The following is a 45,183-nucleotide window of genomic DNA, read 5'->3' as shown; positions in this document are numbered from 1 at the left end:
CTGTTCAACCAAACCTCGGGGCGTTTCGCACCGAGCGAACAGGCGGGTTGCGAACCTTAATATCCCAACGCTCGGGAATCCTCGCCCTTCAGGGCAGGGAGGATGTCAATGGATGCTCGTTCAGCGAGCGAACGGCAGGAGCGACCGAACGACCCAGTAGGGCCCCTCGAGGAGGCCTTTCAGGATGGTGAGTGCGCTCGTCTGTGGCTCCGTCGCGGGCTCGAGGTGGCCGTAGTCCTCGGCCTCGATGCGGACGAGGTCGCCGGTGCTCGCGCGCTCCCCTGCGTCGTCCGTGACGCGAAGGCAGACGAGCGCGTTCGCCGGCCTGCCGACGACGCGATAGACGCCCTGTTGGATGCTCGCATCCGCGTCCACTCGCACGAAGTCGCCGACGGCGACGGAGGCCTGCGTAATCATACTCGCTCGTACTCCCGTCACGGGGATAACGGTTCGTGACGACGGCAACCGACGCTGACTCGCGGTGTCGGGGGTGCCTAGTGTGCAACCTTTTTCGCGTCGGTGCGAGAACTGCTGGACGATGAGCGACAATACAGTCCTCGTAACCGGTGGCACGGGATTCATCGGGTCCTACGTTGCAAAGGACCTCGTCGAGCACGGCCACGACGTGGTCGCGTACGACCTGTCGACGGACGAGCGCATCCTCGAGAAGGTCGGCGTGGCCGACGAGGTGGAGACGCGACGTGGCGACGTCACGGACTCGACGGACGTCGTGAACGCGGTCGCGGAGACCGGGACGACCCACATCGTCCACCTCGCGGCGCTCCTGACGAACACCGCGGAGGAGAACCCGCGCGCCGCGATGAAGGTGAACGTCGAGGGCACCTCGAACATCTTCGAGGCGGCGCGCACCCTAGACGACCAGGTCGAGCGCGTCGCGTGGGCTTCCTCGGCCGCCATCTACGCGCCGCCGCGTCACTACGACGACGGCGGCGACTGGTGGGTGACCGAGGACGACCTCACGTACCCGGACACGCTCTACGGCGCGACGAAGGAGTACAACGAGCACCAGGCGCGCGTGTACCGCGAGGAGTACGGCGTCAGCGACGTCGCGCTCCGCCCGACGGTCGCGTACGGGCCGTACCGCGAGACCGGTGGGTCGGCGTTCCTCGCGAACATCGTCGAGAAGCCCGCGCTCGGCGAGCCGTTCGAGGTCGACTACGGCACCGAGGAGATCGACTGGCAGCACGTCGCCGACATCGCGCAGGCGTTCCGCCTCGGCGCGTTCGCCGACGAGGACGACCTCACGAAGCGCGTGTACAACGTCCGCGGCGAGCTCGCGAGCGTCCGCGAGGCCGCCGAGACCGTCGAGGGCATCATGCCCGACGCCGACATCACCGTGAACGACGAGGGGGAACTCCCCTGGACCCAGCGCCTCGACATGACCGCCGCACAGGAGGACCTCGGGTACGACCCCGAATACGACCTCGAGACCGGGTTCCGCGACTACATCAACGTCCTCCGCCAGGAGAACGGCCTCGACCCGGTCTGAACCGCTCGGCCGACTCCGGCGACACCGTTCGAGCGTTCGCTTGGACCAACGGTCCTCGCGACCGGTCGAACACTGGAACGAATACGGACAGCGCAACGAGCGACCGTGCTTCTCGTGTTCGTCGACGTGCCGCCAGTCTCTGGGCCACCTTCGCCAACCCTGAAGCCGAGAAGACCACCGGAAATGGCGGTACTTCCCGTCTTGCTCATGTGTTGTCCGCATCGCCCGCGGCGGCTCTGTGTCGAATCACGCCCACTCCTCGCGACACGATCCGGGACACAGAAAAGAATTAGTCGCTATCAGTTACCTGTCAGCAATGCAGTCGCTGTCGGCTTTCAAGCTCGAGTCCGGAATTGAGCGATTGGGGCGGAGTCCATACGAAGGACGAGCGTCGTATCGAGTCGAAGATGATACTGCAACGATTTCGAAGGACACCACCGGATTCGAAGTTGATAAGTATATAACTGCGAACGGACGGAAGCGAAACACGTGGCGGTCTTCGTTCGAGGGCACCCCCGTCTACGGCGACGTCGTCAAACCTGGAACCTCGCTTCCGTTGAACAACATTCTCCACGTCGACCTCGTCGCGTGGGTGGCCGCTGCTGGCGATTTCGGCTCGCCAGACGTGTCGAAAGACGATGACACGACGCGGTTCGTGGTCAGCACTGACACAGTCGCCGACCCGGAGCCAGCGTTGGAATTCTATCACTACATCGACGCTGACCGGGTGGAGTCGCTGTCGGCTAAACTCATCGTTCGAGAAGATGGCATCGTTGAGGAGTTTGAATCCGAACTCGAGGTCGTTGCAGGAGAAGACCTGATCGTCTTCCGAGAACAACTTCGAACGTCGGAGTACGACACCGCGACTGTTGCGCAACCTGACTGGTTCGAGAAGGCCCGTGATCGGGCCCCGGATATCGAGATGCGAACCGAGGGCGAACAAGTCGTGATCCGACACACCGGCGGCGACCCCATCCCGGAGTCCAGCGAGGTGACACTGTCGAGCAACGCGGGAGCGTACGGTGGTTCCATCGAACTCTCGAGTGCTTTCGAACCCGATCAGGAACTGTGGCTCTGGCGCGATGGACAGACCAGTCGCCTCTCACGGGGTGAGCCATCGGAGAGTTCACCCGACCCGCTCGACGCTGGAGACGTGGTGCGCATCCGGCTGAATAGTCCGGTCTATGCGAAGACACTCGTTGGGGAGATGAGCTAACGTGGCGCGAGAAATCCAGTGATGTGTCTCAGTCTCGATTGTCGGTCTCAGAAGCACGAGACACAGCACGTCCGTACTATCGGGTAGATACGGGAAGGCGTTGTCAGTAACCGACCTCACCGTGGGCGTTCTATCACGGATATACGAATACGGGTACGTGGTGTCGTTCAGCCAGTTACGTTAGATTCGCACCCGTGCGTAGCGGTTGGTCCTCGGCCGACTGCGCGAACGGAACTCGCGGACACGAGTCCGCTGGAGGGGGAACGCCTTAGACGACCGGCACTGAATCGCGTGCCATGGCTACGGGTTTCGACATCGGCACGCGTGGGTTCAGGGTGGCGCGCGGCGACCCCGAGACGCCGACCGTCTCGGAGACGTCACCGCTGTACCTGGAGATCGCGGACGAGGATTTCGCGGAGACGGATCTCTCGAAGTCGGCGCTGACGACGGTGCGCGTGGAGGACGCGACCTACGTGGTGGGGCCGGACGCGACGCGCGCAGCGGCCGCGGTCGGTGGGACGCCGGAGCGCCTCCTGGAGCACGGCGTGCTCGCGGACCGCGAGGGCGTCGCGGACGTGTTCGCGGCGCTCGCGTCGGACTTCCTCGGCGACCCCGCGGACGGCGACGGGGACGGCACTGGCGGTGGCGACGGGGACGCGCGGTTGGCGTACTCGGTCCCGGGGTCGACCGTGGACGCGTCGCTCCCGACGGCGACCCATCGGGAGACGGTCCGGCGCGTCCTCGAGGATCTCGGGTACGAGCCGACGCCGATAGCGAGCGGGTTCGCGGTCGTGTACGACGCGCTCTCGGACGCGAACCTCACCGGGGTCGGCGTCGCGGTGGAGGCGGAGTCGACGACGGTCGCGCTCGTCTACTACGGCGTGCCGGTGCTTGCGTTCTCGGTCGCGAAGGGCGGGGACTGGGTCGCCGAGCAGGCCGCGGCGGCGACGGGCGACCCGGTCGACCAGGTGCGGGGCGTGCAGGCGCGGACGACCATCGAATCGACCGGTGGCGGTGACGCGGTCGAGGACGCGCTCGCGAGGGGGTACGACGCGCTCGTCGGCGACGTGGTTGCGGCGACGGTCGACGAGGCGACGGAGGGCGACGTCCGCGAGGGCGTCTCCGTCCCGGTCGTCGTCGGCGGCGAGGGCGCGGTTCCGGGCCTGGAGGTGCTCGCTGCGGGGCGGTTCGACGAGTGCGCGCTCGACCTCCGGGTGACCGACGCTCGACTCGTCGACGACCCGGCGGTCAGCGTCGCGCGCGGCGCGCTCGCCGCGGCCGCGGACGACGTGGACGCCTTCGAGGACGTCACCTGGGGCGCCGACGGCGGGTTCCGCGGGACCGGTGACATCTCGCCGGTGGCGACCGACGACGCGACCGCGGACGACCTCGAGGAGTCGTCGACGGACGAGGCGGTCCGCGACCCGGAGCCGATACCGGAGTCGTCGGCGGCGGACTCGGACGGCGGTGCGACGGCGGCGGTGGACGACGCCGCCATCACGAAGCTCTTCGACAGGCTCGCGAACCGCGACGCGGAGATCGCGGACCTCACGGACCGACTGGACGACGTCGCGGACCGACTCGAGGAGATCCAGGCCGACATGGCGACGGGCGAACGCGTCGACGACGTCGAAACCGACGTGGCGTCGGTCGCGGGAGACGTCGACCGCGTGGCCGAGGAGGTCGACCGCGTGGACGAGGAGGTCGACCGCGTGGACGAGGAGATTGGTCGCGTGGACGAGGAGGTCGACCGCGTGGCGGACGACCTGGATGAGACGCAGGTCGGCGTCGCGGACCTGCAGGGCGAACTGTCGGCGCTCGACGATCGACTCGCGGACGTCGGGGAGGCGCTCGACGACCTGGAGGGGCGACTCGCGGCGGACGTCGCGGACCTCCAAGCGGACGTCGACGGTGTCGACGACGACGTCGCGGCGCTCGACGACGACGTGACGCGCGTGACCGACGAACTCGATGCGCTCGACTCGACGGTGTCGACGCTCGACGGTGAGGTCGACGCGCTCGACGAGCGCGCGGCGGACGCGGAGACGGTGGCGTCGCTCGCGGCGGACGTCGAGTCGACGCGCGAGGCCGTGGACGCGGACCTCGACGCGCTCGGCGAGGACCTGCGCGCGGTCGAGGGCGCGCTCGACGAACTTGACGCGACCGTCGACGCCGTCGCGGACGACGTCGCGGCGCTCGACGACCGCGCGCGGTCGCTCGCCACCACGACCGAGCGCCTCGACGACCGCGTCGACGCGACGGCGGCCCAAGTGGACAACGTCGCTGCCCGCACGGACTCGGTCGACGACCGTACCGACGACCTCGACGAGCGCGTGACCGGGCTCGCCGGCACCGTCGACGCGGTGACTGCGGACGTCGACGAGGTGACCGGGGACGTCGACGCGGTGACCGGGGACGTCGACGAGGTGACCGGGGACGTCGAGGCGCTCTCGGCGGACGTCGATGCGGTCACCGACCGCGTGGCGGACGTCTCGGAGCGGCTGGACGCCCGAGCGGACGACCTGGCGTCGCGGGTCGAAGCGGTCGACTCGACGGTCGAGGACGTCCAGTCGACGGTCGAGGACGTCGACGACCGCGTGGTCGCACTGGCCGACCGGATGGACGGCGTGAACGACGACGTGGAGGCCGTCGAGACGGACGTCGCTGGCATCACGGGGCGAGTCGATTCCGTCGAGGAGGACGTCGCCGGCGTCGGGGAGGAGGTCGCTGGCGTTGCGGGCGACGTCGCGTCGGTCTCGGACGACGTCGCGAGCGTTCGCGGGGACCTGGACGCGGCGTCGTCGCGCGTCGACGACGTGGAGGACGCGGTCGCGGAGCGGGCGATGGCGTCGGCGGTCGCGGACGTCCGGGCGGACCTGGATGCGCTCGCGGACCGCGTGGCGGAGGTGGACGCGCTCGGGGCGGCGGACGTCGACGCGGCGGATGCGGACGCGCTCGCGGCGGTCCGCGCTCGGCTGGACGACGTCGAGGACGAGGTCGCGGCACTGGCTGCGGACGTCGAGGATGCGACCACGGAGGCCGCGGACGCGGCAGCGACTGCGGGCGAGGCAAACGAAGCGGCGACGGATGCGACGGCGACTGCGGGCGAGGCGGCGGAGGCGGCGGCGGACGCGGCAGCGGACGCGACCGCGGCCCGGGAGACGGCGGCCGAAGCGACCGACGGCGTCGAATCACTCCGCTCGCGGGTCGACGCGCTGTCGGCGGACGCGGCGACGACGGCGGACGTCGAGGCGCTCGCGGACCGCGTCGACGCACTGGAGGAGGAGGACCCTGGGGTCGGGGTGACGTCCGCAGTCGCGGGCGCGGTCGGTGGCGGTGGTGTAGGCGCGGGCGCGCTCGGGCTGGCGCTCGGCGAGGTCGCGGTCGGCGCTGGCGCGCTCGTCGTCGGCGCGCTCGTGCTCGGGGCGGTCTGGGCGCGCGAACGCTGACGGCGCGACGCTCGAACCGGTCGGAGCTGGTTGGCTGTGGTCGGGTCGCAGAAGGGACAGGGCGTCCGGCCGCCACCCACCCAGGGTCACGGCGACTGTGCGTGGTCCGTCGCGTTCAGCGCGGGAGTGCGGCGTTCTTCATCTCGCCGCCGCACTTGCTGCATGTTCGTTCGACGTGCGGTGTCTGGCGGCCGCACGCTGTGCACTCGTACCGAGACATCACCTGTGTCATGTGGTAACAATCGACGCGTCTCGTGATAAGGGTTGTGGGGGTATCGAGTCTCGAAACGCGAGCATCGAGACCGCACGAAGGCATCGGCTCGACGGACGACCCCGACGACGACCGACGCTAGCTCTGGGTCTGACTGTACTCGGCGACCCACTCCTTGAGCGTGATCCCCATCGCGGCGTCCGTGATGGCGTTCGAGGACGCCGAGTTCGCGGACTTCACGAGCTCCGCCTCCAGCGTCCGCGTCGGCACCTCGCCGAGGAAGTGCGGGATGGCGCGCTGCACGCTGATGGGCGCCCCCACCTCGTGTGCGAGCGCGTACCCCGATATCGAGTGCGGGACCTCCTCGGTCGCGTAGTGCTCGCGATCCGGTTCGTCGAGGAGCTCGGCGTCGACGTGGTCGACGTACTCGTAGCACTTCCCGACGTCGTGCAGCAGGCACGCCGCGACGACGACGTCCGTGTCCACGTCCGCGCCGTGGAACTCGCGCTGGACGCGCGCCGACTCCAGCGCGACCTTCGTCACGCCGCGGACGTGCTCGACGTTCGTGACCTCGTGGATGTTCCACGCGTAGGGAATGTCAGCGATGTCCTGCCAGCCGCCGCGCTCCAGGCCGAGCGTCCACGCCTCCACGACCTGGTCGCGGAGCGTCTCGTCCGCTATCTCCGCCAGTTCGGGGAACGCGTCCCGGACCTGCGTCTCGTAGTCGGGTTCGGTCGCTCCCGCATCCGCGTCGTCCTCGCCCGTCGCGTCCTCGCCGGGCATCAGTACCCCTCGGCGTCGACCTCGTCCTTCTGGACGACCTCGCGGCCGATGAACCGCGGGCGCTTCTCGACCGCGAGGAAGTTGTCCACGTCCTCGCGCGCCGCCGCGGCGACCTCGCGCGTCGGGTCGTAGTCGCGACTGCCCTCGCTCCCGAGGGCCTCGTGGAGGTCCTCGATGGTCTCGAAGTAGAGCTCCGCGACGCCGTCGAACTCCGCGTTCTCCGGGTCCGTCGGGTACACGGTCTGGTAGCGGACGACGCCCTCGATGTCCTTCGCGAGCGGCGAGTGGTTGTTCTCCCAGTAGTCCCGGAACTCCTCGTGGGTCATGCCGTCCTTCCGGACGAGGAACGCGGAGTGCTTGTAGAGGCCGTCCGTGTCGCCGTCGACCTCGTCCTTCCAGACCTTCTCCTCGCCGATGAACCGCGGTCGCTCGTCGATCGCGAGGAAGTTGTTCACGTCCTCGCGCGCCGCCGCGGCGACCTCGCGCGTCGGGTCGTAGTCGCGACTGCCCTCGCTCCCGAGGGCTTCGTGAAGGTCGTCGAGCGTCTCGAAGTAGAGCTCGGCGAGCCCGTCGAACTCGCTGTTCTCCGGGTCGTTCGGGTACACCGTGTGGTAGCGGACGACGCCCTCGATGTCCTTCGCGAGCGGCGAATGCTGGTTCTTCCAGTAATCGGTGAACTCCTCGTGAGTCATGTCGTCCTTGCGGACGAGACACGCGACGTGCTTGTACATACGTTCGAGTCGACGCCCGGTGAGCCGATAAAATGAGGGGAAGCGGCGCGCTCGTGGCCGCCGCGACGGCGTGACGCGCTATCGCATCTCGTCGAGCGAGTACACGGCGTCGGACATCAACCACGCGTCCTCGTTCTCGGGGTCCTCGATGGAGATCGCGTAGAAGGAATCCCGGCCGTCGTCCACGGTGATGTGGAAGCCGCGACTCGTCAGCGCTGCCCCCTCGACGGGAGCGGATTCAGGGGTATTCACACCCTCCTTCAGGGATAGCGATGGATAACGACCACGATTTGCGCCGAGCGGCCCTGAAACGCCCGTCGAGGGCCGTGCCGGCTGGCGGTTCCGGGGGGTTAGCGCCGGGCGAGCGCGAGTCCGGTTGCGAGGACGGCGAGCACCGCGACCCCCGCGTCGAATCCCGGAATCGACCTGTTCTGGTCGTCACGCTCGTCGGTGCTGGTCCCGGCCGTCCCTCCGCCGGTGGAGGTCGTCGGGTCGACGCTGCCCGACGACGACGTCGTCGTGGCGACCGCGTCCGTCGTCTCGGGGGTGGTTGCGGTCCACGCGCTCGTGTCGCGCTCGGGTGCGGTGTCGTTGCTGGGCGCGGGGAGGCTCGCGTTCGCGACGACGACGGACCCGGTGACGGTGCCCTCGGCGTATCGCGGGTCGTCGTTCGCGTCGTCGAACAGCCGGTTCCGGTTGGCGTCCCGGTGCGCGACGGCGACGACCGTGGTCTCGTTCCGCACCGGTTCGGTCAGGTAGACGGTGACGTGCTCGCGGTCGCCGGGAGCGAGGTCGCGCGAGTGACCGACGACCGGGCCGTCGACGTCGCCGCGGTGGAGGACGACGAACCCGCCGGCTTCGAGGGACACGGTCGCGGACACGGACGCGCTCTGCGCGCGGTCGGCGGCGGTGACGTTCGCGACGGTCGCGCGTCGTTCGACGACCCGAACGGTCCGCGGCTCGTCGAGGAGGTCGTGGCCGTCGACGCGCACGGAGAGATTCAGGGTCGTGCCGGCGGCGACGCCAGTCAGGTCGACCTGCGTCAGGGCGGCCCCGTCCTCGTCCGTGGTCGCGTCCGACCGGACGACGACGTCGCCGCCGTCGTTCCGGAGGACGAACGAGACAGGGACGCTCCCGTCGACGTTCGTGTCGACGGCGAGTTCCGCGTCGGGGCTCGCGGTCCGGAGCGCCGGTTCCCCGTCGGGGACGTCCGCAAGTTCGGCCTCGCGGCGGAACGCTTCGACTTCGCGTTCGACGGACCGCGGGCCGTCACCGGCGTCCACGGTGGCGTTGACGAGGATTCGGCCGGGGAAGGCGAACGATTCGGGGGCGGGCTCGCTCTCGTACTCGTTCCGCGTGGTCGCGTTCGCGAGGTCGACGACGACGTGGACGACGCCCGCGTCGGGTGCCGCGACGACGCGGGTGACGTTCGGCGAGAGGACGAGGTGCTTCGGCGGCCGGCACGTGCCTCGTTGACGGACGACCAGCGGCCTGGTCGACCCGTCCGTTCGGTCGCGGAACGCCGCGGTCGCGTTCCCCGCACCGAGGTCGGTCGCGAGCGCGTCGTTCCGGAGCGTGACGACCAGGACGTCCCGCACGGCGACCCGGCCGGCCTGGAGGTCGCCGCGGTCGGCTGCGGCCGCGATCTCGCTCGCTTCGTCGAGGTCGGCGAGGCCGTAGCCGAGCGCGGACCGGACGGTGACGGTGTCGTTCGCGGCGGCGGACGGCGTGGCGGCCGTCGCCGAGTGGGCGGCGGGCGTCCGCTCGGCGGCGGTCGACGTCGCCGGCTGGCACGGTTGGGTCACGGACGAGGGCGTCGATTCGATGGACGGGGCTGCGTCCTGTCCGCCACTGGCCGCGACCGCGGGGACGGGACCGAGCACCGTCGCGGCGACCGCGCAGACGAGGAGGACGTGGAGGGCGCGACGCATCGTCGCTCCGGTTCGACCACCGCCAGTGAAACTCTTGTGGTGAATGGTGACACAGGGCTTATGCCGGACGCGAGCGATGCTCTCGCCGATGCCCTCCAGCAGACGTCAGTTCCTCGGCGCGCTCGCCGCGGCGGTCGGGACCGGGGCGACGCCGCTCGCCGCGGGCGGGAGCGCGAGCCGTCGCGAGGCGACCACCGGGCCAGGGCGCACCACTCCGCGGGACGACGCCACGTCCGACGACCGACCGCCGTCGCACGTCTGGGCGCACCGGTACGGGAGCGCCGAGGCGAACGACGAGGGACTCGACGTCATCCGCGCGCACGACGGCGGCGTCGTCTTCCTCTGGCAGGGACGGTCGAGCTGGGAGCTCCGGCACCTCGCCGCGAACGGCCGCCCCGGGTGGGAAGCGACGATCGAAGCCGGCGCATACCTCGGGGGCGTTCACCGGACGGCGAACGGCTACGTCGTCGTCGGTGCGGACGCCGAGAACGAGACGGTGGTCCGCGCGACCGTCGACGCCGACGGCCGCGTCCGCGACGTCGAACGCTACCTTGGCGACAGCGAGGACGTGTACGGCGTGCTGACGGCCCGGACGGCCGACGGTGGCGTCGTCGTCGTCGGCAACGTCGACGACGTGCCGGCGCTCGAGGCGGCGAAGTTCGACGCGACCGGCGAGCTCGCGTGGCATCGTCGGCTCGACGTCCCGGGTATGCGGCCGGGCGACGCCGCGCCGGCACCCGACGGCGGCGTGTACGTCGTCGGGGAGAGCACGGGCGGATCGAGCGGGCACTCGGACGCGCACGCGCTCCGGTTGACGGGAGCCGGCGAGGTCGCCTGGCGTCGCGCGTACGGCGGCGCGTACGGCGACAGCTACGACGCGGCGACGGCGACCGCGAACGGGTTCCTCGCCGGCGGCACGCTGTCGTTCGGCGAGCAGGACCGGCGCCGCGTGCTCGTCCTCCACGACGACGCTGGCACGCCCGTCTGGCGGCGGCCGTCGACCGGCCGGTCGTTCGAGGACGTGCTCGCGTTCCGCGACGGCTACCTCGCGCTGTCGGATTCGAAGTCCACGACCGCGGTCCGGCGAACCGACCGCTGGGGCCGTCCGATCTGGGAGAGTCCGGTCTCGCCGGTTCCCGGCCCCGTCATCCGGGATGCGAACGCGGTTGCGGCCGTCGAGGGCGGCTACGTCGTCGCCGCGACCCGCCCGTACCAGCAGTCCGTCGGCTCGGAGGCACTCGTCCTGAAGCTCGCACCGCCCGCCGACGACTAAGAGCGAACGGGCGCAGAGACGCGGTTACTCGTCCCTCTGGTCCCGTGAGCGAAGCGAGCGGGAGTACGTGAGAGCGCTAGCTCTCACGGTGGTCGTGGACGCGTTTGATCTTCCCGACTTCGGTGCGGTCGATGGTGTCGGGTGGGACGACGTCGACCTCGTCGGGCGTGAGGCCGAGGACGTCTGCGAGGCGGTCGGTGACGTCGCTCGCGAGTTCGTTCCGGCCGGGCGCGGCGAGGTCCCGACTGGGGTCGACTTCGACGGTCACCTCGATGGTGTCGAGTCGCTTCTGGCGGTAGACGTCGATGCGGTACTGTGGGGCGAGGGCGTCGAACTCGAGGAGGACGTGCTCTATCTCGGTCGGGTAGACGTTGACGCCGCGGACGACGAGGAGGTCGTCGCTCCGGCCGACGACCTGGATCCGCGAGTGGGTGCGGCCACAGTCGCAGGTGTCGGTCGCCCGTTCGACGACGTCGCCGGTGCGGTACCGGAGGACGGGGACGGCTTCCTTCTGGAGGCCGGTGAGGACGAGTTCGCCGCGCTCTCCGTCGGGGACGCGCTCGCCGGTGTCGGGGTCGACGACCTCGACGAGGTAGTGGTCCTCCCAGACGTGCATGCCGTCGGTCGCTTCGGCGCACTCGGTGGCGACGCCGGGGCCGTAGAGTTCGGTGAGGCCGTAGTTCTCGGTGACGACCGCGTCGAAGGTGTCCGCGATCTCCTCGCGCATCGCGGTGGTGGACGCTTCCGCGCCGACGGGGACGTGCGTGATGGGGAGGTCCTGGGGGTCGCCGCCGCGGTCGCGGACGTGGTCGGCGAGGTAGAGCGCGTAACTCGGCATGCAGACGAAGCCCGCGACGTCGAGGTCTCGGATGAGGTCGACCTGCCTGCTCGTGTTCCCGCCGCCTGCGGGGACGACGCACGCGTCGAGCGCTTCGATGGCGTCGTGCCAGCCGAGGCCGCCCGTGAAGAGGCCGTACCCGCACGCGTTCTGGATGGTGTCGCCCGGTCGGAGGCCGGCGGCGTACAGCGACCGCGCGCCGAGGTCGCGCCACTTCCGGAGGTCGCCGTCGGTGTACGCGACGACCTTCGGTTTCCCGGTGGTGCCCGAGGACGCGTGGACGCGCCGGAGGTCCTCGCGCGGGACCGCGAACAGGCCGTCGGGGTAGCTATCGCGGAAGTCCGCCTTCGTCGTGAACGCGAGGTCCGGGAGCGTCTCGTGGGTCAGGTCGCCCGGTTCGAGCCCGGCGTCCGCGAACCGCTCGCGGTAGAGCGCGACCTCGTTCGCGCGCTCGCCTGCTCGCTGGAGGTGCTCGCGCTGGCGGTCCCGGAGACGCTCGCGCGACAGCGCTTCCACGTCGTGATACGTCATACCAGGACACGCGACGGCGGCGGGCAAAAGCGTTGCCCGCGATCCGACTCTCCGGAACGGGTCCCCCTGGCCCACGGTCGGGACGCTAACCGTTAACCTCACTCACGGAGAAGCCCCGGGCATGACGACAGATCCACCGACGGGTGACGACTCCGGTGGCAGCGCCGGCGGCGAGCGAACGGACGCGAGCGTCCTCCAGGGGCTCCTCGACGACCTCCTCGTGCAGGACGTCGACCGCCACGAGCGCGCGCTCGCCGAACTCGCCGACGTCGGCGACGAGCGCGTCGTCGCGCACCTCGTCGACGCCGCCACGCTCCACGCGGTCGCGAGCGACTGGGAGAACCTCGGGTTCCCAGAGGTGTTTCGGGGCCGCGACCCGCCGTACGCGTTCCAACACCCAGAGACGCGGTTCCCGGGCGTCGTCGACGCGCTCTGTTCGATAGCCGACCCCGACTTCGACCAGCCCGGCGTCGCGTGGCTCCAGTGGGAGTCCTGGTACACCCAGACCGACCCGGAGACGCTCGACGGCTACGTCGACTGGAAGGTCCGGTTCTACCGCACCTACCACCCGACCGTCGGGCACCTCCTCGATACCGACCCGAAGCACCCCGACTTCGACGGCGTGCGCTGGGGGAGCACCGGCCCGACCGTCCTCCACCCGCTGAACTACCCCGACTGGACGACCGCGGACGCCCACCTCGAACCCGACGACGTTGTCTACGGGTTCCGCGTCGGCAGCGACGCGTACGCCGTCCCGCGCTACCTCCTCTTCCCGCACGAGTTCGCGAACTTCGACCTCGGCGGCGAACGCCTCGCGCTCAGCTACTGCACGATGTGTAACTCGCCCGTGCTCTACGACGCCACCGTCGCGGACGGCACCGCCGACGGCCCCCGGCAGTTCGCGTCCACCGGCTGTCTCTGGAACGGGAACAAGCTCATGTACGACGAGGAGACGCTCACGCTCTGGAACCAGCAGACGGGAACGCCCGTCGCCGGCCCCGAGTACGCACGTCACCGCGACCGCGTCGACGCGGACGAGGACGGCGTCTCGCTGTCATTCCGCCCCGTCTCCCAGACGACGTGGCGCGACTGGCGCGCGGCCCACCCCGAGAGCGCGACGCTCGCACCCGACACCGGCTACGACCTCGATTACGAGTTCTACCGCGACTACGACGGCTTCGTGAAGCGCCACTACTGGGAGAACGACGACGTCTTCCACCCCGGCGTGCGCGCCGAACCGAGCGCGCTCGACGACCGCACGTACGTCTACGGCGTCGACGCCGCCGCCGGCCTGCACGCGTACCCCGTCGACGCGGTCCGCGAGACGTGGCCGGTCGCCGACGAGGTCGACGGCCGGCGCGTCGTCGCGCTCCCGCTGGACGGCGACGTCGCCGTGTACGATGCGCCCGACGCTCCCCTGTCCCGACACGACGAGGGCGACGGGAGCGGTGGGGGAAGCGGAGGTGGCGAGACCGTTCTCGTCGACGGCGAGGGCCGGCGGTGGACGCCGACGCACGACGCGCTCGTCCCTGAGGGCGGCCGGCACGAGGAGGGTACAGCGACCTACGACCGCGTTCCCGGCCGGCACGGGCTCTGGCTCGCGTTCCGCCCGCACTACGACACCGTTCACGTCGCGAGGACCGACTCGCCCGGAGCGCCGGAGAGCCACGCGGAGGTGCGCGAGCGATGACCCACGGCACCCCAATCCGCGTCGAACACACCGGCATCGCCGTCGCTGACTTCGACGCCGCCGAGAGCGTCCTCCAGGTGCTGGGCGCACGGAAGTACGTCGACGACACCGGCCCAGACGACGGGTTCCGGTGGGCCGGGTACGTCATCGGCGACGCGAGCCGCCTCGAGCTCGTCACGCCGCTCAGCGACGACAACTTCATCCAGACGTTCCTCGACCGGCACGGCCCGGGCCTCCACCACGTCACGTTCGAGGTCGAGGACATGGACGCCGTCGTCGACGCCTGCGAGCAACACGACCTCGTCGTCGTCGACCGCGCGCAGTACGACACCTACGAGGAGGCGTTCCTGTCGCCGGCGAACCCGACGGGCGTCCTCTTCCAGTTCATGCGGTACCGCGACGGGTACGCCGAGAAGTACGACAGCCCCGACACGTACGTGAACGGGATGCCCGTCAGCGACGCGTTCGCTGACGAGGACTGACGTCGCTCGCGGTCGGTCTCGCGAACGCTCCGCGCCAGTCGTCGCCGCCACGCCAACCGTTAGGTAGCCCGCGAGCGACCGCTTCGACATGACGACACCGTCCGTCTCGCTCCCGAGCGGCGACGCGCTCCCGCTCGTCGGCATGGGCACGTACAAGCTCGAAGGCGACGCCGTCCGCGACCCCGTCCACGTGGCGCTCGACGCCGGGTACGACCACGTCGATACCGCGGAAGGCTACATGAACGAGGACGCGCTCGGTGACGCGCTCGCCGCGAGCGACGTCGACCGCGACGACGTCTTCCTGACGTCGAAGGTCCTCCCGAAGAACCTCAACTACGAGAGCGTCATCCAGGCGTGCGAAGACACGCTCGACGCCCTCGGGACCGACTACCTCGACCTGTACCTGATCCACTGGCCGAACCCCGCCATCTCGATGCGCGAGACCCTCGACGCGATGGCCACCCTCCACGAGCGCGGGCTCGTCCGGAACGTCGGCGTCTCGAACTTCTCCACGTACCAGCTCGGCGTCGCCCTTCACGTCAGCGACGTCCCCATCGCCGTGAACCAGATCGAGTTCCACCCCTACCTCCAGCGCCCCGACCTCGTCGAGTTCTGCCAGGCGAACGACGTCGCCGTCGAAGCCGCCGCCCCCGTCGCACGTGGGAACGTTCTTGAGGACGACGTCGTCCAGGATATCGCCGCGAAGCACGACCGGACGCCCGCGCAGGTCGTCCTCCGCTGGGCCGTCGAGAAGGACGTCGTCGTCCTCCCGAAATCGAGTAATCCCGAGCACGTCCGCGAGAACCACGACGTGTTCGACTTCGAGCTCGACCCCGAAGACACGGAGCGCATCGACGCGCTCGACCGCGACGAAGCCAGCTACGACGACCGCAAGCGCGACTGGACCCGGGACACCTTCGGCATCGCGGAGTGACGAGACGGTGCGGCCGACCCCAGCCCAAGGCTTACGCTGTCTCGCTTCGAGCAGGTGGCATGAAACGCCGACCCATCCTCCGAGCGCTCCTCGCTGCGAGCGCCGGTTCGTTCGCGGGTTGCGTCGGGACGCTCGACCAGACGGTGCGGCAGACGACGCAACCCGCGAACGACGAGCTTGTGGACTGCTTCTTCTCCGACGAGGGCGTCGGATTCGGTGTTCGCAATTCCACCGACACTATCCAAAAGGTCTCGATTCGGATAGAACGCGACGGTGGTGGCGTGGTGTACGATGAGACATTGGAACTCGCCGCGTCGACCGAAGATAGCACCGGACACGTCCGAACGCCGGACGGTGTATTCCCTCAACCCGACGGGTACGTCACCAGGGTCTCGACGGGAGAGGAAACTGCAACCGATACGCGACGCGTCGCCACCCAATGTGACCGCCCAAACATCCGGATAACGTCGTCCAGAGGCATCCAGATTCGCTACTACGGCCACGGTTGAACGCCACGCATGGCGGAAGAAGTAACCGCCATCGGCGCAGCGCCGTCAGTCCGCGAACGACACGCCGAGGTAGCGTTCGACGGTCTCCTCGTCCGCGCGGAGTTCCTCGGGCGTTGCCTCGTGAACGATCTCGCCGTGTGCGAGCACGTACGCGCGGTCGGCGAGGTCGAGCGCGACGCGGACGTTCTGCTCGACGAGCAGGACGGTGATGCCGGCGTCGCGGACGTCCTCGATGACCTCCATCACGCGGTCGACGATCATCGGGGCGAGCCCCTCCGTCGGTTCGTCGAGCATCAGGAGGTCCGCGCCCGAGACGAGCGCCCGAGCGATGGCGAGCATCTGCTGCTCGCCGCCCGAGAGGTCGCTCCCGCGGTTCTCCCGGCGTTCGTCGAGGTTCTCGAACGTGTCGAACACCCAATCGAGGTCCCGGCGGTTCTCGGTCTCCGAGCCGCCGTAGCTCGCGAGCTCCAGGTTCTCGGTGACGGTGAGGCCGGGGAAGATGCGGCGTTCCTCCGGCACGAGCCCGATGCCGCGCTGCACGGTCTCGACGTCCCCGAGGTCCGTGATGTCCTCGCCGCGGTACGTCACCGTCCCCGCCCACGGTTCGACCGACCCGAGGATCGTCCTGAGCGTCGTCGTCTTCCCGACGCCGTTCCGACCGACGAGCGCGACGACTTCGCCCTCGTCGACGGTCGCGTTCACGCCCCCGAGGACGCGCGTCTCGCCGTACCCCGACTCGATGCCGTCGAGCTCGAGCATCGGCGTCATGCGTGACCCCCTCCGAGGTACGCGGCCTGTACCTCCTCGTCGCTCGCGACCTCCTCGGGAGTCCCCGTCCGCACCACGCTCCCGCGGTTCAGGACCGTGATCTTGTCCGAGACGTCCATCACGAGGTCGATGTCGTGCTCGATGAGCAACAGCGTCTGCTCGGCGAGGACGTCGTCCACGAGCGCCATCGTCGACTCGGTCTCCTCGACGCCCATGCCCGCGGTCGGTTCGTCGAGCAGCACGACCTCCGGGTCGGTCGCGAGCACGAGCCCGATCTCGAGCCGGCGCTGGTCGCCGTACGCGAGCGTCGACGCCTTCGTCTCCGCGTGCTCGCCCAACCCGACGTCCTCCAGCACGCGCTGGGCGTGCGCGGTCACGTCGTCGAACCGGTTCTTGTCGCGGAACAGCTGCGAGCCAACGCTCATCTCGCGGCTCGGTATCGACTGCGCCGCCAGCCGCACGTTCTCGAGCGCCGTCAGGCCGCCGAAGACGTTCGTGATCTGGAACGACCGGCCGATGCCACGGCGGACGCGCTCGTAGCTCGGGAGTGCCGTGACGTCCTCGCCCTCGAAGACGACCTCGCCCTCCGACGCGCGGAGCGCGCCAGTGATGGTGTTGAACAGCGTCGTCTTCCCGGCGCCGTTCGGTCCGATGACGCTCCGGAACTCGCCGGCTTCCACCGAGAGGTTCACGCGGTCGACCGCGACGAGTTCGTCGAATCGCTTCGTCAGGTCGTGCGTCTCGAGTATCGCCATCAGTTGAGCACCTCCGAGTTCGCGATCGCAGTCATCAGTCGCTCACCTCCGCGTCCGTCGCGTCCGTCGCGGACTCGCCGCCACCGCCGCCGCCGGCGCCGAAGCGAGCCTGCAGCGTCTCCGGGAGCGACACGAGCCCCTCCGGGACGTAGATGACGAACACGACGAAGATGAGGCCGAGGATACCCTGCCACTGCGAGAGTACCTCGCCGAGCAGTCCGGGCGTGGACTCCCCGAACGTCAGGAGTATCTCCTTGAGGCCGAGGAACGCGCCGGCGCCGAGCATCGGCCCGTACAGCGTCCCCATGCCACCGAGCAGGGTCATGACGATGACCTCGCCGGACTTCAGCCAGAACAGGAACGACGGGCCGACACCGAAGCTGTTGATGGTCGCGAGCCCGCCGGCGAGCCCGGCGAGACCGCCCGAGACCATGAACGCGCGGCGCTTGTACTCGACCGTGTCGTACCCGAGGAACTCCGCGCGGTCCTCGCTCTCTCGGATCGCTTGCAGGACGCTCCCGAACGGCGCACGCATGATCTGGCGCGCGACGAGGTAGGAGCCGACGACGAGCGCGAGCACCACGTAGTAGAACAGCTGGATGTCGCCGAGCAAGCTCACCTGCCCGACCTCGCCGATTCCGAGCCCGTACGTGGCGTCGTACCCCGTGTAGAGGCCGTCGCTGCCGCCCGTGATGTCGAACTTCGTCACGAGGTTGTACGCGAGCTGGGCGAACCCGAGCGTGATCATCGCGAAGTACACGCCGGACACGCGGATGGAGAGGTAGCCGACGAACCACGCGACCGCGAGTGCGAGCGCGACGCCGGCGAGCAGCCCCACCCAGAAGACGGGAGTGACGTACATCGCCATCATCACGGTGGCGTACGCGCCGACGCCGTAGAACAGGACGTGCCCGAGCGACACGAGGCCCGCGTACCCCATCACGAAGTCGAGGCTGAGCGCGAACAGTGCCCACACGAGCACGTTCAGGACGAGCGAGTTCGGGATGTAGCTCGAGTACGTGACGCCGATGCCGAGCGGAACGAGCGCGAGCACGCCGACGAGCGCGGCGGCGAGGTACCGTCGCGTCGTCGTGTCGAGGATGCCGCCGCCGCCGCCAGTGAGGAGGTCGCCCTCCTCGCCGCCGTGATTCTGCCACTCCGGGTTCCCGAACAGACCCTGGGGTTTGACCAGGAGGATACCGACCATGAGGAGGTAGACGATGACGCCGGTCAGCGCCGGGACGTACGTCTGCGTGAGCGTCTGCACGATCCCGATACCGAGGCCGCCGACGACGGCGCCACGGAAGCTCCCGAGGCCGCCGAGGACGACGACGACGAACGCCGGGATGATGATGGCGTTCCCCATGCCGAGCGCGACCTCCTGTTTCGCGCCGAGGACGATGCCGGCGAACGCCGCGAGCACGCATCCGAACGCGAACACGAGCGTGTAGTATCGGTCGATGTCGATACCGAGCGCGCGAACCATCCCGCGGTCCTGCGAGCCGCCGCGGATGATGATGCCGACGCGCGTCTCCGTGAGCGCCAGCCACGTCCCGGCCGCGATGAGGGCGCCGACCGCGATCACGAAGTAGTTGTACAGCGAGTACTGGAAGCCCGCGATCGTGATCGGGCCCGAGAGCAGCGCGGGTGGCGCGAAGTTCTTCGGTTGCGTCCCCCAGATGATCTCGATCCCATCGGCGATGACGAGCACGAGCCCGAACGTCAACAGGATGTGGTACAGCGGGTTCCGGCCGTACAGCGGGCGGATGGTCACGCGTTCGGTGAGGCCACCGATGACTCCGACGATGAGCGGTGCGGCAACGAGCGCGATCCAGAACCCGCCGGTGACGCCGGAGAGCGCGGCTGCGATGCCGACGGCGAGATACGCGCCGAGCGCGTAGAACTCGCCGTGCGCGAAGTTGATGACGTCCATCACGCCGAAGATGATGGACAGGCCCGCCGCCAGCAGCACGTACACCATCCCGACGCTCAGGCCGTTCAGGAGCTGCGTCAGTAGGGTTCCTCCCGTGACCATTATAAGCTACATTCCGTCGATTCGCACGACGGAATCGCGTCTTCGCCACTGAACTTCTCGATGAGTTCCACGTCCGCGACCTCGCCTTCGTCCGGTTCGACGTTCTGTCCGACCCACACGGGATTCATCGCCTGTTGGTCGCACTCGCGGTACATGTTGTCCCCGAGGACGCTGTTGGTCTCGAGGCCCGCGAGGGCGTCCTTGACCTCCGTCGGGTCCGTCGTCCCGGCCTCCTGGATGCCCATCGCGGTCATGCGGACGGAGTCGTAGCCGACGCGCGCGAAGTTCCCGGGTGCGCCGTCGTCGGGGTACTCGCTCGTGTACGCGTCCACGAACTGCTCGTTCCAGCCCGTCGTGAGGCTCGCGTTGTACCGGACGCCCGAGTAGATGCCGTACCCGGCCGTGCCCAGTCCCGCGCGCAGCGACTGGAAGGACGCGGTCGTGTTCATGATATCGATGTCGTCGCCGAGACCCGCGCTAGCGGCCTGGTTCCCGAACCGGACGAAGTCACCGCCGGTGGATCCGACGACGAGGACGTCCGCGTCCGAGTTCTGGATCTCCGAGATGTAGGACTCGTAGTTCTGCGCGCCGAGTTCGGCTCGAGAGACGCCGATCTCGTTGAACTCGGCGTCGGAGGCTTCCATCCGCGACCGCCACTCTCGGAGGACCGACTGGCCGTACGCGTAGTCCGCGATGTGGAACCAGACGTCCGAACCGAGGTTCTCGAGCGTCCATACCGCGGCGCCTTCCGCGATCTGGGCGGTGTTCGTCTCCGACCGGAACACGTACTCGTTGCAGGACGCGCCCGTGATGGGGATCGCTGCCGCGCCCGGGTTGTAGATGACCTCGTTCTCCAGGGCGAAGGAGTTCAGCGCGAGCGCGACCGAACTGGAGATCGCGCCCATGATGTAGTTCGCGCCGTCCTGTTCGACGAGCTGGGACGCGGCCTGCGTCGCCGTGGATGCGCCCGTCTCGGTGTCACCTCTCGCGATCTCGATCTCGTACTCGAAGTCGTCGGACTCGTTGAGTTGGCTGATCGCGAGTTCGGCGCCGTGTCGCTGAAACGGCCCGAGCGAGGAGTACGACCCCGAGATCGGGTTGAGGAGCCCGTAGGTCAGGGTGTCGCCGCCGCCCCCACCGCCGATGTCGGAGAGGCATCCGGACAGTCCCGCGACGCCGGCGACGCCGGCAGCCTTGAGGACGTCGCGTCTGTCGACGCGGCGTCGAGATGCTCGCCGCTCCGTGCCACCATCCGTGCGCATGCTATTATCTGCCACATCCTGATTGGGTGGGGAGTCCTCTAAAGCGTAGTCGTTTTTATCACGAACTTTTCCTTGAAAAACCGCCGCATCCCGTGATTCACCGGCAAGGTAGACGACCCGCGAACGGTGATGTCCAATCACGAGACTCGACGGGCTCCGCCACCTTCCGCGGCCTGAACCTATATACTGGCGGGCGATATCGGTTCACACATGGTCTACAACGAGGTCGAGACCGCCAGTCGGGACGAGCTCCACGAGCTCCAGACCGAACGCCTCCAGGAGACGGTCGAGCGCGTCTACGAGAACGTCCCGTGGTACCGCGACCACTTCGAGGACGCCGGCGTCTCGCCCGACGACATCGACGACATCGACGACCTCTCCGCGCTTCCGTTCACCAGGAAGGAGGACATCCGAGACAACTACCCGGACGGCCTGTTCGCGGTCCCGCACGAGGACCTGCGACGCATCCACGCGTCCTCGGGCACCACCGGGAAGCCGAAGATCGTCGCGTACACCGAGGACGACCTCGGCGTCTGGCACGAGGTCATGGCGCGGTCGCTGTACGCCGCCGGCGTCCGCGAGGACGACGTGGTCCAGAACGGCTACGGCTACGGGTTGTTCACGGGCGGCCTCGGGTTCCACGACGGCGTCGAGGAACTCGGCGCGTGCGTCATCCCGACCGGCGGCGGGAACACCACCCGCCAGATCGACATGCTCCAGGACATGGGGTCGGACGTGCTCTCGTGTACGCCCTCGTACTGCCTGTACCTCGACGAACGCGCCGAGGACATGGGTATCGACCTCTCCTCGCTCGACCTGGAGCGCGTCATCATCGGCGCGGAACCGTTCACCGACCCGATGCGCGAGGAGATCGAGGAGGCCCTCGGCGTCACCGCCATCGACGTCTACGGGCTCAGCGAGATCATCGGCCCCGGCGTCTCCATCGAGTGCGAGCACGCCCAGAACGGCCTGCACCTCTGGGAGGACCACTTCTATCCCGAGGTCGTCGACCCCGAGACCGGCGAGGTCCTCCCCGAAGGCGAAGAGGGCGAACTCGTCGTCACGAGCCTCACGAAGCAAGCGTTCCCCATGATCCGGTACCGCACCGGCGACATGACGCGCCTCAACTACGACACCTGCGAGTGCGGCCGCACGATGGTCCGCATGGACAACGTCACCGGTCGCGCCGACGACCTCCTGATCGTCCGCGGCGTCAACGTCTACCCGAGCCAGATCGAGGAGGTCATGGTCGACATCGCCGAGGTCGCCCCGCACTACCGCATCGACCTCTACCGCGAAGGCAACCTCGACACGCTCGAACTCACCGTCGAACACGCGCACGACTACGACGACACGCACGAAGCCCTCGAGGACGACATCGAATCCCGCCTCAAGGAAGTCCTCGACGTGAAACCGGACGAGGTCGAAGTCGTCGGGCCCGGCGTCATCGACCGCACCGAGGTCGGGAAGGTCAAGCGCGTCTACGACCACAGAGACGAGTAACCTCGTCTCTACCCCCGTTCGCGGGCTCCCGCCGCCCCCGTAACGCCTTCGGGCGTCGCCGTCGAAGCAGGTACCATGACCGACGCGGACGACGGCGCTGACGGACCGACGACGTACGGCGGGCTGTCGCCCGTCGACGCGCTCGCGCTCGTCGGGAACGAGACGCGCGCCGGCATCCTCTTCGCGCTCTCGAACGCACGGGGGAGCGAGGGCGACCCGCCCGTGCTCTCGTTCAGCGAACTGCGCGAGCGCGTCGCGCCCGACGTCCCCTCCAGTCAGTTCAACTATCACCTCCAGGAGCTCGTCGGCCAGTACGTCGAACGCCGCGACGGCAGCACGCCCGACGGCGACCTCGCCACGCTCCACGACGACCGCGGCGCCGGGTACGCGCTGCGCTCCGAGGGGACGTTCCTCACGCGCCTCGTTCGCGCCGGCACCTACACCGGCCCGCGGACTCGCGGCCCCATCCCCATCGGCGTCGACTGCTACTTCTGCGGCGACCCGCTCGCGCTCGAGTACGCGAACTGGATCGCGGAGGTCCAGTGCGACGACTGCGAGCACGTCTACGACCACAACCTCGCCCCGCCGGGCGTGCTCGCCGACGACCCCGCGGTCACGCTCGCGCAGGTCGCCGCGTTCAACCGCGCGCACCGGCTCGCGTTCGCTCGCGGCTCCTGCCCGCTCTGCGGGCATCGCGTGACCGCGTCGTTCGTCGACCCGGCGTCGACGTCCTACCCGCGGCCCGACCACCGCGAGGTCCTCGTGCACCGCGGGTGCGCGCACTGCGGGCACCTCGACTACCTCACCGTCGGCGAACGCCTCCTCGCCGACCCCGCCGTCGTCTCGTTCTGCTGGACCCACGGCGAGGACGTCACCACCGAGCGCCTCTGGGACCTCCCGTTCGTCATGACCGACGACGCGGTCACCGTCCGCGACCGCGAACCGTGGCAGGTCGCGCTCTCCCTCGACCGCGCCGGCGACCGCCTCGAGGTCGTCCTCGACGACGACGTCACCGTCGTCGAACGCACCCGGAACTGACCACCGAACGCCCGCCCCCGTCACCAATCCTCGAGTAGACGGTCGCTACTCGTCCGTGCGGGCGCTGTCAGCGCGTCGGCCGCGACCCACGTCGTCCGCAATCGCCCATTACGCGTTCGTGTCGGCGGACCAGTCGTCGTTTCGTCCTGATGAACAAAGCCGTGGTTTTATACAGATACTGAGAGGAATCTTCGTCGTATGCTGGACGAGCGAACGCGGCGAGCCGGTGAGCGTGCAGCGCAAGCACGCCGTCGCGCGTTCTCGAACGACGACGTCGGGCGGAGTCGTGCACGCCCGCTCGGGGTCGTCCCCGTCCTCCTCTTGTGCCTCGTCGGTGCGGTCGTCGACGGGTACGCCGTCGTCGCGTTCACCGGCGCGGGCGCCGGGTTCGCGTCCGTGAACGTCGGGCTCGCTGCGAGCGCGCTCGTCGCCGCGTTCGCGCTCACGACCGAGATCTCGTGGGCGTGGACGGTGACGTGGATGTACCTCGCACTCCACGTGTTCGTGGACTTCCTCACGGTCGACGTCGTCGGCCCGGTCGGGTTCGGTATCGCCGCGGTGTACGCGCTCGCGTTGACGTACGCGACCGCGCGCCGCATCGGCGAGGTCGCCGGTGGCACGCCGACCGCACCGGCTGGCTCGTCGGTCGGTCAGTCGTCGAGCAGGTAGACGCGCCCGCGGAACGTCGCGACGCGGTCGCCCTCGGCCGTCACCTCGACCTCGTACTCGGCGGTCCGCCCGCCGACGTGGGTCTCCTCGGCCGTCGCAGTCAGTCGATCTCCGACGTCGACGGCGTCGAGGTACGAGATGTTCGTCTCGAGCGCGACCGCCGGGTCCCCTCGCGAGTTCGACGCCGCGGCGAACGCGGCGTCGGCGACCGAGTACACCGCGCCGCCGTGGGGCGTCCCGTGGAAGTTCAGGAGGTCCTCGGTGACGACGAGTTCGGTGACGGCGTACCCGGGTTCGACGACCGCGAGGTCGATGCCGAGCGTCTCGCAGTACGCGTCGCTCCGGATGCGCGCCGCGACGTCGTCGTCGACGGCGTCGACAGCAACTTCGGACGTGTCCTCTGTCATGTCCGGACGAACGACGTGCGAGCGCAAAACCGTATCGGCGACGGCACCGACCGTCGACGCGAGGGCGGAATCGTGGCGGCGACGCCACTGACCGTCGACGCGAGGGCGGAACCGTGGCGGCGACGCCACCGACCGTCGACGCGTGCGTCGGCCACGGGCGGTGTGCGTGTCGGTTCGAACGGATATCGCTGACGTCGTCAGGTACTTTGATGTACTCGTGGCGCGCGCTTTGAGCCATGTACGAGCGAACGTTCATGGAGGGGACGCGCGGCACCCAGGCCGTCGACTGGGAGGAGCGCATCGACGTCAAGCGCATGCGCACCGAGCGCTACGAGAAGGCCCTGGAGCGCCTCGACGAGTCCGAGCTGGGGTCGATGCTCCTCGTCTCCGACCCGAACATCCGGTACGTGACCGGGCTCGCGATGACTGGCGGGAGCGGCGCGGACCACTACACGCTGCTGACCGAGGACGGCGACGTCGTCCACTGGGACACCGCCGACCACGCCTCCAATCAGCGGTTCAACTGCCCGTGGCTCACGGACGTCCGGTACGCGGCGCCGGGGCTCGGGAACGTCCCGCGCGCCAGCGGCCGGGATTCGGCGCGTGACTTCCTCAAGCAGAAGATGGCGGACCTCGTCACCGAGGCGATGGCGGAGTACGGCGTCGACGACGCCCCGATGGGGCTGGACGTCGGGAACGCGGGCCTCATCGACGCGTTCGAGCGCAACGACGTCGACGTCCGGACGAAGGAGTGCGTGGACCTCATGCACGACGCGCGGAAGGTGAAGACCCGCGACGAGATAGAGTGCCTGCGGATGGTCGCCGCGATCTGCGAGGCCGGGTTCCAGCGCATCACGGAGACCGCGAAGCCCGGGATGAAGGAGAGCGAGGTCTGGGGCGAGGCCGTCCAGGAGCTGTGGCGGCACGGCGCGATGGCCCAGGGCGGGTACGTCACGTCCGGGCCGAACACGTGGCCGAAGCACCAGGCGAACACGACCGACCGCCAGATGCGTCCCGGCGACATCGTGTACGCGGACTTCTACAACATCGGGTACCTCGGCTACCGCTCGTGTTACTACCGGACGTTCAGCCTCGGCGAGCCGACGCAGGCCCAGAAGGACGCGTACGAGATAGCGCGCGACAACCTCTACGACGTCCTCGAACGCATCGAGCCCGGGGCGACGACCGACGAGATCTGCAAGGGCTTCCCGGACATGGAGGGCGAGCACGCGGACTGGTACGACGCCACCGAGCACTGGCAGATGACGACGAACCACTGGGCGCACGGCCTCGGCCTCCAGCTCTACGAGCAACCGCTCATCTGGCGCGGCCTCTCGCCGGACCACCCCATCGAGATCGAGGAGGGGATGACGATGGCCGTGGAGACGATGGAACCAGCGGACCGCCAGGGCGTCCGCGTCGAGGAGATGGTCGTCGTCCGCGAGAACGGCGTCGAGATACTCAGCCAGTGGCCGGTCGAGGAGATAACGCGCATCGACCACTGACTGCGCGCCGGTGTCGCGGGTGCCCGTTCGGGTGCGGTCGCGGGCGACCCCGACTCGCCTCGTCGTGCGGTGAGACTCAGGGTTCAGACTCTTGGTCGCGTCGCGCGTCTTTCCGGACGAGTTCCCCATGCCAACCAGTGACGCCGATACGCGACCGGACCGTTCGTTCGACCGCTCGTGGCTCGCGGTCGCGTTCGTCGCGCTCGTGGTCGCGGCGGCCGCGAGCGCCGGCGTCGCGCTCGTGCTCGCCGAGTCGTCCGTCGCCGCCGGCTCGCAGGCCGCGTCGGTAGGGACCGACGGCGACTGGTCCCAGCCGTACCACGACGCGGGGTACACGGGGTTCAACCCGCACGCGACGGGGCCGACGACCGAGGTCGGCCCGACGTGGGTGACGCGGGTCGGGAGCGTCGAGACGATGGCGTCGCCGACGGTCGCGGCCGGGACGGTGTACGTCGGGAACCGCGACGGGCGCGTGGTCGCGATGGACGCGGAGACGGGGCGCGTCGACTGGCGTTCGAACGTCGAGGGGATGGTGACGACCGCTGCGGCCGTCGGTCCCGAGCGCGCGTTCGTCGTCGCGCAGACGATGGAGAGCGACGACGGGAGCGAACCGGACTCGTTCGCGGTCGTCGCACTCGACCGCGAGACGGGCGCGGTCGACTGGCGGTACCCGCTCGCGGTCGACGGGAAGCCGTACGTGCACGCCGAGGACGCGCTGACGTACGCTGACGGTCGGGTGTTCGTCGCGGCGTTCGCGGGCGGGCGGGACGTCGAGAGCGCGAGCGTGGCGTTCGCGGTGGATGCCGCCTCGGGCGAGGAGGCGTGGCGGCACGTCGCCGAACGGCCGGGCGAGTATCACCTCGCCGCACCCGTCGTCGCGGACGGCGTCGTCTACCTGCTCGACGGCGCGTACGGCGCCGACCGGAGCACGTACCTCACCGGCGTCGACGCCGCGCGCGGCGACGAGGCCTTCGAGGTGGCGCTCGACGTGCACGGGCAGTCGCTCCTGTACGCGAACGGCACCGCGTACGTCGTCGGTGACGCGCTCGCGACGGTCGAGGTCGCTACGAACGGGACGCCCGTCGTCGGTCGCGTCGACGGCGTGAACGCGACGCCGTTCGAGCGCGTCGCGATAGCGAACGGGACGCTGTACGCCGCGGTCGGGAGCGTCGGGTCGCCGAACGCGGTCGCCGCGTACGACCTGGCGTCGGGCGCGGAACGGTGGCGCGCGCCCGCTGACTACGTCGACACCGCACCGGCGGTGACGCGCACGATGGTCGTCGTCGGGACGCTCGGCGAGGGCGTCGTCGCGGTCGACCGCGACACCGGCGAGCGCCTGTGGTCGGTGAACCCCCACGAGCACTTCGGGGTCGACCGACCGGTCGCGGTCGTGAACGAGACGGTGTACGCGTACGCGCCGTGGCACGTGTACGCGCTCGGCGACGACGGGACCGCAGTCGCCGGCGGGTTCCTCGGCGCCATCGGCGACCTCCTGCAGGAGAACGTCTTCCTCGGGTTGCTCGTCGGCACGCTGCTCACGGCGGCGGTCGTCGGCGTCGGGTACGGGCTCGTCGTCGTCGCCGCCGGCCGGGTCGGGCTGTCGCGCTCCCCGCCGACGTTCCTCGCCGCGCGCCTCTTCGGGGTCGACCCGGCGGCCGTCTCGCGGGCGCAGCGCGTCGTCGCCGGGCTGGCCGCGAGCGTCGCCGTCGCGTTCGCGTACGGCGTCCTCGGCAGCGCGGCGACCCTGCTCGCGCCCGTGCTCTCGAGCGTCGGGCTCCCGGGCGGCATCCTGTTCGTGCTCGGGCCGCTGAACGCCGTCGTCGGCGGCGTCCTCGTCGTCGGCGGCGCGTGGTGGCTGCTCGTCCACCGCGTCCTCCCGGCCGACGAGTCACTGCTCGACGAACCGCTCGCGGCCGTCCGCCGCGAGTGGGCGCTCGTCCACGTCGGCTACCTGCTCGCGCTCGCCGTCGTCTACCCGTTCGTGCAGTTCCTCGTCCTCCTGCTCGTGTTCCGTCCCATCTGAGACGTCGTCGTGTTCCCCATCCGGGACGCGAGCGCGTCGGCTACCCGTGCTGGAAGTGCGTCCAGTCGCTCGCCGCGTCGATAGCGGGTGGGTCGCGCATCTCGATGGCGACCGCCTCGGCCTCGACCGTGGGGTCGCCGCCTTCGGGGCCAGCCTCGCAGACGACGGTGGTCTTCGGGCCGACGTCGCCGTCGACCCACGCGCGGAGGTGGATGGGTTCGTCGATCGGCGTCGGCGCGAGGTACCGCGTCGTCAGCTCGCCGGTGACGTACATGCGCAGCGGGTCGTCGTCGAGGAGTCGGCGTCCCTCGTCGACGTAGCGCGCGGTCATCGCGGTCCAGATGCTGTGGCAGTCGACGATACTCGCGAGCAGGCCGCCGTACACGAAGTCCGGGTAGCCAGCGGCGTGGGTCGGCTCGGGGTCGAACGTCGCGACGAGCGCGTCGCCGTCGTCGCTCAGGTAGCTCTCGAGCTGGTGGCCGTCGGGGTTCGCCTGCCCGCAGCCGTAGCACGTGTTGTGCGGCCACGCGGCCTGCACGGGCTCGTCAGCGGGCCACACGTCGGGCGTCGCGTCCGCCTGCGCGTCGTTCATCTCGGGCGACGGTACGCTCGAACCCGTCTTGACGCTTGGGGGGCGCGGTCGAGGGTGCTCGACGGTCAGAGGTACTTGAGGTAGACGCGTTCGTCGTAGCCGTCGCCGCCGACGATGGTGGTGTCGGTGGCGACGTGCTCGAACCCGAGGCGTTCGTAGAACGCGGTCCCGGGGTCGTTACGGGCGAGTACCATCGCTTCGGCGCGCTCGCAGCCGCGGTCGCGGAACGCGTCGAGGGCGGCGTCGACGAGGCCGCGGCCGAGGCCCTCGCTGCGTGCGTCTGGGTGGACGTACGCGCGGAGGAGCGTCCCGCGGTCGCCGTCGACGACGGCGTGCACGAACCCGACGATGGTGGTGTCGTCGTCGGTCGTCTCGTCGCTGGCGGCGTCGGCGTCGCGGCGTTCGGCGACGAGGACGAGCGCGTCACCGCGGCGGACGTCGGCGGCGAGCTGGTCGGCCCCGTACCACGACTCGACGGTGTCGGTGATGGACTCGCGGTTCACGACGTTCGGGTAGTCCGATTCCCAGGTCGTTCGGGCCACGTCGCGGATGGCGTCGACGTCGTCCGCGGTCGCTTCCCGGAAGGTGACGCTCGCGATACTTGCCATACGTTACCATACGACGGTGTCCGTCCAAAGCGTTGCGGGTGCCACGCCGCGGGCGCCGTCCTCGACGGCGACCGCGAGCTACGGGGCGCGCCAGCCGCGGTCGCTGTGGTTCAGTCGCTCGCAGCCGTCCTCGGTGACGACGACGAGGTCCTCGATGCGGACGCCGAACTCGCCGTCGAGGTAGACGCCGGGCTCTATCGAGCACACCATCCCGGGTTCGAGCTCGCGGTCGTTCCCGGCGACGACGTACGGCGACTCGTGGACGGCCAGCCCCACGCCGTGACCGGTGCGATGCACGAACGCGTCGCCGTACCCGGCGTCCGCGATGACCTCGCGCGCCGCGGCGTCGACCGCCCGTGCTTCCACACCCGGTTCGACGGCGTCTACGCCCGCCTGCTGTGCCTCGCGGACGACGTCGTGGACGTGCTCGAACTCGTCGGGTGGATCGCCAGCGAACACGACCGTCCGCGTCTGGTCGCCCGGGTAGTCGTCGACGAACCCGCCGAAGTCGAGCACCACCGGGTCGCCGCGCTCGACGACGCGGTCCCCGTGCGTGTGATGCGGCATCGCGCCGTTCGGTCCCGAGCCGACGATGACGGGGAACGCCAGCCCGCTCGCACCGCGTTCGCGGAGCGCGCCTTCGATGTCGCCCGCCAGTTCGGTCTCGGTCATCCCCACGACGTCCTCGCCGCGCGCCCGCACCCACTCGCTGACCGCGTCCGCGACACGGCCGGCCTCGCGGAGCGCCGCCAGCTCCGCGTCGTCCTTCCGGACCCGAACGGGTTCCAGCGCCTCGCTCGCCAGCCCCCACGACGCGCCCGGGACGGCCTCGCGGAGGTCCTGCGTGAACGTCGCCCACATCGAATCGTCGACGAGCACGCGCGGCTTCCCGTCGACGCCCCACAGGACGTCGTCGAGGACGTCCTCGACGACCGCCATCGGGTCTGCGTCGTCGGCGTACGCGTGCACCGCGTCGACCCACGACTCCGCGCGGACCTGGCTCTCGTAGAGGCTCGGTACCACGAACGCGGGGTCGCCGTCCCTGGGGACGAACAGGAACAGGTGGCGTTCGGCGGGCTCCTCGTCGAACCCCGCGACGTAGTGGAGGTTCGAACTCGGGAAGAGGACGGCGAGGTCGGCGTCGGCGTCGGCGAGCGCGCGCTGCACGCGCTCGGTCCGGTCGCGGAACGTCGCCTCGTCGACGTGCGCTGTCATACTCGGGTCGTCGACCGGACGGGGCTTCAGGGTTCCCCACCGCGACCGGCGTCGTCGCCATCCGTGGTTCGAGCCACAGGTGTGTCGCTCCGGGTCCAGGCGCCCGACGGTCCCCCACGGTTCAAGAGGCCCGCGGTCGGATATCCGAGTATGACCGACCGTACGCGAGCGCACGTCTTCGTCTCGGGGCGCGTCCAGGGCGTCTTCTTCCGGGACACCACGCGACAGACCGCGCAGGCCGAGGGCGTCGACGGCTGGGTGCGGAACCTCGACGACGGGCGCGTCGAAGCCGTCTTCGAGGGCGAGCACGCCGCCGTCGAGGCGATGGTCTCGTTCTGCCACGAGGGGTCGCCCGCGGCGCGCGTCGACGACGTCGACGTCGAGTACGGCGACCCCGAGGGCGTCGACGGATTCCGCGTGCGCCGGTAGCGGTAGGACCACCTTCGCTTCCGCGCTACCTCCGCGCCGACCCCGCGTCGCCCCCGCATCGCCCCTGCGGCCCCGTCGACGCCTCCTTTTTCACGTCGGCGAGCGAACCTCCGACCATGATTTCCAGCGACAGGATGGCAGCGGTGGACGCGAACGCCGCGGCGCTCGGCGTCCCCCGGAAGCAACTCATGGAGAGCTCGGGGCACGCCGTCGCGCGCGTCGTCCACGAGCACGCCGACGCGGACGCAGGCGACCGCGTGGTCGTCGTCGCGGGCCGCGGGAACAACGGCGGGGACGCGTTCGTCGCCGCGCGATTCCTCGAGGAGTACGACGTCACGACCGTCCTCCTCGGTGCCCCGGGCGACATCGGGACGGACATCGCTCGCGAGAACTGGGACGCACTCCAGGCCGCCGAGTACGACACGCGGACGGTCGGGGACTCCACGGCGTTCTCGCTCCCCGAGTGCGACGTCGTCGTGGACGCGATGCTCGGCACGGGCGTCGCGGGCGCGCTCCGCGAACCCGAGGCGACCGCCGCTCGCGCGATCAACGACGCGGACGCGACCGTCGTCGCCGTGGACGTCCCCAGTGGCGTGAACGCGGACACCGGCGAGGCCGAGGGGGTGGCGGTCGACGCGGACCACGTCGTGACGTTCCACGACCAGAAGCCCGGACTCGTCGACCTCGACGTCGACGTGACGGTCGCGGACATCGGCATCCCCGACGCGGCGGAGACGTTCGTCGAACGCGGCGACCTCCAGGCGATATCGCGACCGAGCGACGCGCACAAGGGCGACTTCGGGCGCGTGCTCGTCGTCGGCGGCGGTCCCTACACCGGCGCGCCGGCGTTGAGCGGCCAGGCCGCGATGCGTGCCGGCGCGGACCTCGCGTTCGTCGCCACGCCCAGTCGCGTCGCGGACGTCGTCCAGGGGTACGAGGCGGGCCTCATCGTCCGCGAGCTCGCGGGCGATCTCGTGCTCGAACGGCACGTCGACCAGTTGCTCGACGAGGCGCTGGACGCCGACTGCGTCGTCCTCGGCCCGGGCCTGGGCGCGAGCGACGGGACGCTCGACGCCGTCGAGGACTTCCTCTCGCTGTACGACGGGAAGGTGGTCGTGGACGCGGACGCACTCCAGATGGTTCCCGACGTCGACACGGACGCCGACCTCCTCTGTACGCCCCATCAGGGCGAGTTCGAACGGATGGGTGGCGAGCCCGCCGACGACTGGCGCGACCGCGCCGCGAACGCCGAGGCGCTCGCCGCCGAGCTCGACGTGACGCTCCTCGTGAAGGGCGCGCACGACGTCGTCACGGACGGCGACACCACGCGCGTGAACCGCACGGGGAACCCTGGGATGACCGTCGGCGGCACCGGCGACGTCCTCGCGGGCGTCTGCGGCGCGCTGTTCGCGACCCACGACGCCGTCACCGCGGGCGCGATCGGCGCGTACGTCAACGGCGCCGCCGGCGACGCCGTCGTCGACGACCAGGGGTACGGCCTGCTCGCGAGCGACCTGCTCGACGAGGTACCGCGAGCGATGTGGGGAGAGCGCGATGCCTGAGGGCGACGACGGTGACGGCCCGCTCGGTGGCGACGACCGGACCGGGGGCGGCGGTGACCGCGAGGCGCTGACGCACGTGGACGACGGCGAGGCGAGCATGGTCGACGTCGGCGACAAACCCGAGACGGCGCGGCGCGCGGTCGCCCGCGGCCGGCTCGCGCTCTCGCCCGCGTCGGTCGCCGCGATCCGCGCGGACGACGTCGAGAAGGGCGACGTGCTGGCGACGGCTCGCGTCGGCGCTATCCAGGCGGTCAAGCACACGTGGGAGACCATCCCGCTCTGTCACCAGATACCCATCACGAACGTCGACACCGAGTTCGCGTTCGACGACGACGCGGTATCGCTCACCGTCGCCGTCGAGACCACGGGGAAGACCGGTTGCGAGATGGAGGCACTCGAAGGGGTGACGACGGGACTGAACGTCGTCTTCGACATGGTGAAAGCCGTCGAGAAGGACGGGGACGGCGAGTACCCGACCGCGCGCGTCGAGGACGTGCGCGTCGTCGAGAAGACGAAACGGCCGGTCACGGAGTGAGCTTCGAGCGGACGGCCGTGAACTGCGCTTCGGTCGTTCGCGTGGCAGTGGCTCCGTCGGCATCGAGTGTTCGGAGAAGCGATCGCCAGTTCGGTGGTGCTGCCGGCGCGTTCAGGGGGCGGTGTGCTCGTAGGCGCGCTCCGTGGCGTCGACGAGGCGGTCGACCGGGAGCGTGAACCCGAACCGACGGGTGATGAGTGCCAGCGGGAGGAGCGCGATGCCCATCGCGATGGTGGCCTGGTACAGCGCGAACAGCGTGGCAGCGAGTGCCCGTTCTATCATCGGACTTCACCCTGACGCTACGCGACTGCCTATATAAGCTTGTCGGGGGGTTTCGGATGGATGGTGGGTGAGGGTGTCTCGCGCACCCCGACGCAGTCTGGCGGTTCAAGCGGAGTTGTCTCCGAGGCGACCTGGGTGGTACTCGGGGCGCCTCTACGGCTCTCCAACCACGCGCTAACCAGGGTCGTTCGCCCCTCGTCGCCGTAGGTTCGCCATAACTTACGCAGTGATGAGCGGGAGCCACCCGGTACGCGTGACGAGCGGGAGCCAGCCGGTGCGCGTGTCGCGACCAGCGGTCGCACGCGTCGAGCGACGTCCGCTGACGGCCCGCGGCCGCGAGGACGGGGCCGTGGCACGCCACGCCGGCCCGTGGGGCGGACGAACCGCAAACCTAGCCTTGCTCGAACCCACACGGGTTGGTATGAGCAATTACCTCGTTGCGATGGAAGCCGCGTGGTTGGTTCGTGATGTCGACAACGTCGAGGACGCCATCGGGGTTGCGGTCAGCGAAGCCGGGAAGCGACTGAACGACTCGGGCAAGGAGTACGTCGAGGTGAACGTCGGCGGCACGCAGTGCCCGGCGTGCGCCGAGGTCTTCGACTCCGCGTTCGTGGCCGCGGACACCGCACTCGTCGGCCTCCTGCTGGAGATGGACGTGTTCAACGCGGACAGCGAGGAGCACGCCAAGCGCATCGCGAAGAGCGAGGTCGGCGGCGCGCTGCGGGACGTCCCGCTCTCGGTCGTGGAGACGGTCCTGACCGAGGAAGACGAGGACGACGAGTAATCGGCCGCGGGGCGTTCCTCTCGAGGTCGCGGTCGCTCGCGACCGACAACACTTTTATTACTTCGGGTAATCCCGTTCGGGTATGGAACTGCCGACGGAGGAGGAGTTACGGGAGCGCCGTGAGGCGCTCGACCTCACGCAGAGCGAGCTCGCGGACGCCGCCGACGTCTCCCAGCCGCTCGTCGCACGCATCGAGGGCGGCGACGTCGACCCGCGACTGTCGACGCTCCGCCGCATCGTCGAGGCGCTGAACGAGGCGGAAGGCGAGATACGGCGAGCGCGCGACATCATGCACGTCGACGTGGTGACCGTGCGGATGGACGACAGCGTCGCTGGCGCGATCGACATCATGGGGGAGGCCGGGTTCAGCCAGCTTCCGGTCGTCGACGAGACGGGGACGCCGGTCGGTATCATCTCGAACAGCGACATCCGCGAGCACCGCGAGGACCGCGACGTCGAGGCGCTCCCGGTCGCGGACGTGATGAACGAGGGGTTCGCGACGGTGGCGCCCGAGGCGACCGTCGACGAGGTCGACAACTACCTCGACCACCAGGACGCCGTCATCGTGAAGGACGGCGGGCAGCTCGTCGGTATCGTCACCGAGGCGGACATCGCCACGCACCTCTCGGTCTGAGCGGGCCGGGACGCGGTCGCGAGCACTCGTCGCGTCGTGCGACCGGGCGTCGAAACGACTCGAGAACGCACGCCCTAAGTATAACCGTCGGCAATTACTGTCCATGGTCTCCGAATCGACGACCAGACGGCTCGCCGGCCTCGTCGTCATCGTCGGCTCGTTCGTCCTGCTGTACGCGCTCGCGGCAGGGAACGACCTCACGCCGGCGTTCGTCGCCTCCACGCTCCCCCTGTTCGGACTCGGCGCGGCACTGGTCGTCGGCGGCGGACTCGTCCGACGGTACGTCCACCACCTCCACGGCTCGACCGAGTGACCGACGGTCGCGACCGCCGACGAACGCCGACCGACACCGTCGATGTGCGAGCGCCGTTGCTGTGACGACGTCACCGTCGAGAAAGGCTCTCCGAGCCGTGGTGGGGGACGACGCCGGGGCAGGGCGTCGCCGCGTTCGCATCACCCGGTCGGGCGTTACCGCGTTCACGCCACCCGGTCGGGCGTTACCGCGTTCGCGCCACCCGGTCGGGCGTCGCCGCGTTCGCGTCGGTGCTGGACCAGTTGCGAGCACGACGAGACGATGCCTCGTCTCCCTTCGGGTGCGTCGTCGGACCTCGCTCGTGGCCGGTGCAGGCACACGGGACCGATTCCCCCCTCCTGTCTGGTCCCGTGGCCTCCATCGAGGCCACGGCGGTCGTCCGCCGACGTTCGTATCCCAGTTCGGTGCACGGGAAATCGCCGTGCTTGTTCGATACACGTCTTTATACCCGCAGTCCGCCTTCGGATAGCCATGGTAGTCATCGTGGAGCTCACCATCGACGCGGACGCGTTCGACCTCGGGCGCGTGACGAGCGTCCTCGATGACGTACACATCGAACTGGAACGCGTCGTCCCGACCGGCCGGAACGTCATGCCGTACTTCTGGGCGGAAGCGCCCGACTTCGAGGCGTTCGAGCGCGCCGTCCGCGAGAACGAACTCGTGGAGTCACTGGAGGCGCTCAGTCACGTCCACGACCGCGTGCTCTACCACGTCGTCTGGCACGAGACCGTCACGAGCCTCACGCGCATCCTCGAGAACTCCGGGGCCACCATCCTCCAGGCGCAAGGCAACGAACGATGGGTGTTCCACCTCCGGTTCCGCGACCACGTCGGCCTCCAGGACTTCCACAACAGCTGTCAAGAGGAAGGTCTCGAGTTCCACGTCGACCGCATCTACACGCTCGAAGAGGACCCCGTGGGCGCGTTCGATCTCGGGCTCACCGACGAGCAACACGACGCGCTCGTCACCGCCGTCGAACACGGGTACTTCGAGGTGCCTCGCGGCGGGAAGCTCTCGGACGTCGCCGCCGACCTCGGCATCAGCCAGCAGGCTGCGAGCGAACGCGTTCGACGCGGCGCGAACCGCGTCCTGAAGAACGTCCTGAACGACCACGGCGAGAAGCGCAACCCGTAGCCGCTTCTGGCGACGCGACCGCCGCTGCCTTACAGTTCCATCCCGCGCACAGCGACCGCGTCCCCGGCGGCGACCTCGCCGACGACGCGCCCGTCCTCGGTCGCGTCCGCGAGCGCCTCGCCCTGGCCCTCGGGGACCGCCGCGACGAACCCGGTCCCCATATTGAACGTCTCGTACATCTCACGCGGCGCGACGTCCCCGAGCTCCTGCACGACCGCGAACACGTCCTGGGCCGGGAACGGATCCTCTACCTCGTACCGGAACTCGCCCATCCGGGAGAGGTTCCGCCAGCCGCCGCCCGTGACGTGCGCCGCCGCGCGAACGTCGTGCTCGCGCATCGGCCCGAGGAGGTCCGTGTAGATGCGCGTCGGCTCCAGGAGCACCTCGCCGATGGTCTTCTCGGGGTCGGCCGGGAACGGGTCGTCGTACTCGTACTCGGACTGCACGGCCTTCCGTGCGAGCGTCAGGCCGTTCGAGTGGATGCCCGACGACGGCCACGCGACGAGTTCGTCCCCGACGGCGGCCTCGCCGTCGAACACCTCGTCCTTGTCCGCGAGCCCCGCAGCCGTCCCCGCGAGGTCGAGCCCGGAGACGACCTCGGGCATCACCGCCGTCTCACCGCCGAGGAGCGAGACGTCCGCGCGCTCGGCGGCCACCCGGAGGCCCTCGCCGACCTGCTCGGCGAACCCCTCGTCGGGCTCGTCGACCGCGAGGTAGTCGACGAACGCGACCGGCTGGACGCCCGCCGCGACGAGGTCGTTCACGTTCATCGCCATGCAGTCGATACCGACCGTCGAGTAGTCCCCGAGTGCCTCCGCGACGAGGAGCTTCGTGCCGACACCGTCGGTCGCCAGCGACAGGAACTGGTCGCCGATGTCGAGCAACCCCGCGTACTCGGTCTCGACGACGTTCCCGACCGCGTCGAGGAGTGCCGCGGTCGCCTGCTCCGACTCCTCGACGTCCACGCCCGCGTCCGCGTACGTCATCCCCTCGCCGTCGTCTGTCGGTTCGGTCGCGTCGGCGTCCTCACCGGCCGCGTCTTCGGTCATGCGTGAACGCCCGCCCGGCCAGCACATAGGTCCGTCGGAATCCCCGACCGTCGGCAACTGGGCGCCCGCGTGGAATCCCCGACCGTCGGCGACCGATCTCGCGTGGAATCCCCGACCGTCGGCGACCGATCCCGCGGGGAATCTCGAACGGATTCTAGAGAGAACCCGGAAAACCCTCTTCAACGGGAGCGGCCTTCCGTTCAGTCAGCATGGACCTCTCGCCGTCTCGCGACGACGCACTCGTCGCGGTTGCCGCCGGCGTGCTCGCGGTCGTCGGGAACGTCGCAGCGGTCGGGCTCGCGACGAACCGGCTCGTCCTCGGTCGCGTCGACGCCGCCGTCGTGAACGCGACGCCGCCGGCGCTCGTCACGTTCAGCATCGAGCAACTCGGGAGCACCGGCCACCTCCTGCATCTCGCGCTCTCGGGCGCGCTCACCGTCGGCGCGTTCGCCGCGGTCGCACTCGGCGGGCTCGCCGTCGCCCGACGCGCCGACGCGAAGGCAGCGGCCGTCACCGCCACGGCCGGCACCGTCGCCCTGCTCGCGTACGCCATGACGACGACGCCGCTCGCCGCCATCGGCTCCGGCGTCGGCGCGGCCGTCCCCGTCGCCGTCGCGCTCCTCCGGTCGTCCGGCGCGACCGTCGACCTCGACCGTCGCCGCACCATCGAACTCGTCGCGAGCGTCTCCGCGCTCGCAGCGCTCGGCTCCGCAGCGGGCATCCTCCGCACGCCAGAATCCGCCGCGGACGTCGGCGGCAGCGAACCACGAGCGATGCTCGACGCCGCCGCACCCGCCTCGTTCGACGTGGACGGCCTCGGCGGCCTCGTCTCGACGCGGCGCGCGCACTACGAGGTCGACATCAACGCCATCGACCCGTCGCGCAACGCCGCCACGCACACCGTCTCCATCACCGGCGCCGTCGACACCGAACGCGAGTTCACGATGGCGCAACTCCGCGCGCTCCCCACAGAGAACCGGTACAACACGCTCCGGTGCGTCGGCGACGACCTGAACGGCGAGAAGATAGACACCGCCGTCTGGACCGGCGTCCCCACGAACGCGCTCCTCGACGAACCCGAGCCAACGGGCGACTGCGAGTGCGTGATGCTGCGCGCCGCCGACGGCTACCACGTCCAGTTCCCGCTCGAAGCGCTCCGCGGCGGCCTGCTCGCGTACGGCATGAACGGGAAGGAACTCCCGAAAGGCCACGGATTCCCCGTGCGCGCACTCGTCCCCGGGCACTGGGGCGAGACGAACACGAAGTGGCTCACCGAGATCGAGTTCCTCGACGAGGCCGTCGACGGCTACTGGGAGAAGAAAGGCTGGGAGGGCACCGGCCCCGTGGAGACGGTCGCGAAGCTCCACGCGGTCGAACGTCACGGCGACGGCCGCGTCACCGTCGCCGGCCCCGCGTACGCCGGCACCCGCGGCGTCGACCGCGTCGAGGTCTCGACCGACGACTGCGAGACGTGGCGCGACGCCGACCTCACCGACCCGCTCCCGGGCGACGACGTCTGGCGACAGTGGAAGGCGACGCTCGACCTCGACGCCCCCACCGAGGTCGTCGTCCGCGCCACCGACGGCACCGGCCGCCGCCAGCCCGAGACGGAATCCCGGTCGTTCCCGAGCGGCCCCTCCGGGTGGGTGCGTCGAGAGGTCAGACCGTGACCCGGGCACGGCGACGACCGTGGAATGCGACGGTGATTTAACTGATGTGTTCGATACCGGGAACAGACAGGAATGGAGAAAGCGCTCTGGTACCTCCTGGTCGGCACGCGAGGCGGCCAGAGCCGCGTACGGATCATCCGCGCCATCGAGGACCGACCACGGAACGCGAACCAGCTCTCGGAGGTCGTCGACCTCGACTACAACACCGTCCGCTACCACCTCGACACGCTCTTAGAGCACGACGTCGTCGAGAAGGGCGGCGAGGACTACGGCGCGATGTACTTCCTGACCGACCGGTTCGAGCACCACCGCGAGGAGTTCGAGCGGATCACGGAGGAGATGGACTAACATGGCAATGAGTACCCTGCTGGTCGTCGCGAGCGCGTTCTCGGCAGTGAACGCCGTACTGCTTCTCACCCTCACCGCGGTCTGGGTGCGCAACTACCGGACGTTCAAGACCCCGATGACGGCGGGGCTCGTCGCGTTCTCGCTCGTGATGCTCCTGGAGAACGTCACCGCGCTCTACTTCTTCTTCTCGACGAACATGCTGTACAGCGGGGACCCGGTCGTCCACCAGGCCGTCGCCGCGCTCCGGGGCCTCCAGTTCGTCGCGCTCGTCTTCCTGACGTGGGTGACGCTGAAGTAACCCGACCGCCGCCCGTCGAACCCCGTTCCGTTCAGTTCGCCGCGACTCCCCGGTCGTCGAACGAGAATAGCCGTCGCTCTGGAGTGTAGAGCGACGGGTTAGGCCGGCGAGCCGGCCCCGAGTGGCGAACCACGCGAGATGAAAGGGGCTCCCCGTCCGTGCCGTCTACTCTCGACTCGTTCTCGTGGACGTATAACGCCTCCGATGCGTCAAGGGTTCCCTCGAGCACCGGACCGACGCCGTCGGGAGCGGTGGCGTCAGAACGCGATGGGGACGACGTCCGTGAACAGGACGAGCGCGGCGAGCCCGCCCATGACGGCGAACGCGACCGCGAACACGCCAAAACTCCAGTCCTTGACGGTCTTCCCGTCGAGCGGCCCGAAGGGAATCATGTTGAAGCCCGCAAGGAAGGCGTTTATCCAGACGCCGAGGCTCGCGACCGTCGACAGCAGGCCGCCACCGGGTGCGACGACGAACAGCGCGAAGAACACGCCGGCGAGCACGAGGTTCGTGACGGGCCCGGCGATGGCGATGAGGCCGTTCTGCTTCGGCGTGATGTTCCCGCGATGGTAGACCGCGCCGGGCGCGGCGAACAGGAACCCGACCATCGCCGACAGGATGGCGAGTCCGAGCATCTGGTAGTCCGCGCGGAACTCCGCGATCTGCCCGAAGTGCTGCGCGACGACCTTGTGCGCGAGCTCGTGGAGGAGGAAGGCGACGCCAGCGGTGAGCGCGCACATCCCGAAGAGCGTCGCGACGACCACGACCTCTCCGGAGAACAGCGCGTTCCGGAAGAGCAGGAGGACGAACGCGACCGAGAGCGCGATCCACGCGAGTCCGAGGTCGCGTATCTCGGTGTTCGAGGTCCTCACAGCCCGACCACTCCGCGGACGATGTCGATGCCGTTCTCCGCGCCCTGCACGAGGAGGTCGAGGACGCCCTGGATGCCGCCGACCTCCGGCGCGAGCCACGGGAGGACGACGACCGGGAAGAGGACGCTCGCGACGAGACTCCCGATGTTCGCCGCCGCGACCACCATGATGAGCCGGAACAGCGGCACCGCGAAGAGGTTCCGGACGACGTCCATGAGCGGGGACTCCTGGTCGTTCAGGATGTCGTTGAGCTTCCCGATGTCCGCGACGTTCACCGGGGTCTTCCGGAGTTCGACGTACCCCGCGAACCACCCGGGCGCGAGCAGGGGGTTGAGGCTCGTCATCCACGCGACCGCGCCGGCGACGCTCGCGCTCGACCAGTGCCCGCCGGCGAGCTTCGTGAGCACGAACGCGAACGTCCCGTTGAACAGGAACCACGCCGCGAACAGCCGCAGGAGGAACGCGTCCTCGGCGCCGCCGAGGACGAGGAGCGAGAAGAACGCGACGAACCCGAGCGTGATGAGGTACCCGAACAGCTTCGCGATGGAGAACCGCGACCCGGACTCGGTCCCGACGAGGTCGTCCATCGGCGGGAGCCGATCTGGGTGTTCGAGGTACTCCTCGATGCCGGCGCGATGCCCGGCGCCGACGACCGCGACGACGTCGTAGCCCTTCTCGCGGAGCGCGACGAGGTTGTGCGCGATGTACGCGTCGCGCTCGTCGATGAGCGCGCTCGCCCCGCCGGGGCTGAACTGGCGGAACTCCTCCATCATCACCGTCACGACGTCCGCGTCCGTCATCTGGTCGACGTCGAACTCCTCGACGTCCTCGCCGCTCCCGACGCCGAGCGCGTCGAAGAACACGCCGAGTGCGACGCCGACTGCGATGCCGCCGCCGATGCCGACGAACCCGCCCGCGAGCAGGTTCCGGAGCGGCCCGGCGACGATGCCACCGAGGTACGGGTCGAGGACGCCGGTGACGGCGACCGCGGCGCCGACGCCGATGCCGACCGCGGCGGCGGCGACCATGCTCGTCCACTCGTCGAGGTAACGGTCCGTCACGGTCAGTGACGCGTACCCGACGACGCCAGCGGCGAGCCCCCCGCTCGCGATGGAGAGCAGGCCGGCGTCGGTGAGCACGCCCGCGAGCGGCAGCCCGAACCCGAGGAGAGGCGCGAGGAACACGCCGAGGACGAGCCCGACGGTCACGCCGACGAGGCGCGGGTCCGCGGCCCCGAACGCGAGCCCGCTCGCGGTCTGGAGCTTCTCGAAGAACGTCATCCGCTTCCAGAACCGCTGGATGGTCGTCTGGATGTCGCGGTCGACGAGCGCCACGCCGAGCCCGCGTTCCTCCGCGGACTCGACCGCGGCGAGCATGTCCGCGCCCGGCGTCACGTCGAACCGGTCACCGAGGCGCGCCTGCACGTAACTCAGCATCCAGTACGCGAGGAACTGGAAGACGGTGTTCCCCGACAGGAGGTCCGTCGGGTCGAGGTCGTCGGGCGTCTCCCCGCGGAGCTGCCGGTACCGGCCCTCGTCGAGTTCGACCGCGACGACGTCCGGATGTCGCTCATCGATCGTCCGTTCGACCTCGTCGACGGACTCCTGGGAGACGTGCGCCGTCCCGAGGACGTGCACGCTCCCCTCGCCGTCCGCCGGGTCCGGTGCCGTCGGCCCCGGCGTCGGCGGTGCCACGTCAGTCATCACTCCACGCTACCGCGTGGCCTCATAAACACGTGTCGGACCGTGCCAGCGCCCCACGCACTCCCCGCCGGCGGTTCCGGGCCCGCCAGCGAGCACGACGCCGGGACCCGAACCGATACCACGCTGGTCGCCGTACGCGAACGCATGACACTCCCCGATGGCGTGCACGACCTCGCCGTCCCCTACGAGCACGACGGCAGAGCACTCGAACTCCACCCCGTCGCCGTCGAGACCACGCGCGGACTCGTCCTCGTCGACGTCGGCCTCCCCGGCGCCGTCCCGAAAATCCGCGAAGCACTCGACGCCGCCGGGTTCGCACTCGCCGAGGTCTCGACCGTCGTCCTCACGCACCACGACGGCGACCACGCAGGCGCACTCGAAGCCCTCGAAGACGAGGTGGACGCGTTCGTCGTCGCGCACACCGACGAGGCGCCGTACGTCGATGGCCGCGAGTTCCCCGTGAAGGCCGACCCGGAGAGCGACCGGTACCCGCCCGCGACCGTCGACCTCGAACTCGTCGGCGACGAAGCACTGAACACGACCGCCGGTCCGATGCGCGTCGTGAACACGCCCGGGCACAGCCCCGGTCACGTCTCGCTGTACCTCCCCGACCACCGCCTCCTCCTCGCCGGCGACGCGCTCGTCGCCGACCACGGCGACGACCGCCTCCACGGCCCGAAACCCCAGTACACGCCCGATCAGGAACGCGCCCACGACTCCCTTCACGCGCTCGCCGACCTCGACGTCGACCGGACGCTCTGCTATCACGGCGGACTCGTCGACGACGGCACCGACCGCATCGCCGACCTCGCAACGCAACCGCTCGACGACTGACGACGAGAGTTCTACGGCGACACGGGATCTCGCGACACGACGCCGTGGCTATGCGAGGGTGAAAACGGTTGAAGAAGCGGGAGCCGCTTAGATGCGGCCGACGGATTCAACGCTGATGGACTCGACGCCCTCAACCTCGGCGAAGCCCTCCTCGACGGCTTCCGTCCCACCTGCGTCGTCGGGGACGATGACCGTCGGCAGGAGTGCGACGAGACCGAACGCGACATCGTCACGCTCGACGCCGTTGATTTTTGCGCCCTCGGGGAGCGAATCCTCGAGACGGTCCTGGAGGTCGTCCAGGTCGATCTCGGGGCTCTGCGGCATGACCTTGATCTTCGCGGCGACCTTCCCCATTGTTATGGCCCCTCGAAGCCGCAGTCGTCACACTCGTAGAGGTTGCTCTGCTTCCGGCACTTCGCGCATCGGAAGATGACGTCCCCGCAGTCGGGGCACTTGAAGCGCGCGGCGTTCGTGCCTGCGATGTTGAGCCCGCAGGAGATGCACCGGCGCTGCTCCGTTGTTCGTGACTCGCTCATACAACACCGTGTGAGGCGTTTGGGTATAACGGTTGTCTTTCTTGCCGACTCCCTGAGCATCCGGCGACCGCCAGGTCGCCGGTTCCAGAGGTGTTCTGCACTGACCGCAGGGGCAGCCTGCGAGCGCATGGTCGCAGGGTCCGGTTCGTCCGTGCGTCAGCCGAGGGCGATGGGGAGGGTGAGGACGCTCATGAGGTGGACGCGTTTGACGCCGAGGCGGACGGGCGCGAGACCGACGACGGTGGCGACGGCGAACAGACAGCAGCCGACGACGCCCGCGAACGTCCACGCGGCGAGTGCGAGGGCGAGGAGGGCGAGTGCGACGACGGTCCGCTGGTCGGCCGCGCCGACGACGGCGAGGTAGCGGTCGCCGACGGTGACGACGACGAGCGCGCCCGTGACGCCGGCGACGACGACCGCGGCGACGAGCACGGGAAGGACGAGCGGTGCGCCGATGTCGTCGAACGCGACGAGGACGCCCGTCCGCGGCGTCCCGAACGCGACGAGCGCGAACACGGCGAAGATGGCGTTCGCGGTGTTGACGCCGGAGACGGTTGCGAGGTAGCCGCGGTCGCCGGCGTCGCCGGGGACGACCGCGAGCGCGAGGACGGCGGCGACGCCGCTGGAGACGCCGGGGAGGTAGCCGACCGCGCCGCCGCCCGCGGTGCCGGCGAGCGCGGCACCCGCGAGTGCGACCGGCGACCCTCGCAGAGCGGCGTCGCCCTGCGGCGGGACGCCGTCGCCGTCGAGCGCGTCCAGGAGCACGGGCGCGCCGAACAGCCCGCCGAAGATCGCGGCGAGCACGCTCTCACCGAGCGGCCCCGACACCTCGACGTCGAGCGCGAGCGCGCCGAACCCGCCCGCGAGAGCGGCGACCGCGACCGCGGCCGCGCGGTGCCGCCACGACCGCTCGGTCGCCGCGAGCGCGAGCGTCGCCACCACGAGCACCACCGACAGGTGCGCGTTCAAGACCGGGACGAGCACGCGCATCGCTTCCGTCACCGGCCACGCCGCGACGAGCGCGAACGCACACGCCCCGAGACTCCCGAGCGCCGACACCCGGAGCGCCTCCCGCCCCCGCCCCGCCAGCACGAGCCGATGCCCCGGGAGCGCCGTCGCCGCCATCGCCGCGTCCGGCACCCCGAGCGAGATCGCGGGCACCACGTCCACGAACGAATGCGTCACGCCCGCACCCAGGACCGCCACCCCGACCGCCAGCGGACTCCCCGGCATCGACGGCGCGACGCCGGCGAGCAGGAGCGCGAACGCGTTCGCGTGCACGCCCGGCGTCAACCCCGACACGCACCCCAGGCTCACGCCCACCACGAGCCCCACGGCCACGTCCACGCCCACCATCACCGACCGTGGCCGCGCCATCGCGGAAGAACCCACGCACCGCTCGCCGAGGCACCTCACCACCGCACGCACAGGGAGCCCACCGCGAGACAGCGCCACCGCTACCCGGTCGACGCGTCAAAGAAAGGTCGAAAGCTAGTCGAGCGCGCGTTCAGCCGAAGAGGTCGCCGAGGCCCTCGCCGCTGGCCTCCTCGTCCTCGTCGTCGTCGCTCGTGTCCGGGACGTCGGACGTCTCCTCGACGTCCTCGTCCTCGTCGTCGCCGCTCTCGTCGGCGGACTCGTCGCCACCGGCTGCGCCGCCCGCTGCGGCACCGCCCGCGGGGACTGCGGCCGCCTCGGCGACGGCCTCGTCGATGTCGACGTCCTCGAGCGCTGC

General features: G+C 69.8%; 47 protein-coding genes (1 of these 47 cut by a window edge). 24 read left to right on the top strand and 23 right to left on the bottom strand.

Annotation, left to right across the window (positions count from 1 at the left end; genetic code table 11):
• Positions 1 to 120 precede the first annotated feature (120 nt).
• Positions 121 to 417 carry a hypothetical protein gene (locus LI336_RS04450; RefSeq protein ID WP_227131419.1) on the bottom strand — a complete coding sequence of 99 codons (297 nt, stop codon included), beginning with the start codon at positions 415 to 417 and terminating at the stop codon, positions 121 to 123.
• 121 nt (positions 418 to 538) lie between these two features.
• Here LI336_RS04450 and LI336_RS04445 point away from each other — a divergent pair, with 121 nt between their 5' ends.
• From LI336_RS04445 to LI336_RS04435, 3 genes are all read left to right on the top strand, one after another.
• A complete protein-coding gene (locus LI336_RS04445) occupies positions 539 to 1,510 on the top strand; it encodes an NAD-dependent epimerase/dehydratase family protein (protein WP_227131418.1) in 972 nt (323 codons plus the stop codon).
• Between the two features lie 316 nt (positions 1,511 to 1,826).
• Complete coding sequence (locus LI336_RS04440; protein WP_227131417.1) at positions 1,827 to 2,726, top strand: hypothetical protein; 900 nt, start codon at positions 1,827 to 1,829, stop codon at positions 2,724 to 2,726.
• Positions 2,727 to 3,022: 296 nt separating this feature from the next.
• Positions 3,023 to 6,175 (top strand): DUF1664 domain-containing protein, encoded by a 3,153-nt coding sequence (locus tag LI336_RS04435; protein ID WP_227131416.1) that lies wholly within the window; start codon positions 3,023 to 3,025, stop codon positions 6,173 to 6,175.
• Positions 6,176 to 6,290: 115 nt separating this feature from the next.
• Here LI336_RS04435 and LI336_RS20490 read toward each other — a convergent pair whose 3' ends face one another.
• From LI336_RS20490 to LI336_RS04410, 5 genes are all read right to left on the bottom strand, one after another.
• Positions 6,291 to 6,491 (bottom strand): rubrerythrin-like domain-containing protein, encoded by a 201-nt coding sequence (locus tag LI336_RS20490; RefSeq protein ID WP_438267264.1) that lies wholly within the window; start codon positions 6,489 to 6,491, stop codon positions 6,291 to 6,293.
• Between the two features lie 33 nt (positions 6,492 to 6,524).
• Positions 6,525 to 7,169, bottom strand: coding sequence for an HD domain-containing protein (locus LI336_RS04425; protein ID WP_227131414.1), 645 nt, complete (start codon positions 7,167 to 7,169; stop codon positions 6,525 to 6,527).
• Entirely contained in the window at positions 7,169 to 7,900 is a 732-nt protein-coding gene (locus tag LI336_RS04420; RefSeq protein ID WP_227131413.1) for an EthD domain-containing protein, read from the bottom strand. The genes LI336_RS04425 and LI336_RS04420 overlap by 1 nt, the downstream gene beginning before the upstream one ends.
• A 78-nt stretch (positions 7,901 to 7,978) precedes the next feature.
• Positions 7,979 to 8,152, bottom strand: a complete 174-nt coding sequence (locus LI336_RS04415; RefSeq protein ID WP_227131412.1) for a hypothetical protein — start codon at positions 8,150 to 8,152, stop codon at positions 7,979 to 7,981.
• Between the two features lie 98 nt (positions 8,153 to 8,250).
• Complete coding sequence (locus LI336_RS04410) at positions 8,251 to 9,831, bottom strand: DUF7282 domain-containing protein (RefSeq protein ID WP_227131411.1); 1,581 nt, start codon at positions 9,829 to 9,831, stop codon at positions 8,251 to 8,253.
• An 88-nt stretch (positions 9,832 to 9,919) separates the two neighbouring features.
• Between LI336_RS04410 and LI336_RS04405 the strand changes: the two genes are divergently transcribed.
• A complete protein-coding gene (locus tag LI336_RS04405) occupies positions 9,920 to 11,104 on the top strand; it encodes a hypothetical protein (protein WP_227131410.1) in 1,185 nt (394 codons plus the stop codon).
• Between the two features lie 76 nt (positions 11,105 to 11,180).
• Here LI336_RS04405 and LI336_RS04400 read toward each other — a convergent pair whose 3' ends face one another.
• The gene (locus LI336_RS04400; protein WP_227131409.1) at positions 11,181 to 12,473 is read right to left on the bottom strand and encodes a phenylacetate--CoA ligase family protein; all 1,293 of its coding nucleotides are present in this window, start codon (positions 12,471 to 12,473) and stop codon (positions 11,181 to 11,183) included.
• A 121-nt stretch (positions 12,474 to 12,594) separates the two neighbouring features.
• Between LI336_RS04400 and LI336_RS04395 the strand changes: the two genes are divergently transcribed.
• The 4 genes from LI336_RS04395 to LI336_RS04380 all read left to right on the top strand — a co-directional run bounded on the left by LI336_RS04395 (position 12,595) and on the right by LI336_RS04380 (position 16,088).
• Complete coding sequence (locus tag LI336_RS04395; protein WP_227131408.1) at positions 12,595 to 14,163, top strand: DUF3179 domain-containing (seleno)protein; 1,569 nt, start codon at positions 12,595 to 12,597, stop codon at positions 14,161 to 14,163.
• On the top strand, positions 14,160 to 14,645 hold the full coding sequence (locus tag LI336_RS04390) for a VOC family protein (protein ID WP_227131407.1): 486 nt from the start codon (positions 14,160 to 14,162) through the stop codon (positions 14,643 to 14,645). Before LI336_RS04395 ends, LI336_RS04390 begins: the two co-directional genes overlap by 4 nt.
• A gap of 88 nt (positions 14,646 to 14,733) precedes the next feature.
• Positions 14,734 to 15,579 (top strand): aldo/keto reductase, encoded by an 846-nt coding sequence (locus LI336_RS04385; RefSeq protein ID WP_227131406.1) that lies wholly within the window; start codon positions 14,734 to 14,736, stop codon positions 15,577 to 15,579.
• 59 nt (positions 15,580 to 15,638) lie between these two features.
• Positions 15,639 to 16,088, top strand: a complete 450-nt coding sequence (locus tag LI336_RS04380; RefSeq protein WP_227131405.1) for a hypothetical protein — start codon at positions 15,639 to 15,641, stop codon at positions 16,086 to 16,088.
• A 45-nt stretch (positions 16,089 to 16,133) separates the two neighbouring features.
• Here LI336_RS04380 and LI336_RS04375 read toward each other — a convergent pair whose 3' ends face one another.
• Genes LI336_RS04375 through LI336_RS04360 form a run of 4 tightly spaced genes read right to left on the bottom strand, consistent with a single transcriptional unit; the run spans position 16,134 to position 20,908 of the window.
• A complete protein-coding gene (locus LI336_RS04375) occupies positions 16,134 to 16,847 on the bottom strand; it encodes an ABC transporter ATP-binding protein (protein ID WP_438267269.1) in 714 nt (237 codons plus the stop codon).
• Between the two features lie 5 nt (positions 16,848 to 16,852).
• A complete protein-coding gene (locus tag LI336_RS04370) occupies positions 16,853 to 17,611 on the bottom strand; it encodes an ABC transporter ATP-binding protein (protein ID WP_227131403.1) in 759 nt (252 codons plus the stop codon).
• A gap of 34 nt (positions 17,612 to 17,645) precedes the next feature.
• Positions 17,646 to 19,646 carry an ABC transporter permease gene (locus LI336_RS04365; protein ID WP_227131402.1) on the bottom strand — a complete coding sequence of 667 codons (2,001 nt, stop codon included), beginning with the start codon at positions 19,644 to 19,646 and terminating at the stop codon, positions 17,646 to 17,648.
• Positions 19,646 to 20,908, bottom strand: a complete 1,263-nt coding sequence (locus LI336_RS04360; protein WP_264475273.1) for an ABC transporter substrate-binding protein — start codon at positions 20,906 to 20,908, stop codon at positions 19,646 to 19,648. The genes LI336_RS04365 and LI336_RS04360 overlap by 1 nt, the downstream gene beginning before the upstream one ends.
• A gap of 210 nt (positions 20,909 to 21,118) precedes the next feature.
• Here LI336_RS04360 and paaK point away from each other — a divergent pair, with 210 nt between their 5' ends.
• From paaK to LI336_RS04345, 3 genes are all read left to right on the top strand, one after another.
• Positions 21,119 to 22,411: a phenylacetate--CoA ligase PaaK gene (gene paaK / locus LI336_RS04355; protein WP_227131400.1), complete on the top strand. Its 1,293-nt coding sequence runs from the start codon at positions 21,119 to 21,121 to the stop codon at positions 22,409 to 22,411.
• Positions 22,412 to 22,486: 75 nt separating this feature from the next.
• Positions 22,487 to 23,449, top strand: a complete 963-nt coding sequence (locus LI336_RS04350; RefSeq protein ID WP_227131399.1) for a DUF7351 domain-containing protein — start codon at positions 22,487 to 22,489, stop codon at positions 23,447 to 23,449.
• A 198-nt stretch (positions 23,450 to 23,647) separates the two neighbouring features.
• The gene (locus tag LI336_RS04345; protein WP_227131398.1) at positions 23,648 to 24,118 is read left to right on the top strand and encodes a hypothetical protein; all 471 of its coding nucleotides are present in this window, start codon (positions 23,648 to 23,650) and stop codon (positions 24,116 to 24,118) included.
• On the opposite strand, the gene LI336_RS04340 is transcribed toward LI336_RS04345, so the two are convergent.
• Positions 24,100 to 24,525: a hotdog fold thioesterase gene (locus tag LI336_RS04340; RefSeq protein WP_227131397.1), complete on the bottom strand. Its 426-nt coding sequence runs from the start codon at positions 24,523 to 24,525 to the stop codon at positions 24,100 to 24,102. The genes LI336_RS04345 and LI336_RS04340 overlap by 19 nt on opposite strands.
• 236 nt (positions 24,526 to 24,761) lie before the next feature.
• On the opposite strand from LI336_RS04340, the gene LI336_RS04335 reads away from it, so the two are divergent.
• Together LI336_RS04335 and LI336_RS04330 are read left to right on the top strand one after the other, a co-directional pair.
• Complete coding sequence (locus LI336_RS04335) at positions 24,762 to 26,030, top strand: M24 family metallopeptidase (protein WP_227131396.1); 1,269 nt, start codon at positions 24,762 to 24,764, stop codon at positions 26,028 to 26,030.
• A gap of 127 nt (positions 26,031 to 26,157) precedes the next feature.
• Complete coding sequence (locus LI336_RS04330; RefSeq protein ID WP_227131395.1) at positions 26,158 to 28,053, top strand: outer membrane protein assembly factor BamB family protein; 1,896 nt, start codon at positions 26,158 to 26,160, stop codon at positions 28,051 to 28,053.
• A gap of 40 nt (positions 28,054 to 28,093) precedes the next feature.
• On the opposite strand, the gene LI336_RS04325 is transcribed toward LI336_RS04330, so the two are convergent.
• From LI336_RS04325 to LI336_RS04315, 3 genes are all read right to left on the bottom strand, one after another.
• The gene (locus tag LI336_RS04325; protein WP_227131394.1) at positions 28,094 to 28,645 is read right to left on the bottom strand and encodes a PaaI family thioesterase; all 552 of its coding nucleotides are present in this window, start codon (positions 28,643 to 28,645) and stop codon (positions 28,094 to 28,096) included.
• Between the two features lie 65 nt (positions 28,646 to 28,710).
• Positions 28,711 to 29,253 carry a GNAT family N-acetyltransferase gene (locus tag LI336_RS04320; RefSeq protein WP_227131393.1) on the bottom strand — a complete coding sequence of 181 codons (543 nt, stop codon included), beginning with the start codon at positions 29,251 to 29,253 and terminating at the stop codon, positions 28,711 to 28,713.
• A 78-nt stretch (positions 29,254 to 29,331) separates the two neighbouring features.
• Positions 29,332 to 30,468, bottom strand: coding sequence for a M24 family metallopeptidase (locus LI336_RS04315; protein WP_227131392.1), 1,137 nt, complete (start codon positions 30,466 to 30,468; stop codon positions 29,332 to 29,334).
• A 150-nt stretch (positions 30,469 to 30,618) separates the two neighbouring features.
• Here LI336_RS04315 and LI336_RS04310 point away from each other — a divergent pair, with 150 nt between their 5' ends.
• The 3 genes from LI336_RS04310 to moaC all read left to right on the top strand — a co-directional run bounded on the left by LI336_RS04310 (position 30,619) and on the right by moaC (position 32,994).
• Positions 30,619 to 30,897, top strand: a complete 279-nt coding sequence (locus LI336_RS04310; RefSeq protein WP_227131391.1) for an acylphosphatase — start codon at positions 30,619 to 30,621, stop codon at positions 30,895 to 30,897.
• Positions 30,898 to 31,013: 116 nt separating this feature from the next.
• Entirely contained in the window at positions 31,014 to 32,459 is a 1,446-nt protein-coding gene (locus LI336_RS04305) for an NAD(P)H-hydrate dehydratase (RefSeq protein ID WP_227131390.1), read from the top strand.
• Positions 32,452 to 32,994: a cyclic pyranopterin monophosphate synthase MoaC gene (gene moaC, locus LI336_RS04300; RefSeq protein WP_227131389.1), complete on the top strand. Its 543-nt coding sequence runs from the start codon at positions 32,452 to 32,454 to the stop codon at positions 32,992 to 32,994. The genes LI336_RS04305 and moaC overlap by 8 nt, the downstream gene beginning before the upstream one ends.
• Positions 32,995 to 33,105: 111 nt before the next feature.
• Here the strand turns inward: moaC and LI336_RS04295 are convergent, their stop codons facing one another.
• A complete protein-coding gene (locus LI336_RS04295; RefSeq protein WP_227131388.1) occupies positions 33,106 to 33,276 on the bottom strand; it encodes a hypothetical protein in 171 nt (56 codons plus the stop codon).
• A 421-nt stretch (positions 33,277 to 33,697) separates the two neighbouring features.
• On the opposite strand from LI336_RS04295, the gene LI336_RS04290 reads away from it, so the two are divergent.
• From LI336_RS04290 to LI336_RS04275, 4 genes are all read left to right on the top strand, one after another.
• Positions 33,698 to 34,060 carry a DUF555 domain-containing protein gene (locus tag LI336_RS04290; protein ID WP_227131387.1) on the top strand — a complete coding sequence of 121 codons (363 nt, stop codon included), beginning with the start codon at positions 33,698 to 33,700 and terminating at the stop codon, positions 34,058 to 34,060.
• 82 nt (positions 34,061 to 34,142) lie between these two features.
• Complete coding sequence (locus LI336_RS04285) at positions 34,143 to 34,694, top strand: CBS domain-containing protein (protein WP_227131386.1); 552 nt, start codon at positions 34,143 to 34,145, stop codon at positions 34,692 to 34,694.
• 103 nt (positions 34,695 to 34,797) lie between these two features.
• Positions 34,798 to 35,007, top strand: a complete 210-nt coding sequence (locus LI336_RS04280) for a hypothetical protein (protein ID WP_227131385.1) — start codon at positions 34,798 to 34,800, stop codon at positions 35,005 to 35,007.
• A 471-nt stretch (positions 35,008 to 35,478) separates the two neighbouring features.
• Positions 35,479 to 36,141, top strand: coding sequence for a helix-turn-helix domain-containing protein (locus LI336_RS04275; RefSeq protein ID WP_227131384.1), 663 nt, complete (start codon positions 35,479 to 35,481; stop codon positions 36,139 to 36,141).
• Positions 36,142 to 36,170: 29 nt separating this feature from the next.
• Here LI336_RS04275 and purM read toward each other — a convergent pair whose 3' ends face one another.
• Complete coding sequence (purM, locus tag LI336_RS04270) at positions 36,171 to 37,190, bottom strand: phosphoribosylformylglycinamidine cyclo-ligase (protein WP_227131383.1); 1,020 nt, start codon at positions 37,188 to 37,190, stop codon at positions 36,171 to 36,173.
• Positions 37,191 to 37,399: 209 nt separating this feature from the next.
• On the opposite strand from purM, the gene LI336_RS04265 reads away from it, so the two are divergent.
• The 3 genes from LI336_RS04265 (at position 37,400) to LI336_RS04255 (ending at position 39,506) form a co-directional block, all read left to right on the top strand.
• Positions 37,400 to 38,860 carry a molybdopterin-dependent oxidoreductase gene (locus tag LI336_RS04265; RefSeq protein ID WP_227131382.1) on the top strand — a complete coding sequence of 487 codons (1,461 nt, stop codon included), beginning with the start codon at positions 37,400 to 37,402 and terminating at the stop codon, positions 38,858 to 38,860.
• Between the two features lie 72 nt (positions 38,861 to 38,932).
• Positions 38,933 to 39,208: a winged helix-turn-helix domain-containing protein gene (locus tag LI336_RS04260; RefSeq protein ID WP_227131381.1), complete on the top strand. Its 276-nt coding sequence runs from the start codon at positions 38,933 to 38,935 to the stop codon at positions 39,206 to 39,208.
• A gap of 1 nt (position 39,209) precedes the next feature.
• The gene (locus LI336_RS04255; protein WP_227131380.1) at positions 39,210 to 39,506 is read left to right on the top strand and encodes a DUF8036 family membrane protein; all 297 of its coding nucleotides are present in this window, start codon (positions 39,210 to 39,212) and stop codon (positions 39,504 to 39,506) included.
• 257 nt (positions 39,507 to 39,763) lie between these two features.
• On the opposite strand, the gene LI336_RS04250 is transcribed toward LI336_RS04255, so the two are convergent.
• Both LI336_RS04250 and LI336_RS04245 read right to left on the bottom strand, forming a co-directional pair.
• On the bottom strand, positions 39,764 to 40,378 hold the full coding sequence (locus LI336_RS04250; protein ID WP_227131379.1) for a metalloprotease: 615 nt from the start codon (positions 40,376 to 40,378) through the stop codon (positions 39,764 to 39,766).
• On the bottom strand, positions 40,375 to 42,081 hold the full coding sequence (locus LI336_RS04245) for a TraB/GumN family protein (RefSeq protein ID WP_227131378.1): 1,707 nt from the start codon (positions 42,079 to 42,081) through the stop codon (positions 40,375 to 40,377). The genes LI336_RS04250 and LI336_RS04245 overlap by 4 nt, the downstream gene beginning before the upstream one ends.
• Positions 42,082 to 42,225: 144 nt before the next feature.
• Between LI336_RS04245 and LI336_RS04240 the strand changes: the two genes are divergently transcribed.
• On the top strand, positions 42,226 to 42,915 hold the full coding sequence (locus LI336_RS04240; RefSeq protein ID WP_227131377.1) for an MBL fold metallo-hydrolase: 690 nt from the start codon (positions 42,226 to 42,228) through the stop codon (positions 42,913 to 42,915).
• Positions 42,916 to 43,002: 87 nt separating this feature from the next.
• Here the strand turns inward: LI336_RS04240 and LI336_RS04235 are convergent, their stop codons facing one another.
• The 4 genes from LI336_RS04235 to rpl12p form a co-directional block, all read right to left on the bottom strand.
• A complete protein-coding gene (locus LI336_RS04235) occupies positions 43,003 to 43,269 on the bottom strand; it encodes an elongation factor 1-beta (RefSeq protein ID WP_227131376.1) in 267 nt (88 codons plus the stop codon).
• A gap of 2 nt (positions 43,270 to 43,271) precedes the next feature.
• Positions 43,272 to 43,451, bottom strand: a complete 180-nt coding sequence (locus LI336_RS04230; protein WP_227131375.1) for an HVO_2753 family zinc finger protein — start codon at positions 43,449 to 43,451, stop codon at positions 43,272 to 43,274.
• Between the two features lie 156 nt (positions 43,452 to 43,607).
• A complete protein-coding gene (locus LI336_RS04225; RefSeq protein WP_227131374.1) occupies positions 43,608 to 44,807 on the bottom strand; it encodes a tripartite tricarboxylate transporter permease in 1,200 nt (399 codons plus the stop codon).
• Between the two features lie 151 nt (positions 44,808 to 44,958).
• Positions 44,959 to 45,183, bottom strand: the 3' portion of a protein-coding gene (rpl12p, locus tag LI336_RS04220) for a 50S ribosomal protein P1 (RefSeq protein WP_227131373.1). Its footprint extends 126 nt past the window's final position; only the last 225 of its 351 coding nucleotides appear in the window; the start codon falls outside the window, past its right edge; its stop codon occupies positions 44,959 to 44,961.

It is taken from the genome of Halorubellus salinus, from assembly GCF_020567525.1.
GTDB lineage: Archaea > Halobacteriota > Halobacteria > Halobacteriales > Natrialbaceae > Halorubellus > Halorubellus salinus.
Note: the sequence above shows the minus strand (reverse complement) of the source record. Positions and strands in the feature narration are given on the sequence as shown.

Bases quoted from the DNA above. Each gene is read 5' to 3' on its own strand.
- LI336_RS04235 (WP_227131376.1), bottom strand. From the start codon at position 43,269: ATGGGGAAGGTCGCCGCGAAGATCAAGGTCATGCCGCAGAGCCCCGAG.
- LI336_RS04310 (WP_227131391.1), top strand. From the start codon at position 30,619: ATGACCGACCGTACGCGAGCGCACGTCTTCGTCTCGGGGCGCGTCCAG.
- LI336_RS04395 (WP_227131408.1), top strand. From the start codon at position 12,595: ATGACGACAGATCCACCGACGGGTGACGACTCCGGTGGCAGCGCCGGC.
- LI336_RS04345 (WP_227131398.1), top strand. From the start codon at position 23,648: ATGCTGGACGAGCGAACGCGGCGAGCCGGTGAGCGTGCAGCGCAAGCA.
- LI336_RS04285 (WP_227131386.1), top strand. From the start codon at position 34,143: ATGGAACTGCCGACGGAGGAGGAGTTACGGGAGCGCCGTGAGGCGCTC.
- LI336_RS04255 (WP_227131380.1), top strand. From the start codon at position 39,210: ATGGCAATGAGTACCCTGCTGGTCGTCGCGAGCGCGTTCTCGGCAGTG.
- LI336_RS04330 (WP_227131395.1), top strand. From the start codon at position 26,158: ATGCCAACCAGTGACGCCGATACGCGACCGGACCGTTCGTTCGACCGC.
- moaC (WP_227131389.1), top strand. From the start codon at position 32,452: ATGCCTGAGGGCGACGACGGTGACGGCCCGCTCGGTGGCGACGACCGG.
- LI336_RS04265 (WP_227131382.1), top strand. From the start codon at position 37,400: ATGGACCTCTCGCCGTCTCGCGACGACGCACTCGTCGCGGTTGCCGCC.
- LI336_RS04360 (WP_264475273.1), bottom strand. From the start codon at position 20,908: ATGCGCACGGATGGTGGCACGGAGCGGCGAGCATCTCGACGCCGCGTC.
- LI336_RS04325 (WP_227131394.1), bottom strand. From the start codon at position 28,645: ATGAACGACGCGCAGGCGGACGCGACGCCCGACGTGTGGCCCGCTGAC.
- LI336_RS04405 (WP_227131410.1), top strand. From the start codon at position 9,920: ATGCCCTCCAGCAGACGTCAGTTCCTCGGCGCGCTCGCCGCGGCGGTC.
- LI336_RS04380 (WP_227131405.1), top strand. From the start codon at position 15,639: ATGAAACGCCGACCCATCCTCCGAGCGCTCCTCGCTGCGAGCGCCGGT.
- LI336_RS04445 (WP_227131418.1), top strand. From the start codon at position 539: ATGAGCGACAATACAGTCCTCGTAACCGGTGGCACGGGATTCATCGGG.
- LI336_RS04335 (WP_227131396.1), top strand. From the start codon at position 24,762: ATGTACGAGCGAACGTTCATGGAGGGGACGCGCGGCACCCAGGCCGTC.
- LI336_RS04350 (WP_227131399.1), top strand. From the start codon at position 22,487: ATGACCGACGCGGACGACGGCGCTGACGGACCGACGACGTACGGCGGG.
- LI336_RS04435 (WP_227131416.1), top strand. From the start codon at position 3,023: ATGGCTACGGGTTTCGACATCGGCACGCGTGGGTTCAGGGTGGCGCGC.
- paaK (WP_227131400.1), top strand. From the start codon at position 21,119: ATGGTCTACAACGAGGTCGAGACCGCCAGTCGGGACGAGCTCCACGAG.
- LI336_RS04280 (WP_227131385.1), top strand. From the start codon at position 34,798: ATGGTCTCCGAATCGACGACCAGACGGCTCGCCGGCCTCGTCGTCATC.
- LI336_RS04370 (WP_227131403.1), bottom strand. From the start codon at position 17,611: ATGGCGATACTCGAGACGCACGACCTGACGAAGCGATTCGACGAACTC.
- LI336_RS04400 (WP_227131409.1), bottom strand. From the start codon at position 12,473: ATGACGTATCACGACGTGGAAGCGCTGTCGCGCGAGCGTCTCCGGGAC.
- LI336_RS04365 (WP_227131402.1), bottom strand. From the start codon at position 19,646: ATGGTCACGGGAGGAACCCTACTGACGCAGCTCCTGAACGGCCTGAGC.
- LI336_RS04260 (WP_227131381.1), top strand. From the start codon at position 38,933: ATGGAGAAAGCGCTCTGGTACCTCCTGGTCGGCACGCGAGGCGGCCAG.
- LI336_RS04375 (WP_438267269.1), bottom strand. From the start codon at position 16,847: ATGCTCGAGCTCGACGGCATCGAGTCGGGGTACGGCGAGACGCGCGTC.
- LI336_RS04315 (WP_227131392.1), bottom strand. From the start codon at position 30,468: ATGACAGCGCACGTCGACGAGGCGACGTTCCGCGACCGGACCGAGCGC.
- LI336_RS04390 (WP_227131407.1), top strand. From the start codon at position 14,160: ATGACCCACGGCACCCCAATCCGCGTCGAACACACCGGCATCGCCGTC.
- LI336_RS04420 (WP_227131413.1), bottom strand. From the start codon at position 7,900: ATGTACAAGCACGTCGCGTGTCTCGTCCGCAAGGACGACATGACTCAC.
- LI336_RS04410 (WP_227131411.1), bottom strand. From the start codon at position 9,831: ATGCGTCGCGCCCTCCACGTCCTCCTCGTCTGCGCGGTCGCCGCGACG.
- LI336_RS04245 (WP_227131378.1), bottom strand. From the start codon at position 42,081: ATGACTGACGTGGCACCGCCGACGCCGGGGCCGACGGCACCGGACCCG.
- LI336_RS04225 (WP_227131374.1), bottom strand. From the start codon at position 44,807: ATGGTGGGCGTGGACGTGGCCGTGGGGCTCGTGGTGGGCGTGAGCCTG.
- LI336_RS04305 (WP_227131390.1), top strand. From the start codon at position 31,014: ATGATTTCCAGCGACAGGATGGCAGCGGTGGACGCGAACGCCGCGGCG.
- LI336_RS04295 (WP_227131388.1), bottom strand. From the start codon at position 33,276: ATGATAGAACGGGCACTCGCTGCCACGCTGTTCGCGCTGTACCAGGCC.
- LI336_RS04425 (WP_227131414.1), bottom strand. From the start codon at position 7,169: ATGCCCGGCGAGGACGCGACGGGCGAGGACGACGCGGATGCGGGAGCG.
- LI336_RS04275 (WP_227131384.1), top strand. From the start codon at position 35,479: ATGGTAGTCATCGTGGAGCTCACCATCGACGCGGACGCGTTCGACCTC.
- LI336_RS04320 (WP_227131393.1), bottom strand. From the start codon at position 29,253: ATGGCAAGTATCGCGAGCGTCACCTTCCGGGAAGCGACCGCGGACGAC.
- LI336_RS04240 (WP_227131377.1), top strand. From the start codon at position 42,226: ATGACACTCCCCGATGGCGTGCACGACCTCGCCGTCCCCTACGAGCAC.
- LI336_RS04230 (WP_227131375.1), bottom strand. From the start codon at position 43,451: ATGAGCGAGTCACGAACAACGGAGCAGCGCCGGTGCATCTCCTGCGGG.
- LI336_RS04450 (WP_227131419.1), bottom strand. From the start codon at position 417: ATGATTACGCAGGCCTCCGTCGCCGTCGGCGACTTCGTGCGAGTGGAC.
- LI336_RS20490 (WP_438267264.1), bottom strand. From the start codon at position 6,491: ATGCCTTCGTGCGGTCTCGATGCTCGCGTTTCGAGACTCGATACCCCC.
- LI336_RS04440 (WP_227131417.1), top strand. From the start codon at position 1,827: ATGCAGTCGCTGTCGGCTTTCAAGCTCGAGTCCGGAATTGAGCGATTG.
- LI336_RS04290 (WP_227131387.1), top strand. From the start codon at position 33,698: ATGAGCAATTACCTCGTTGCGATGGAAGCCGCGTGGTTGGTTCGTGAT.
- LI336_RS04385 (WP_227131406.1), top strand. From the start codon at position 14,734: ATGACGACACCGTCCGTCTCGCTCCCGAGCGGCGACGCGCTCCCGCTC.
- LI336_RS04340 (WP_227131397.1), bottom strand. From the start codon at position 24,525: ATGACAGAGGACACGTCCGAAGTTGCTGTCGACGCCGTCGACGACGAC.
- purM (WP_227131383.1), bottom strand. From the start codon at position 37,190: ATGACCGAAGACGCGGCCGGTGAGGACGCCGACGCGACCGAACCGACA.